The 57,671-nt window shown below is 42.2% G+C and carries 56 protein-coding genes, 3 tRNA genes, 3 rRNA genes, 1 other RNA gene and 1 pseudogene (1 of these 64 running past the window's edge); 59 read left to right on the top strand and 5 right to left on the bottom strand.

Annotated elements, in window-relative coordinates:
* The first annotated feature begins 10 nt into the window (after positions 1–10).
* From BQ2679_RS01045 to BQ2679_RS01140, 20 genes are all read left to right on the top strand, one after another.
* Positions 11–82, top strand: a tRNA-Glu gene (locus tag BQ2679_RS01045).
* A gap of 228 nt (positions 83–310) precedes the next feature.
* Positions 311–1,856: ribosomal RNA gene (locus tag BQ2679_RS01050) — 16S ribosomal RNA — on the top strand.
* 50 nt (positions 1,857–1,906) lie between these two features.
* A tRNA-Ala gene (locus BQ2679_RS01055) sits at positions 1,907–1,979 on the top strand.
* A gap of 126 nt (positions 1,980–2,105) precedes the next feature.
* Positions 2,106–5,005: ribosomal RNA gene (locus BQ2679_RS01060) — 23S ribosomal RNA — on the top strand.
* 80 nt (positions 5,006–5,085) lie between these two features.
* Positions 5,086–5,201, top strand: a 5S ribosomal RNA gene (gene rrf, locus BQ2679_RS01065).
* Together the 16S, 23S and 5S rRNA genes with 3 tRNA genes alongside form the textbook arrangement of a ribosomal RNA operon.
* A 5-nt stretch (positions 5,202–5,206) precedes the next feature.
* Positions 5,207–5,280 (top strand) — tRNA-Asn (locus BQ2679_RS01070).
* A gap of 159 nt (positions 5,281–5,439) precedes the next feature.
* On the top strand, positions 5,440–5,679 hold the full coding sequence (gene comW, locus BQ2679_RS11015; RefSeq protein WP_075565271.1) for a sigma(X)-activator ComW: 240 nt from the start codon (positions 5,440–5,442) through the stop codon (positions 5,677–5,679).
* A 228-nt stretch (positions 5,680–5,907) separates the two neighbouring features.
* Entirely contained in the window at positions 5,908–7,194 is a 1,287-nt protein-coding gene (locus BQ2679_RS01080; protein ID WP_075565273.1) for an adenylosuccinate synthase, read from the top strand.
* A 200-nt stretch (positions 7,195–7,394) separates the two neighbouring features.
* Positions 7,395–7,862, top strand: coding sequence for a tRNA adenosine(34) deaminase TadA (tadA, locus tag BQ2679_RS01085; RefSeq protein WP_075565274.1), 468 nt, complete (start codon positions 7,395–7,397; stop codon positions 7,860–7,862).
* A gap of 32 nt (positions 7,863–7,894) precedes the next feature.
* An RNA gene (gene ffs / locus BQ2679_RS01090) (signal recognition particle sRNA small type) lies at positions 7,895–7,994 on the top strand.
* A 52-nt stretch (positions 7,995–8,046) separates the two neighbouring features.
* Entirely contained in the window at positions 8,047–8,490 is a 444-nt protein-coding gene (locus BQ2679_RS01095) for a dUTP diphosphatase (protein ID WP_075565277.1), read from the top strand.
* On the top strand, positions 8,441–9,007 hold the full coding sequence (locus BQ2679_RS01100) for a histidine phosphatase family protein (RefSeq protein ID WP_075565280.1): 567 nt from the start codon (positions 8,441–8,443) through the stop codon (positions 9,005–9,007). Before BQ2679_RS01095 ends, BQ2679_RS01100 begins: the two co-directional genes overlap by 50 nt.
* A gap of 13 nt (positions 9,008–9,020) precedes the next feature.
* A complete protein-coding gene (radA, locus tag BQ2679_RS01105; RefSeq protein ID WP_075565283.1) occupies positions 9,021–10,382 on the top strand; it encodes a DNA repair protein RadA in 1,362 nt (453 codons plus the stop codon).
* A gap of 71 nt (positions 10,383–10,453) precedes the next feature.
* Entirely contained in the window at positions 10,454–11,152 is a 699-nt protein-coding gene (locus BQ2679_RS01110) for a TIGR00266 family protein (protein ID WP_075565286.1), read from the top strand.
* Positions 11,153–11,310: 158 nt separating this feature from the next.
* Positions 11,311–11,808, top strand: a complete 498-nt coding sequence (locus BQ2679_RS01115) for a beta-class carbonic anhydrase (protein WP_075565288.1) — start codon at positions 11,311–11,313, stop codon at positions 11,806–11,808.
* 24 nt (positions 11,809–11,832) lie between these two features.
* Positions 11,833–12,660, top strand: a complete 828-nt coding sequence (locus BQ2679_RS01120; protein WP_075565290.1) for a PrsW family intramembrane metalloprotease — start codon at positions 11,833–11,835, stop codon at positions 12,658–12,660.
* Between the two features lie 128 nt (positions 12,661–12,788).
* On the top strand, positions 12,789–13,757 hold the full coding sequence (locus BQ2679_RS01125; RefSeq protein WP_075565291.1) for a ribose-phosphate diphosphokinase: 969 nt from the start codon (positions 12,789–12,791) through the stop codon (positions 13,755–13,757).
* A 153-nt stretch (positions 13,758–13,910) separates the two neighbouring features.
* Positions 13,911–14,309 carry an LPKTxAVK-anchored surface protein gene (locus BQ2679_RS01130; RefSeq protein ID WP_075565293.1) on the top strand — a complete coding sequence of 133 codons (399 nt, stop codon included), beginning with the start codon at positions 13,911–13,913 and terminating at the stop codon, positions 14,307–14,309.
* 73 nt (positions 14,310–14,382) lie between these two features.
* Positions 14,383–15,237, top strand: a complete 855-nt coding sequence (gene srtB / locus BQ2679_RS01135; protein ID WP_075565294.1) for a class B sortase, LPKTxAVK-specific — start codon at positions 14,383–14,385, stop codon at positions 15,235–15,237.
* Between the two features lie 114 nt (positions 15,238–15,351).
* Positions 15,352–15,789, top strand: a complete 438-nt coding sequence (locus tag BQ2679_RS01140) for a CoA-binding protein (protein ID WP_075565296.1) — start codon at positions 15,352–15,354, stop codon at positions 15,787–15,789.
* A gap of 28 nt (positions 15,790–15,817) precedes the next feature.
* On the opposite strand, the gene BQ2679_RS01145 is transcribed toward BQ2679_RS01140, so the two are convergent.
* A complete protein-coding gene (locus BQ2679_RS01145) occupies positions 15,818–16,828 on the bottom strand; it encodes a YeiH family protein (protein ID WP_075565298.1) in 1,011 nt (336 codons plus the stop codon).
* A 154-nt stretch (positions 16,829–16,982) separates the two neighbouring features.
* On the opposite strand from BQ2679_RS01145, the gene BQ2679_RS01150 reads away from it, so the two are divergent.
* The 18 genes from BQ2679_RS01150 to purB all read left to right on the top strand — a co-directional run bounded on the left by BQ2679_RS01150 (position 16,983) and on the right by purB (position 36,536).
* Complete coding sequence (locus BQ2679_RS01150) at positions 16,983–18,152, top strand: pyridoxal phosphate-dependent aminotransferase (protein WP_075565300.1); 1,170 nt, start codon at positions 16,983–16,985, stop codon at positions 18,150–18,152.
* Entirely contained in the window at positions 18,149–18,919 is a 771-nt protein-coding gene (recO, locus tag BQ2679_RS01155) for a DNA repair protein RecO (protein ID WP_075565303.1), read from the top strand. The genes BQ2679_RS01150 and recO overlap by 4 nt, the downstream gene beginning before the upstream one ends.
* Positions 18,916–19,908 (top strand): phosphate acyltransferase PlsX, encoded by a 993-nt coding sequence (gene plsX / locus BQ2679_RS01160; RefSeq protein WP_075565306.1) that lies wholly within the window; start codon positions 18,916–18,918, stop codon positions 19,906–19,908. Before recO ends, plsX begins: the two co-directional genes overlap by 4 nt.
* Before the next feature lie 10 nt (positions 19,909–19,918).
* Positions 19,919–20,155 carry an acyl carrier protein gene (locus BQ2679_RS01165; RefSeq protein ID WP_075565308.1) on the top strand — a complete coding sequence of 79 codons (237 nt, stop codon included), beginning with the start codon at positions 19,919–19,921 and terminating at the stop codon, positions 20,153–20,155.
* Between the two features lie 195 nt (positions 20,156–20,350).
* A complete protein-coding gene (purC, locus tag BQ2679_RS01170; protein ID WP_075565310.1) occupies positions 20,351–21,058 on the top strand; it encodes a phosphoribosylaminoimidazolesuccinocarboxamide synthase in 708 nt (235 codons plus the stop codon).
* A 70-nt stretch (positions 21,059–21,128) separates the two neighbouring features.
* A complete protein-coding gene (locus tag BQ2679_RS01175) occupies positions 21,129–24,854 on the top strand; it encodes a phosphoribosylformylglycinamidine synthase (RefSeq protein WP_075565312.1) in 3,726 nt (1,241 codons plus the stop codon).
* 166 nt (positions 24,855–25,020) lie between these two features.
* Positions 25,021–26,463 (top strand): amidophosphoribosyltransferase, encoded by a 1,443-nt coding sequence (gene purF / locus BQ2679_RS01180; protein WP_075565314.1) that lies wholly within the window; start codon positions 25,021–25,023, stop codon positions 26,461–26,463.
* Positions 26,464–26,499: 36 nt separating this feature from the next.
* Positions 26,500–27,522, top strand: a complete 1,023-nt coding sequence (purM, locus tag BQ2679_RS01185) for a phosphoribosylformylglycinamidine cyclo-ligase (protein WP_075565317.1) — start codon at positions 26,500–26,502, stop codon at positions 27,520–27,522.
* The gene (gene purN, locus BQ2679_RS01190) at positions 27,522–28,076 is read left to right on the top strand and encodes a phosphoribosylglycinamide formyltransferase (RefSeq protein WP_075565319.1); all 555 of its coding nucleotides are present in this window, start codon (positions 27,522–27,524) and stop codon (positions 28,074–28,076) included. Before purM ends, purN begins: the two co-directional genes overlap by 1 nt.
* Before the next feature lie 3 nt (positions 28,077–28,079).
* Positions 28,080–29,054, top strand: coding sequence for a hypothetical protein (locus BQ2679_RS01195; protein ID WP_075565322.1), 975 nt, complete (start codon positions 28,080–28,082; stop codon positions 29,052–29,054).
* 25 nt (positions 29,055–29,079) lie between these two features.
* Positions 29,080–29,250, top strand: coding sequence for a hypothetical protein (locus BQ2679_RS10805; RefSeq protein WP_159427229.1), 171 nt, complete (start codon positions 29,080–29,082; stop codon positions 29,248–29,250).
* A 52-nt stretch (positions 29,251–29,302) separates the two neighbouring features.
* The gene (gene purH / locus BQ2679_RS01200) at positions 29,303–30,850 is read left to right on the top strand and encodes a bifunctional phosphoribosylaminoimidazolecarboxamide formyltransferase/IMP cyclohydrolase (RefSeq protein WP_075565324.1); all 1,548 of its coding nucleotides are present in this window, start codon (positions 29,303–29,305) and stop codon (positions 30,848–30,850) included.
* Between the two features lie 121 nt (positions 30,851–30,971).
* A complete protein-coding gene (purD, locus tag BQ2679_RS01205) occupies positions 30,972–32,234 on the top strand; it encodes a phosphoribosylamine--glycine ligase (RefSeq protein ID WP_075565326.1) in 1,263 nt (420 codons plus the stop codon).
* 189 nt (positions 32,235–32,423) lie between these two features.
* The gene (gene purE, locus BQ2679_RS01210) at positions 32,424–32,915 is read left to right on the top strand and encodes a 5-(carboxyamino)imidazole ribonucleotide mutase (protein WP_075565332.1); all 492 of its coding nucleotides are present in this window, start codon (positions 32,424–32,426) and stop codon (positions 32,913–32,915) included.
* Positions 32,902–33,996 (top strand): 5-(carboxyamino)imidazole ribonucleotide synthase, encoded by a 1,095-nt coding sequence (gene purK / locus BQ2679_RS01215; RefSeq protein WP_075565335.1) that lies wholly within the window; start codon positions 32,902–32,904, stop codon positions 33,994–33,996. The genes purE and purK overlap by 14 nt, the downstream gene beginning before the upstream one ends.
* Positions 33,997–34,947 (top strand): ketopantoate reductase family protein, encoded by a 951-nt coding sequence (locus BQ2679_RS01220; protein ID WP_075565337.1) that lies wholly within the window; start codon positions 33,997–33,999, stop codon positions 34,945–34,947. It begins immediately after the preceding gene.
* Positions 34,948–34,955: 8 nt separating this feature from the next.
* Positions 34,956–35,183: a phosphoribosylaminoimidazole carboxylase gene (locus BQ2679_RS01225; RefSeq protein ID WP_075565345.1), complete on the top strand. Its 228-nt coding sequence runs from the start codon at positions 34,956–34,958 to the stop codon at positions 35,181–35,183.
* A 54-nt stretch (positions 35,184–35,237) separates the two neighbouring features.
* On the top strand, positions 35,238–36,536 hold the full coding sequence (gene purB / locus BQ2679_RS01230; protein ID WP_075565348.1) for an adenylosuccinate lyase: 1,299 nt from the start codon (positions 35,238–35,240) through the stop codon (positions 36,534–36,536).
* 170 nt (positions 36,537–36,706) lie between these two features.
* Here purB and BQ2679_RS01235 read toward each other — a convergent pair.
* Positions 36,707–37,423 (bottom strand): annotated as a pseudogene (locus tag BQ2679_RS01235) (GntR family transcriptional regulator).
* A gap of 321 nt (positions 37,424–37,744) precedes the next feature.
* Between BQ2679_RS01235 and BQ2679_RS01240 the strand changes: the two are divergent.
* From BQ2679_RS01240 to BQ2679_RS01270, 7 genes are all read left to right on the top strand, one after another.
* A complete protein-coding gene (locus BQ2679_RS01240) occupies positions 37,745–39,532 on the top strand; it encodes a glycoside hydrolase family 35 protein (RefSeq protein ID WP_075565350.1) in 1,788 nt (595 codons plus the stop codon).
* Positions 39,529–40,005: a PTS sugar transporter subunit IIB gene (locus tag BQ2679_RS01245; protein ID WP_075565352.1), complete on the top strand. Its 477-nt coding sequence runs from the start codon at positions 39,529–39,531 to the stop codon at positions 40,003–40,005. The genes BQ2679_RS01240 and BQ2679_RS01245 overlap by 4 nt, the downstream gene beginning before the upstream one ends.
* 26 nt (positions 40,006–40,031) lie before the next feature.
* A complete protein-coding gene (locus BQ2679_RS01250) occupies positions 40,032–40,937 on the top strand; it encodes a PTS mannose/fructose/sorbose/N-acetylgalactosamine transporter subunit IIC (RefSeq protein ID WP_075565354.1) in 906 nt (301 codons plus the stop codon).
* A complete protein-coding gene (locus BQ2679_RS01255) occupies positions 40,924–41,739 on the top strand; it encodes a PTS system mannose/fructose/sorbose family transporter subunit IID (protein ID WP_075565360.1) in 816 nt (271 codons plus the stop codon). The genes BQ2679_RS01250 and BQ2679_RS01255 overlap by 14 nt, the downstream gene beginning before the upstream one ends.
* Positions 41,740–41,745: 6 nt before the next feature.
* A complete protein-coding gene (locus BQ2679_RS01260) occupies positions 41,746–42,150 on the top strand; it encodes a PTS sugar transporter subunit IIA (RefSeq protein WP_075566069.1) in 405 nt (134 codons plus the stop codon).
* Positions 42,151–42,257: 107 nt separating this feature from the next.
* Positions 42,258–43,421 carry an SIS domain-containing protein gene (locus tag BQ2679_RS01265; protein WP_075565362.1) on the top strand — a complete coding sequence of 388 codons (1,164 nt, stop codon included), beginning with the start codon at positions 42,258–42,260 and terminating at the stop codon, positions 43,419–43,421.
* Positions 43,422–43,434: 13 nt separating this feature from the next.
* A complete protein-coding gene (locus BQ2679_RS01270) occupies positions 43,435–44,472 on the top strand; it encodes an aldose epimerase family protein (protein WP_075565366.1) in 1,038 nt (345 codons plus the stop codon).
* Between the two features lie 41 nt (positions 44,473–44,513).
* Here the strand turns inward: BQ2679_RS01270 and rnjA are convergent, their stop codons facing one another.
* Entirely contained in the window at positions 44,514–46,196 is a 1,683-nt protein-coding gene (rnjA, locus tag BQ2679_RS01275; protein ID WP_075565368.1) for a ribonuclease J1, read from the bottom strand.
* A gap of 1 nt (position 46,197) precedes the next feature.
* Positions 46,198–46,431 carry a DNA-dependent RNA polymerase subunit epsilon gene (locus BQ2679_RS01280; RefSeq protein WP_075565370.1) on the bottom strand — a complete coding sequence of 78 codons (234 nt, stop codon included), beginning with the start codon at positions 46,429–46,431 and terminating at the stop codon, positions 46,198–46,200.
* Between the two features lie 269 nt (positions 46,432–46,700).
* On the opposite strand from BQ2679_RS01280, the gene BQ2679_RS01285 reads away from it, so the two are divergent.
* The 13 genes from BQ2679_RS01285 (at position 46,701) to BQ2679_RS01345 (ending at position 56,811) form a co-directional block, all read left to right on the top strand.
* A complete protein-coding gene (locus BQ2679_RS01285; RefSeq protein WP_075565373.1) occupies positions 46,701–46,907 on the top strand; it encodes a hypothetical protein in 207 nt (68 codons plus the stop codon).
* Positions 46,908–47,017: 110 nt separating this feature from the next.
* Positions 47,018–47,701 carry a tRNA (adenosine(37)-N6)-threonylcarbamoyltransferase complex dimerization subunit type 1 TsaB gene (gene tsaB, locus BQ2679_RS01290; RefSeq protein WP_075565376.1) on the top strand — a complete coding sequence of 228 codons (684 nt, stop codon included), beginning with the start codon at positions 47,018–47,020 and terminating at the stop codon, positions 47,699–47,701.
* Positions 47,698–48,135, top strand: a complete 438-nt coding sequence (gene rimI / locus BQ2679_RS01295) for a ribosomal protein S18-alanine N-acetyltransferase (protein ID WP_075565378.1) — start codon at positions 47,698–47,700, stop codon at positions 48,133–48,135. Before tsaB ends, rimI begins: the two co-directional genes overlap by 4 nt.
* Positions 48,125–49,135, top strand: coding sequence for a tRNA (adenosine(37)-N6)-threonylcarbamoyltransferase complex transferase subunit TsaD (gene tsaD, locus BQ2679_RS01300; protein WP_075565384.1), 1,011 nt, complete (start codon positions 48,125–48,127; stop codon positions 49,133–49,135). The genes rimI and tsaD overlap by 11 nt, the downstream gene beginning before the upstream one ends.
* 66 nt (positions 49,136–49,201) lie before the next feature.
* Entirely contained in the window at positions 49,202–49,825 is a 624-nt protein-coding gene (locus BQ2679_RS01305; RefSeq protein ID WP_075565386.1) for a hypothetical protein, read from the top strand.
* A 95-nt stretch (positions 49,826–49,920) separates the two neighbouring features.
* Positions 49,921–50,523, top strand: a complete 603-nt coding sequence (locus tag BQ2679_RS01310) for a hypothetical protein (RefSeq protein WP_075565390.1) — start codon at positions 49,921–49,923, stop codon at positions 50,521–50,523.
* Between the two features lie 67 nt (positions 50,524–50,590).
* Entirely contained in the window at positions 50,591–51,286 is a 696-nt protein-coding gene (locus tag BQ2679_RS01315; protein WP_142324035.1) for an AzlC family ABC transporter permease, read from the top strand.
* The gene (locus tag BQ2679_RS01320) at positions 51,276–51,599 is read left to right on the top strand and encodes an AzlD domain-containing protein (protein ID WP_075565392.1); all 324 of its coding nucleotides are present in this window, start codon (positions 51,276–51,278) and stop codon (positions 51,597–51,599) included. Before BQ2679_RS01315 ends, BQ2679_RS01320 begins: the two co-directional genes overlap by 11 nt.
* Positions 51,600–51,702: 103 nt before the next feature.
* On the top strand, positions 51,703–52,545 hold the full coding sequence (locus tag BQ2679_RS01325) for an amino acid ABC transporter substrate-binding protein (RefSeq protein WP_075565394.1): 843 nt from the start codon (positions 51,703–51,705) through the stop codon (positions 52,543–52,545).
* A 154-nt stretch (positions 52,546–52,699) separates the two neighbouring features.
* Positions 52,700–53,566, top strand: coding sequence for a MetQ/NlpA family ABC transporter substrate-binding protein (locus BQ2679_RS01330; protein WP_075565401.1), 867 nt, complete (start codon positions 52,700–52,702; stop codon positions 53,564–53,566).
* A gap of 123 nt (positions 53,567–53,689) precedes the next feature.
* Positions 53,690–55,063, top strand: coding sequence for a M20 family metallopeptidase (locus tag BQ2679_RS01335; protein WP_075565403.1), 1,374 nt, complete (start codon positions 53,690–53,692; stop codon positions 55,061–55,063).
* Complete coding sequence (locus BQ2679_RS01340; protein ID WP_075565407.1) at positions 55,056–56,117, top strand: methionine ABC transporter ATP-binding protein; 1,062 nt, start codon at positions 55,056–55,058, stop codon at positions 56,115–56,117. The genes BQ2679_RS01335 and BQ2679_RS01340 overlap by 8 nt, the downstream gene beginning before the upstream one ends.
* A gap of 1 nt (position 56,118) precedes the next feature.
* Positions 56,119–56,811, top strand: a complete 693-nt coding sequence (locus tag BQ2679_RS01345; RefSeq protein WP_075565409.1) for a methionine ABC transporter permease — start codon at positions 56,119–56,121, stop codon at positions 56,809–56,811.
* A 21-nt stretch (positions 56,812–56,832) separates the two neighbouring features.
* Here BQ2679_RS01345 and BQ2679_RS01350 read toward each other — a convergent pair whose 3' ends face one another.
* Positions 56,833–57,405, bottom strand: a complete 573-nt coding sequence (locus BQ2679_RS01350) for an MptD family putative ECF transporter S component (protein ID WP_075565412.1) — start codon at positions 57,403–57,405, stop codon at positions 56,833–56,835.
* Between the two features lie 195 nt (positions 57,406–57,600).
* On the opposite strand from BQ2679_RS01350, the gene hisS reads away from it, so the two are divergent.
* Positions 57,601–57,671: the beginning of a histidine--tRNA ligase gene (gene hisS / locus BQ2679_RS01355; protein WP_075565414.1), read on the top strand. 1,207 nt of this gene lie beyond the right edge of the window; only the first 71 of its 1,278 coding nucleotides appear in the window; the start codon lies at positions 57,601–57,603; the stop codon falls past the right edge of the window.

Genomic DNA, 57,671 nt, shown 5'->3' on the forward strand with positions numbered 1-57,671 from the left:
GAAAAGCTCAGGTCCGTTGGTCAAGGGGTTAAGACACCGCCTTTTCACGGCGGTAACACGGGTTCGAATCCCGTACGGACTATGAGTATGTTGCAGTAGAAGTTGAAAAAAGTTTGAAAAAGCTATTGACAAGGAAAAGAAGCTGTGATATACTAATATAGTTGTCGCTCACGACAGAAGTGAGAGGCAAAGACCTTTGAAAACTGAACAAGACGAACCAATGTGCAGGGCACTACAACTGATGTTGTAGTACTGAACAATGAAAAAACAATAAATCTGTCAGTGACAGAAATGAGTGAGAACTCAAACTTTTAATGAGAGTTTGATCCTGGCTCAGGACGAACGCTGGCGGCGTGCCTAATACATGCAAGTAGAACGCTGAAGGAGGAGCTTGCTTCTCTGGATGAGTTGCGAACGGGTGAGTAACGCGTAGGTAACCTGCCTGGTAGCGGGGGATAACTATTGGAAACGATAGCTAATACCGCATAATATTGATTATTGCATGATAGTCAATTAAAAGGTGCAATTGCACCACTACCAGATGGACCTGCGTTGTATTAGCTAGTTGGTGGGGTAACGGCTCACCAAGGCGACGATACATAGCCGACCTGAGAGGGTGATCGGCCACACTGGGACTGAGACACGGCCCAGACTCCTACGGGAGGCAGCAGTAGGGAATCTTCGGCAATGGACGGAAGTCTGACCGAGCAACGCCGCGTGAGTGAAGAAGGTTTTCGGATCGTAAAGCTCTGTTGTAAGAGAAGAACGAGTGTGAGAGTGGAAAGTTCACACTGTGACGGTATCTTACCAGAAAGGGACGGCTAACTACGTGCCAGCAGCCGCGGTAATACGTAGGTCCCGAGCGTTGTCCGGATTTATTGGGCGTAAAGCGAGCGCAGGCGGTTAGATAAGTCTGAAGTTAAAGGCTGTGGCTTAACCATAGTACGCTTTGGAAACTGTTTAACTTGAGTGCAAGAGGGGAGAGTGGAATTCCATGTGTAGCGGTGAAATGCGTAGATATATGGAGGAACACCGGTGGCGAAAGCGGCTCTCTGGCTTGTAACTGACGCTGAGGCTCGAAAGCGTGGGGAGCAAACAGGATTAGATACCCTGGTAGTCCACGCCGTAAACGATGAGTGCTAGGTGTTAGACCCTTTCCGGGGTTTAGTGCCGTAGCTAACGCATTAAGCACTCCGCCTGGGGAGTACGACCGCAAGGTTGAAACTCAAAGGAATTGACGGGGGCCCGCACAAGCGGTGGAGCATGTGGTTTAATTCGAAGCAACGCGAAGAACCTTACCAGGTCTTGACATCCCTCTGACCGCTCTAGAGATAGAGTTTTCCTTCGGGACAGAGGTGACAGGTGGTGCATGGTTGTCGTCAGCTCGTGTCGTGAGATGTTGGGTTAAGTCCCGCAACGAGCGCAACCCCTATTGTTAGTTGCCATCATTCAGTTGGGCACTCTAGCGAGACTGCCGGTAATAAACCGGAGGAAGGTGGGGATGACGTCAAATCATCATGCCCCTTATGACCTGGGCTACACACGTGCTACAATGGTTGGTACAACGAGTCGCAAGCCGGTGACGGCAAGCTAATCTCTTAAAGCCAATCTCAGTTCGGATTGTAGGCTGCAACTCGCCTACATGAAGTCGGAATCGCTAGTAATCGCGGATCAGCACGCCGCGGTGAATACGTTCCCGGGCCTTGTACACACCGCCCGTCACACCACGAGAGTTTGTAACACCCGAAGTCGGTGAGGTAACCATTTGGAGCCAGCCGCCTAAGGTGGGATAGATGATTGGGGTGAAGTCGTAACAAGGTAGCCGTATCGGAAGGTGCGGCTGGATCACCTCCTTTCTAAGGATAAGGAATGCACATTGGTCTTGTTTAGTCTTGAGAGGTCTTGTGGGGCCTTAGCTCAGCTGGGAGAGCGCCTGCTTTGCACGCAGGAGGTCAGCGGTTCGATCCCGCTAGGCTCCATTGGTGAGAGATCACCAAGTCATGCACATTGAAAATTGAATATCTATATCAAATAGTAACAAGAAAATAAACCGAAAACGCTGTAGTATTAATAAAGAGTTTATGACTGAAAGGTCAGAAAAATAAGGTTAAGTTAATAAGGGCGCACGGTGGATGCCTTGGCACTAGGAGCCGAAGAAGGACGTGACAAACGACGATATGCCTTGGGTAGCTGTAAGTAAGCGATGATCCAGGGATTTCCGAATGGGGGAACCCAACAGGTAATGCCTGTTACCCATATCTGTTAAGGATATGAGGAGGAAGACGCAGTGAACTGAAACATCTAAGTAGCTGCAGGAAGAGAAAGCAAAAGCGATTGCCTTAGTAGCGGCGAGCGAAACGGCAGGAGGGCAAACCGAAGAGTTTACTCTTCGGGGTTGTAGGACTGCGATGTGGACTCAAAGACTATAGAAGAATGATTTGGGAAGATCAGCCAAAGAGAGTGATAGCCTCGTATTTAAAATAGTCTTTGTACCTAGCAGTATCCTGAGTACGGCGAGACACGTGAAATCTCGTCGGAATCTGGGAGGACCATCTCCCAACCCTAAATACTCCCTAGTGACCGATAGTGAACCAGTACCGTGAGGGAAAGGTGAAAAGCACCCCGGGAGGGGAGTGAAATAGAACCTGAAACCGTGTGCCTACAACAAGTTCGAGCCCGTTAATGGGTGAGAGCGTGCCTTTTGTAGAATGAACCGGCGAGTTACGATATGATGCGAGGTTAAGTTGAAGAGACGGAGCCGTAGGGAAACCGAGTCTGAATAGGGCGCCTTAGTATTATGTCGTAGACCCGAAACCATGTGACCTACCCATGAGCAGGTTGAAGGTGCGGTAAGACGCACTGGAGGACCGAACCAGGGCACGTTGAAAAGTGCTTGGATGACTTGTGGGTAGCGGAGAAATTCCAAACGAACTTGGAGATAGCTGGTTCTCTCCGAAATAGCTTTAGGGCTAGCGTCGACATAGAGATTCTTGGAGGTAGAGCACTGTTTGGGTGAGGGGTCCATCCCGGATTACCAATCTCAGATAAACTCCGAATGCCAATGAATTATGGTCGGCAGTCAGACTGCGAGTGCTAAGATCCGTAGTCGAAAGGGAAACAGCCCAGACCACCAGCTAAGGTCCCAAAATAATTGTTAAGTGGAAAAGGATGTGGGGTTGCACAGACAACTAGGATGTTAGCTTAGAAGCAGCTATTCATTCAAAGAGTGCGTAATAGCTCACTAGTCGAGTGACCCTGCGCCGAAAATGTACCGGGGCTAAAACAATTTACCGAAGCTGTGGATACCTTTATAGGTATGGTAGGAGAGCGTTCTATGTGTGAAGAAGGTATACCGTGAGGAGTGCTGGAACGCATAGAAGTGAGAATGCCGGTATGAGTAGCGAAAGACAGGTGAGAATCCTGTCCACCGTAAGACTAAGGTTTCCAGGGGAAGGCTCGTCCGCCCTGGGTTAGTCGGGACCTAAGGAGAGACCGAAAGGTGTATCCGATGGACAACAGGTTGATATTCCTGTACTAGAGTATGTAGTGATGGAGGGACGCAGTAGGCTAACTAAAGCAGACGATTGGAAGAGTCTGTCTAAGCAGTGAGGTGTGAATTGAGTTAAATGCTTAGTTCTATAACATTGAGCTGTGATGGGGAGCGAAGTTTAGTAGCGAAGTTAGTGACGTCACACTGCCAAGAAAAGCTTCTAGCGTTTAACATACTCTACCCGTACCGCAAACCGACACAGGTAGTCGAGGCGAGTAGCCTCAGGTGAGCGAGAGAACTCTCGTTAAGGAACTCGGCAAAATGACCCCGTAACTTCGGGAGAAGGGGTGCTGACTTTACGTCAGCCGCAGTGAATAGGCCCAAGCAACTGTTTATCAAAAACACAGCTCTCTGCTAAATCGTAAGATGATGTATAGGGGGTGACGCCTGCCCGGTGCTGGAAGGTTAAGAGGAGTGCTTAGCGCAAGCGAAGGTATGAATTGAAGCCCCAGTAAACGGCGGCCGTAACTATAACGGTCCTAAGGTAGCGAAATTCCTTGTCGGGTAAGTTCCGACCCGCACGAAAGGCGTAATGATTTGGGCACTGTCTCAACGAGAGACTCGGTGAAATTTTAGTACCTGTGAAGATGCAGGTTACCCGCGACAGGACGGAAAGACCCCATGGAGCTTTACTGCAGTTTGATATTGAGTGTCTGTACCACATGTACAGGATAGGTAGGAGTCTATGAGATCGGGACGCCAGTTTCGAAGGAGACGATGTTGGGATACTACCCTTGTGTTATGGCCACTCTAACCCGGATAGGTGATCCCTATCGGAGACAGTGTCTGACGGGCAGTTTGACTGGGGCGGTCGCCTCCTAAAAGGTAACGGAGGCGCCCAAAGGTTCCCTCAGAATGGTTGGAAATCATTCGCAGAGTGTAAAGGTATAAGGGAGCTTGACTGCGAGAGCTACAACTCGAGCAGGGACGAAAGTCGGGCTTAGTGATCCGGTGGTTCCGTATGGAAGGGCCATCGCTCAACGGATAAAAGCTACCCTGGGGATAACAGGCTTATCTCCCCCAAGAGTTCACATCGACGGGGAGGTTTGGCACCTCGATGTCGGCTCGTCGCATCCTGGGGCTGTAGTCGGTCCCAAGGGTTGGGCTGTTCGCCCATTAAAGCGGCACGCGAGCTGGGTTCAGAACGTCGTGAGACAGTTCGGTCCCTATCCGTCGCGGGCGTAGGAAATTTGAGAGGATCTGCTCCTAGTACGAGAGGACCAGAGTGGACTTACCGCTGGTGTACCAGTTGTCTTGCCAAAGGCATCGCTGGGTAGCTATGTAGGGAAGGGATAAACGCTGAAAGCATCTAAGTGTGAAACCCACCTCAAGATGAGATTTCCCATGATTTTATATCAGTAAGAGCCCTGAGAGATGATCAGGTAGATAGGTTAGAAGTGGAAGTGTGGCGACACATGTAGCGGACTAATACTAATAGCTCGAGGACTTATCCAAAGTAACTGAGAATACGAAGCGTGATTAGATTTTAAGTGACATTTGAAAGATATTCAATTTTGAGTATGTATGACTCAAAGTTAAGTGACGATAGCCTAGGAGATACACCTGTTCCCATGCCGAACACAGCAGTTAAGCCCTAGAACGCCGGAAGTAGTTGGGGGTTGCCCCCTGTGAGATATGGAAGTCGCTTAGCTTTTATCCGCCATAGCTCAGTTGGTAGTAGCGCATGACTGTTAATCATGATGTCGTAGGTTCGAGTCCTACTGGCGGAGTATTTAAACGTTCCTAGGAACGTTTTTTTTATTGCTTATGATGTCCATAATTTACTATCTATAATCATATCAAATGTTTTTTCAGACACTTGAGATTTTTTTATTTGATTTATCTACAGTTTTGTTATACTTTTTTATAAAAATGAAATGGAGTATTAAATGATTCTTGATAAGCTTTATGTCGATTTTTTAGATGTTTATTGTAGTATTCAGGATGAATACCAACATTGTGGTATTTCTGAATCTGAATGGGAGTCTTTTCATCTTAAGTTTCTGCTCTATTATATTGTTCGTTATAAAATTTCTAATATGAGTGACTTTATCTCATATCATTATTTTACCTCTTATCGTTTGTATTTGATGCAATTTCTTCAGGTCCATGATCTTAGGTATTGTTAGTAATAATTTTTTAATTGCGAACATTTTAATTTATTTTAGGTATTTTTACATTTATTTCTTTTTTTATACTTTTATTTTTTAAAAATTGTATAGGTTTTCTTTATGTTTAAGGTTTTTGGTCTTGAAAAAAAGGGTAAACTTTATTATAATAAATTGTAAGGTATTATTGCAGGTGTGATTCCTGCCATGTATGTGAGAAAGGAAGAGCCATTTGGCTCATACAAGATTATGACTTCAGTTGTTGTAGTAGGTACCCAGTGGGGTGATGAAGGTAAAGGGAAGATTACAGACTTCCTTTCAGCTAATGCGGAAGTGATTGCTCGTTACCAAGGCGGAGATAATGCAGGTCACACAATTGTTATTGATGGAAAGAAATTTAAGTTGCATTTGATTCCTTCTGGAATTTTCTTCCCAGAAAAAATCTCTGTTATTGGTAATGGGATGGTTGTCAACCCTAAATCTCTTGTGAAAGAATTGTCTTATTTGCATGAAGAAGGTGTTACAACAGATAATCTTAGAATTTCTGATCGTGCCCATGTGATTTTACCATACCACATCGAGTTAGACCGACTTCAGGAAGAAGCTAAGGGTGCGAATAAGATTGGTACTACTATTAAGGGTATAGGTCCAGCTTATATGGACAAGGCAGCTCGTGTCGGCATCCGTATTGCAGACCTTTTAGATAAAGAAATTTTCCGTGAGCGTTTAGAACGTAATCTTGCTGAAAAGAATCGTCTTTTCGAAAAATTGTATGATAGCAAAGCTATGTCAGTTGATGATATCTTTGAAGAATACTATGAATATGGCCAACAAATCAAGCAATATGTGACTGATACTTCTGTTATCTTGAACGATGCGCTTGATAATGGTAAGCGTGTACTCTTTGAAGGTGCTCAAGGTGTTATGTTAGATATCGACCAAGGTACCTATCCATTTGTTACTTCATCAAACCCTGTGGCTGGTGGTGTGACAATTGGTTCTGGAGTAGGTCCAAGTAAGATTGACAAAGTTGTCGGTGTATGTAAGGCTTATACAAGTCGTGTAGGTGATGGTCCTTTCCCAACTGAGCTTTTTGATAAAGTTGGCGATCGTATCCGTGAAATTGGTCATGAATATGGAACAACTACAGGTCGCCCACGTCGTGTAGGTTGGTTCGACTCAGTTGTGATGCGTCACAGCCGTCGCGTTTCTGGTATCACTAACCTTTCACTGAACTCTATCGATGTTTTGAGTGGCTTGGATACAGTAAAAATCTGTGTGGCTTATGATCTTGATGGTCAACGTATTGATTACTACCCAGCTAGTCTCGAACAATTGAAACGTTGTAAACCAATCTACGAAGAATTGCCTGGTTGGTCTGAAGATATCACTGGAGTACGTAATTTGGAAGACCTTCCTGAAAATGCACGTAACTATGTTCGCCGTGTTAGCGAATTGGTGGGTGTTCGTATTTCAACATTCTCAGTAGGTCCTGGTCGTGAACAGACAAATATTTTAGAAAGTGTTTGGTCATAGGAGATTTTTTAAGATTTGTTTAAGACAGGTCGGATATACTAAAGACAGTTACAAGAAGACCTCCTAACTTGTTGTAACAAATTTCCTAAACTTTTCTTTTTCATAATAATCTCCCTATAAAGTCACCGCATTCGGTGGCTTTTTTTGTCCTAAGAAACATGGTATAATTGTAGAGTTGATAGCTAGGAAAGAGAGAAGAAATGGATTACACGCTTGAAGAAAAAGAAGTTTTTATGAGAGAGGCCTTAAAGGAAGCGGAGATTGCTTTAGAGCATGATGAAATCCCCATTGGTTGTGTCATTGTTAAGGACGGACAAATTATTGGTCGTGGGCATAATGCTCGTGAGGAGTTGCAACGGGCAGTCATGCATGCGGAAATTATGGCCATAGAGAATGCTAATTTGAGCGAAGAGAGTTGGCGTTTGCTCGATTGTACCCTTTTTGTGACCATTGAGCCTTGTGTCATGTGTAGTGGGGCAATTGGTCTAGCTCGTATTCCAAAGGTTATTTACGGGGCTAAGAACCAAAAATTTGGTGCTGCTGGGAGCTTGTACGATATCTTGACGGATGAACGTCTCAATCACCGTGTAGAGGTTGAAATGGGGATTTTAGAGAATGAGTGCGCAGGGATTATGCAGGATTTTTTCCGTAATAGACGTAAAAAATAATTTCTCTTTAAAAATAGAGGAGAATGTGGTATAATAAACAGTGGAGCAACAGTTCTGCGTGAAGCGGGTCAGGGGAGGAATCCAGCAGCCCTAAGCGAGTGTGAATTGTGTGCTCTTTTTTCGTGCTTTTTTCGAATAAATAAGATAAAATAGCCTATAATAAAAGATTAAAAAGAGGAATAATATGAAAATTCGTGGTTTTGAATTAGTTTCTAGTTTTACAGATGAAAATTTGCTACCAAAGCGTGAGACAGCGCATGCAGCTGGGTACGACTTAAAGGTTGCGGAGCGTACAGTGATTGCACCAGGAGAAATCGTCCTCGTTCCAACTGGGGTCAAGGCTTATATGAAAGCAACAGAAGTACTCTATCTTTATGATCGTTCTTCAAACCCTCGTAAGAAGGGGTTAGTCTTAATTAACTCGGTTGGTGTCATTGATGGGGACTACTATGGTAATCCTGGGAATGAAGGACATATCTTTGCACAGATGAAAAATATTACGGACCAAGAAGTTGTTCTTGAAGTTGGGGAACGTGTAGTTCAGGCTGTTTTTGCACCATTTTTAATCGCAGATGGAGATGAGGCAGAGGGAGTACGTACTGGTGGATTTGGATCAACTGGGCACTAAGATGAAGATTATCTTTGTACGTCACGGGGAGCCAAATTACCGTGAGTTAGAGGAGCGTTCCTATACTGGATTCGGGATAGACTTGGCCCCTTTATCGGTGAAAGGAAGACAACAAGCTCAGGAACTTTGCAAAAATCCTTTGTTTGGCTCAGCTGACATCCTGGTGTCTTCTGCAGTGACGCGAGCATTAGAAACGGCTTCTTATGTATCTTGTGCTACTGGGCTTCCTTTGAGAGTGGAGCCATTATTGCATGAATGGCAGGTCTATGAAAGTGGCATAGATAGATTTGAAGAAGCTAGAAGACTATTTTTAGAAAATAATGGGGAGTTGCTCCCAAATTCTCCTGTTCAATATGAGACAGCTGTAGAGATGAAGACTCGTTTTCTAGAATGCATGGCTAAGTATAGGGAACATCAAACTGTGGTAGTTGTAGCCCATCGAATGCTGATGCGCCAGTTTGTACCAAATGAGAAGATTAATTTTTGCCAAGTGATTGAATGTGAGATAGAGATATAGAAAGAGGTTTATTATCGCAAAGAAAAAGGCGACATTTGTGTGTCAAAATTGTGAATATAATTCCCCCAAGTATTTAGGGCGCTGTCCAAACTGTGGAGCTTGGTCTTCTTTTGTTGAGGAGGTTGAGGTTGTCGAGGTTAAGAATGCGCGTGTGTCCTTGACAGGTGAGAAAACCAAGCCTATGAAATTGGCTGAAGTAACATCTATTAATGTCAATCGAACCAAGACTGAGATGGAGGAATTCAACCGTGTACTCGGTGGGGGTGTGGTACCAGGGAGTCTCGTCCTAATTGGTGGAGATCCAGGTATTGGAAAATCAACCCTTCTCTTACAAGTATCAACCCAGTTGTCTCAAGTAGGAACGGTACTCTATGTCAGTGGGGAGGAGTCTGCCCAGCAGATTAAACTCCGTGCAGAGCGCTTGGGAGATATCGACAGTGAGTTTTATCTCTATGCTGAAACCAATATGCAGAGCGTGAGAGCTGAGGTAGAGAGAATCCAGCCTGATTTTCTCATCATCGACTCTATACAGACGATTATGTCTCCTGAGATTTCTGGAGTTCAAGGATCAGTTTCTCAAGTGCGGGAAGTAACTGCAGAGCTCATGCAGCTAGCCAAGACAAATAACATTGCTATTTTTATCGTGGGACATGTGACCAAGGAAGGAACCTTGGCTGGTCCGCGTATGTTGGAGCATATGGTGGACACGGTTCTTTACTTTGAAGGGGAGCGCCACCATACCTTCCGTATCTTGAGAGCAGTTAAAAATCGTTTTGGCTCAACCAATGAGATTGGAATCTTTGAGATGCAGTCAGGTGGCTTGGTTGAGGTTCTCAATCCTAGTGAGGTATTTCTGGAAGAACGTTTGGATGGAGCAACGGGTTCGTCAATCGTTGTGACTATGGAAGGGACACGTCCAATTCTTGCTGAAGTGCAGGCCTTGGTGACGCCGACCATGTTTGGAAATGCCAAGCGTACGACGACAGGGCTTGATTTCAATCGCGCTAGCTTGATTATGGCTGTTTTGGAGAAACGAGCAGGTCTCTTGCTTCAAAATCAGGATGCCTATCTCAAATCAGCTGGTGGTGTCAAATTGGATGAGCCTGCGATAGACTTAGCTGTTGCAGTTGCTATTGCTTCTAGCTACAAGGACAAACCAACCAATCCTCAGGAATGTTTTGTAGGAGAGTTGGGCTTGACGGGAGAGATTCGGCGCGTAAATCGTATCGAGCAACGCATCAATGAAGCCGCTAAGCTTGGATTTACAAAAATCTATGTACCAAAAAATTCCCTAACAGGTATAAAGCCACCTAAGGAAATTCAGGTGATTGGGGTGACGACTATTCAGGAAGTCTTGAAAAAAGTATTCTCCTAATCGTTTTACTCAGGTTTAGATTACTAATTATTTTATTGCTAACATTTATTAAAAGTAAGGAGGAATTTCTGATGAAATTTTCTATGGATAGCCAAATGCAATTTCCTTTGGTAGAGTTGTCACTCAATCAAGGAGAAACCGTCTATATCCAGCGGGGTAGCATGGTCTACCACACACCCAATGTAAGTCTCAATACTAAACTTAATGCTAGCGGTTCTGGTTTGGGACGTTTTGTCAAAGCTGTAGGGCGTTCCATGGTTTCTGGCGAAAGTACCTTCATTACTCAAGCTGTCGCTGAGTCTGACAACGGTAACCTTGCTCTAGCACCAGATACTCCTGGTCAAGTGATTGCTCTTGAACTAGGCGAAAAGCAGTACCGCTTGAATGATGGGGCCTTTCTAGCTCTTGATGGTACGGCCTTCTATACAATGGAACGTCAATCTATTGGGAAAGCCCTGTTCGGAGGGCAAGGTGGTCTCTTTGTGATGACAACTAAAGGTCAGGGGACTCTTTTGGCCAATGCTTTTGGATCTATTAAGAAAATTGAGCTACAAAACCAAGAAATAACCATCGACAATGCCCATGTGGTGGCTTGGAGTAAATCTCTAGACTATGATATCCACTTAGAAAATGGCTTCTGGCAGTCTATCGGTACGGGTGAAGGAGTGGTGAATACCTTCCGAGGTACTGGTGAAGTCTATGTACAAAGTCTTAATCTTCAGAGTTTTGCAGGGGCGCTCAACAAGTATATTCCAAAAAGTAGTTCATAAAAATAAAACTAGGACAGAAGTCCAAGCTAGAAGCTGGATGTCTCTGTCCTAGTTTTCTATATAAATACTGAAAGCTGACAAACGAGGTAAAAGATGATAAGATAGGAGATAAATAATTTGGTGTTCAAATTATCTTGCAGACTAGAAAGTGAGTTGTCATGTCCTATTTTGAAAATTTTTTAAAAGCTAATCAGGCCTATGTGGAATTACATGGAGAACTCCATTTACCAATTAAACCAAAGACAAAGGTTGCAATCGTAACTTGTATGGATTCGCGTTTACACGTAGCACCAGCCCTTGGTTTAGCCTTAGGAGATGCTCATATCTTAAGGAATGCAGGTGGTCGAGTCACTGAAGATATGCTACGTTCCTTAGTCATCTCTCAGCAACAATTAGGAACACGAGAGATTGTAGTTTTACATCATACAGACTGCGGTGCTCAAACATTTCAAAATAAAGATTTTCAAGAACATTTAAAAAGAGAGTTGGGAGTAGATGTATCTAACCAAGACTTTTTACCGTTTCAAGATATTGATGAAAGTGTTCGTGAAGATATGAGATTGCTTAAAGATTCTCCCCTGATCCCTGATGATGTGGTCATTTCAGGTGCAGTCTATGATGTAGATACAGGGAGAATGATAGTAGTAGAATTGTAAGGATAGGTTTTAGAAAGATAGTGTATGAAGAAAAATATTATTGTATTTGTTTTTATTTTATTAATGTGTATTGGTTTACAGTATGAGACCTTGTACTATATAGATGGTTCGATGTCTGGAACAGAGTATGGAGTGATGGGACTTTCTATCCTCGTTGCACTTTTTTATATGGTGCCAGCTATTTATTGTCTATATCGTATTGGGAAAAGATGGGAAACATCAAAGAAGGCATTAACCCTGTCCTTGCTAGGTGGTTTGTTTATTTCAGGTTGGCTATCTAGTTTTGCAAATACCTATATACATAATTTACTAACCGATCTTTTCCCAGACAGTTCTTTTTTGAACGCCTTGGAAAATGCGATTGTCGCTCCTCTTGTAGAGGAACCTTTGAAATTATTGCCACTTGCCTTTGTTTTGTATTTGATTCCTGTGAAGAAATTAAAATCAGTATTCTTAATGGGGATAGCTTCAGGTTTAGGATTTCAAATAATTGAGGATATCAGTTATATTCGTACGGACTTATCAGAAGGTTTGGCATATACATTGTCTAGAATTTTAGAGCGTGTAACCTCAGCGATTGCCTCACATTGGACGTTCTCAGGTCTTGCTATATTAGGTATTTATTTACTATACAGAGCTTATAGAGGTCAGAAGGCAATGATAAAACCTGGTTTTAGTTACTTGGGCTTGGCTTTTGGGACACACTTTTTATTTAATTCTCCAATTGTCGAGTTGGAAACAGAGGTACCACTTGCTTTTCCTCTTGTAGCTGCAATTACACTCTATAGTTTTTATAAGGCTGTTCATTTTGTTGACAAGCACAATGATATGCTGACTAAAGAGATTTCTTAATAAAATAGAGACAAGGATAGAATGTTTATCCTTGTTTTATTTTTGTTGAAAAATAGAGAAAAAAGCGCTACAATGGTAGGTGGAAAATGTCGCAAAAAACACAAGTGATACAAAAAGTGGAGGGAATCATGTCTTTTTCTGATTTAAAGCTCTTTGCCCTTTCTTCAAATAGAGAATTAGCAGAGCGTGTGGCGCAAGAGATTGGAATGGAATTGGGGAAATCAAGTGTTCGCCAATTTTCAGACGGGGAAATTCAGGTCAATATAGCAGAGTCTATTCGTGGTAAGCATGTTTATATTTTACAGTCAACAAGCTCACCTGTTAATGACAACTTGCTTGAGATTTTGATTATGGTAGATGCCTTAAAACGTGCGAGTGCAGAATCAGTTAACGTTGTAATGCCATACTATGGTTATGCACGTCAGGATAGAAAGGCAAGAGCTCGTGAGCCAATCACAGCAAAACTCGTTGCAAATATGCTTGAAGTTGCTGGTGTAGATCGTTTGTTGACGATTGACTTGCACGCGGCACAGATTCAAGGATTCTTTGATATTCCTGTAGATCATTTGATGGGGGCTCCTCTGATTGCAGATTACTTTGAGCGTCGTGGCATGGTTGGCTCAGACTACGTGGTTGTTAGTCCAGACCACGGTGGTGTAACACGTGCCCGTAAGTTGGCGGAATTTTTGAAAACACCAATTGCCATTATTGATAAACGTCGAAGTGTAGACAAGATGAATACTAGTGAAGTGATGAATATCATTGGTAAGGTAGAAGGCAAAACTTGTATCTTGATTGATGATATGATTGACACAGCTGGTACAATCTGCCACGCTGCTGATGCTTTGGCTGAAGCTGGAGCTGTGGAAGTATATGCTAGCTGTACTCACCCAGTATTATCAGGACCAGCTTTAGAGAACATCCAAAATTCTGCTATCAAAAAGTTGGTGGTTTTAGATACGATCTACCTTCCTGAAGAACGTTTGATTGATAAGATTGAGCAAATTTCAATCGCCCATCTTCTTGGAGATGCGATTATTCGTATCCATGAAAAACGTCCACTATCACCATTATTTAGCATTGAACGAACAATTTGATTTAATATTTTACTATTTCTTTACTAATTTTTTTAAAAAAACTTAAAAATTATTTTAAAAATGCTTGACAGTATACTTTTATGTGATATACTATAGGTAGTAAGGTAAATCCTTATGAAAATATAATTTTAAAAACAAAAAGGAGATAAAACAATGAAAAAAGTTTTATTATCATCAGTAGCTGCTCTTGCAGTTTTTGCGGCTTCACCAGTTTTTGCCAATAACACTGGTCAACACTACTCAGCAGACGACAATGCTACATCACTTACAGGTGCAGACATGTTCACAAACGATAAAGATGGTCTTACTCAATACAATAAAGACGGTCTTAACAATGTTGATGCTGAATCAACTAAAGACAAATTTAAAGCAGCTGGTGAAGAATTGAAACCTGTACCAGGTAAACCAGGTGAATTTGTAGTTACTGGTAAAGCTAAAGATGCAGCTAAACCTGCTGGTAAAGATGCAGCTAAACCTGCTGGTAAAGATGCAGCTAAACCAGGTGCAGCAGCTGGACAAAAAGCTCTTCCAAAAACAAGCGCAGTTAAATAATTTATTTGCTGAGTTAACTAATCACTGAAACTTCGTTTCAGTGATTTTTTGATAAATAGATAAGGTATAAAATATGAATAGAAGATCTACAACAAAGAAATCACCTATTGGAAAAATTATTGGCTTCCTTATTGTAGTTGCTGTTGTTATTAGTGGCTTTTTCGTATACAATAATTTTCTAGCTCCATTAGATAAAACTAGCTCTACAACTAGTACGACAGTTGTCCAAGGGACTACAACTGTAGAGGCGCCTAAACCAACTTATACAGTTAGTGCAGAAGAAAAAGAATATCTTGCTAACAGGTTTAAACCTTTAACTGAAACAAATTCTGAAACTGTAGCTTATGTTTATGCTCCTGGGACGCAGTTAGACGAACCAGTTGTTCAAACAACAGACAATGCAACTTATTTAGATAAAACATTTGATGGCGGGCACCAACCATATTTGGGAACTGTTTTCATGGATGCAGACAATAAGAAGGACTTTAGTGATCGTTTGACTTGGTTGTTTGGTCATGCTCGTGGAAGCAAAGTAGCAGATCATCGCATGTTTAATGATGTGAACTTCTACGATACGCAAAAATATTTTGATGAGCATCCTTATGTAGTAATTGAAACTCCTGAAAGAAAGTACTATTATGAAGCAGTTGCTATGGTAATTGTTCCAGAAGATACTGCTTTCTACCGTACAAGTTTTGATGATGATCAAGACTTTGAAAAACAGTTAACCGCGATTTATAATGAAGCTAATGTTAAGAAGCCAAATATGAAAGTGTCAGCAAAAGATAAATATCTTGTACTTTCTACTTGTCGTGAAGAGGATGAAACTATCCGTGCCAACCTGTACCTTCGTCAAATTCCTGATTCAGAAATGGAAGAGTTTGTGAAGCAACATGGAGAGCAACTTGCTTATAAAGCAACAAGATAAAATTTAAAAATGAATCTTCTTAAATCTGTTTATAGGGTTTAAGAAGATTTTTTATATCAAAAATTAGCTAGTATTAGTAAAATATGCTATACTGGTTGAAAAAGGAGGTTTTGCATGAGCGAACTATTCAAAAACCCTAGTGATGGCGTAGTACGTCAGTATTTAACAACTAGCAAAACGGTAGCTGTAGTAGGTTTGTCGGATCGCGAGGAAACAACTAGTAATCGTGTATCCAAGGAGATGCAGTCTCGAGGATATAGAATCATTCCAGTCAATCCGAAATTAGCAGGCCAGGAAATTCTTGGAGAAAAGGCATATGCAAGTCTTGCTGAGATTCCTTTTCATGTAGATATTGTGGATGTTTTTCGTCGTAGCGAGTTTTTGCCAGATGTTGCCCGTGACTTTCTACAAGCAGATGCACAGATTTTCTGGGCCCAACTTGGTCTTGAAAATCAAGAGGCAGAAGAAATTCTCCGAGCTGGCGGATGTGAAGATATTGTTATGAATCGTTGTATTAAGAAAGAACATACACGATTGATTCTAGAACAATAAAAAAGTAGCTGAAAAGCTACTTTTTTTATTAAAAGATACCGATGAGTGATTGCATGGCAAGACTAGTCAGGATGATAGCAATCCAGCAAAGGGCTCCAAGAAGAATGGATTTTCCACTGGATTTGATCATAGCAACGAGGTTAGTTTTGAGACCAATAGCACTCATAGCCATGATGATGAGGAATTTGGAGAGCTGTTTGAGAGGTGAAAAGAAGCTATTGCTAACACCAAAAGAAGTAAGGACGGTGGTTAGCAGAGAAGCTAGGATGAAGTAGAGAATGAAAACGGGGAAGATTTTTTTAAGCTTTACTCCTTGGTTGTTGTCTTGTTGACGGCTTTGCCAATAGGAGAGGAAGAGAGTAATAGGGATAATAGCTAAGGTACGAGTCAGTTTGACAATGGTTGCAGATTCTAGAGTATTGGTATGATACAGACTATCCCAGGCGCTAGCTGTGGCTGTTACAGAGGAAGTATCGTTGACCGCAGTACCCGCAAAGAGAGCAAAACCTTCGTTGGAGAGATGGAGCCAAGAACCTAGAGTTGGAAAGATAAGAGCTGCCAAGACATTGAAGAAAAAGATAACAGAAATGGCTTGGGCTACTTCTTTTTCCTTGGCGTGAATAACAGGAGCAGTCGCTGCAATGGCAGAACCGCCACAGATAGAAGAGCCTACCCCAATCAAGGTAGCTAGCTTTGTATCCATGTTAAAAAATCGTTGGAAAAAGAAAGCTACAATTAAGGCGATAGAAATGGTTGAAAGGATAACAGGGAGGGAAGATTTTCCAACTGCGAAAACTTGAGATATATTGAGGCCAAAGCCCAGTAAGATAACAGCATACTGGAGCAGTTTTTTGGAGCTATAAGTCAAGCCTGCATCCAGTTGTTTGTAGTTAGAGAGAAAGGGATGGAGCAACATACCGATAAAAATGGCAAAAACTGGTGCTCCCACAACAGGCAGAAAGCCTCCTAAAACCCAAGAGATGATTGAGATGATCAGACAGGCTAACAGTCCTGCCCAATTTTTTGATAGAAATGACATAAAAACCTCCGAAAATAAGCACTTCTTATTATAATCTTGTCTGTCAGAAAAGTAAAATAGAAAGTAGGAATAAGGTTGTAAATTAACGGAATTTTGCGGTCAGAGAGCTTTTGTAGTATAATAGATATATGTTCTTTGATCAAGGAGGATATATATGGACTTAACCAAAAGATTTAATAAACAATTAGATAAGATACAAGTTTCCTTGATTCGTCAATTTGACCAGGCTATTTCAGAGATCCCTGGAGTCCTGCGATTGACCTTGGGAGAACCAGATTTTACAACACCAGATCATGTCAAGGAAGCTGCAAAGCGAGCCATCGACCAAGATCAATCCTACTATACAGGGATGAGCGGTTTGTTGACCTTGCGTCAGGCGGCGAGTGATTTTGTAAAAGAGAAATATCAGCTAGACTACAATCCAGAGAATGAAATCTTGGTCACAATTGGTGCGACAGAGGCTCTATCAGCTACTCTGACAGCTATTTTGGAGGAAGGAGACAAGGTGCTCTTGCCAGCTCCTGCCTATCCTGGCTATGAGCCAATAGTTAATCTAGTTGGTGCAGAGATTGTTGAGATTGATACGACTGAGAATGGTTTTGTCTTAACACCAGAAATGTTAGAGAAAGCCATTCTAGAACAGGGTGACAAGCTCAAGGCAGTTATTCTCAACTATCCAGCCAACCCTACAGGAATTACTTATAGTCGCGAGCAATTAGAAGCCTTGGCAGCTGTTTTACGCAAGTATGAGATTTTCGTAGTCTGTGATGAAGTCTACTCAGAATTGACCTATACAGGGGAAAATCATGTATCTTTGGGAACTATATTGAGAGATCAGGCAATTATCATTAACGGTCTTTCTAAATCCCATGCCATGACAGGTTGGCGTTTAGGCTTTATCTTTGCACCAGCAAACTTTATAGCCCAGTTGATTAAGAGTCACCAGTATTTGGTAACCGCTGCAAACACCATGGCGCAACATGCTGCAGTAGAAGCCTTAACAGCTGGTAAAGATGATGCAGAACCGATGAAGAAGGAATATATCCAACGGCGGGACTACATTATTGAGAAGATGACTGACCTTGACTTTGAGATTATCAAACCAGATGGGGCTTTTTATATCTTTGCTAAGATTCCGGCAGGCTATAATCAAGATTCCTTTGCTTTTCTGAAGGATTTTGCCCAGAAGAAGGCTGTTGCTTTTATCCCTGGGGCTGCCTTTGGGCAGTATGGAGAAGGCTATGTTCGCCTATCTTATGCAGCTAGCATGGGAACCATTAGAGAAGCTATGAAACGACTTGAGGAGTACATGAGAGAAGCATGATTCAATCGATTACGAGTCAGGGTTTAGTACTTTACAATCGAAATTTTCGAGAGGATGATAAGCTTGTTAAAATCTTTACAGAACAGGCAGGGAAGCGCATGTTTTTTGTCAAACACGCCGGTCAATCCAAACTAGCTCCTGTCATTCAACCTTTAGTCTTAGCCCATTTTCTCTTAAAAGTCAATGACGATGGACTTAGTTATATAGAAGATTATCATGAGGTGAAGACTTTTCCGAAAATCAATAGTGACCTCTTTGTTATGGCTTATGCGACTTACGTTGCAGCCTTGGCAGATGCGAGTTTGCAGGATAATCAAGAAGATGCTCCCTTATTTGCTTTTTTGCAAAAGACTTTAGAGCTGATGGAAGAGGGTCTGGATTATCAAGTTTTGACCAATATTTTTGAAATTCAAATATTGACACGTTTTGGAATCAGTCTCAACTTTAATGAATGTACCTTTTGTCATCGTGTGGGGCAAGCCTTTGACTTCTCCTTCAAATACGGGGGTTGCCTTTGTCCCGATCATTACCATGAAGATGAGAAACGATGTCATTTAAATCCCAATATTCCTTATCTGCTCAATCAATTTCAGTCTATTGATTTTGGTACTCTGGAGACTATTTCTCTTAAGTCAGAAATCAAGCAAGAATTGCGTAAGTTTATGGACCAGATTTACGAAGAGTATGTTGGAATTCACCTAAAATCAAAGAAGTTTATTGATTCCCTAGCAGATTGGGGACAACTACTGAAAGAGGAAAACAAATGAAAAAAATCGCAGTAGATGCAATGGGTGGTGATTACGCACCAAAAGCTATTGTAGAGGGAGTTAATCAAGCCCTTGCTGACTTTTCAGATATTGAGATTCAACTTTACGGAGACGAAAGTAAAATCAAACAATATCTAACAGCCGCAGAGCGTGTCAGCATTATCCATACAGATGAAAAAATAAATTCTGATGATGAACCTACAAAAGCTATCCGTAAGAAGAAAAATGCCAGCATGATATTGGCGGCCAAGGCTGTCAAAGATGGAGAGGCAGATGCTGTTCTTTCTGCAGGAAATACAGGTGCCTTGTTGGCAGCGGGATTCTTCATCGTTGGTCGTATCAAAAATATCGATCGACCTGGATTGATGTCAACATTGCCAACTATTGATGGAAAAGGCTTTGATATGCTTGACCTTGGTGCCAATGCAGAAAATACAGCCCATCACCTTCATCAATATGCCATCCTAGGCTCCTTCTATGCTAAAAATGTTCGTGGAATTGACAAACCTCGTGTAGGTTTACTTAATAATGGGACAGAGAGCAGTAAGGGAGACCCACTTCGTAAGGAAACTTATGAACTATTGTTGGCTGATGAAAGCTTAAACTTTATTGGGAACGTGGAAGCGCGTGATTTGATGGATGGAGTCGCTGATGTAGTCGTCACAGATGGTTTCACGGGAAATGCTGTGCTCAAGGCTATTGAAGGGACTGCTATGGGTATCATGGGCTTGCTTAAAAATGCTATTGCAGGTGGGGGGCTTAGAGCTAAGCTAGGCGCTCTCCTTCTTAAGGATAATCTCAGAGGTTTGAAAAAACAGTTGAACTATTCAGATGTTGGGGGTGCGGTTCTGTTTGGTGTAAAAGCACCGGTGGTTAAGACTCATGGATCAAGTGATGCCAAAGCTGTCTATAGTACAATACGCCAGATTCGTACCATGCTTGAGACAGATGTAGTTACCCAAACTGCGCGTGAATTTTCAGAGGAATAAGGAGAATAATATGACAGAACAAGCAATTTTTGACCGTATCGTGAGCATCATCCAAGAACGTCAAGGAGAGGACTTTGTAGTTACTGAAAACTTGAGTTTGAAGGATGATTTAGATGCTGATTCAGTAGATTTAATGGAATTTGTCCTAACAATTGAGGATGAATTTGGAATTGAAATCAGTGATGAAGAAATTGACCAGCTTCAAAGCATAGCTGATGTATTAAAAGCAATTAAAGAGAAAATCTAGAAGAAAGCAACATGCTAGTCGTGTTGCTTTTTATTTTGTACCTAAAATCGTTTACTCTATTGTAGAGATAAGAAAAGAGTTTGCCAGTTTCTTTACATTTTTAAATTGACATTCAATATACGTTCGTGAAATATTTGATTTTTGAAACCCGTTGTGTTAAAATGGTGTAAAACAATATGGAAGGCGAACTTTGAAATGTCCAAACAATTAATATATTCGGGAAAAGCAAAAGACATCTATACTACAGAGGATGAAAATCTTATTATCTCAAGCTATAAAGACCAGGCGACGGCCTTCAATGGAGTGAAGAAGGAGCAGATTGCAGGTAAAGGAGTTTTGAATAATAAGATTTCGTCTTTTATTTTCAAGAAGCTAAATGATGCTGGAGTGGAAACCCACTTTATTGAAAAGCTTTCAGATACTGAGCAACTTAATAAAAAGGTTGAGATTATTCCGCTGGAAGTGGTACTCCGAAACTATACGGCTGGCTCATTTTCAAAACGTTTTGGTGTAGATGAGGGTATTGCCTTGGAGACACCAATTGTTGAATTCTACTATAAAAACGATGATTTGGATGATCCATTTATCAATGACGAACATGTAAAATTCCTGCAAATTGCGGATGACCAGCAGATTGCATATTTAAAGGAAGAAACGCGTCGTATCAATGAACTCTTGAAAAACTGGTTTGCTGAAATTGGTCTTAAGCTTATCGATTTTAAGCTAGAGTTTGGTTTTGACAAGGATGGCAAGATTATCTTAGCGGACGAATTTTCACCAGATAACTGCCGTCTCTGGGATGCGGATGGCAACCATATGGACAAGGATGTTTTCCGTAGAGGTCTAGGTGAATTAACCGATGTCTACGAGATTGTTTGGGAAAAACTGCAGGCTTTGAAATAAGCTGATTGCTTTAGCCATACAAGGAATTGCAGAGAAGATTGCAAGAGCTGAAATAAAGGAATAAAAATTGATGAATAAACGTATTTTTGTTGAAAAGAAGGCTGATTTTCAGGTTAAGTCAGAGAGTTTGGTAAGAGAACTCCAGCACAACTTGGGACTGTCAACTTTGAAAAGTATCCGCATCGTGCAGGTTTATGATGTCTTTGATTTGGCAGAGGACTTGTTTGCACGTGCAGAAAAACATATTTTTTCTGAGCAGGTGACCGATACTGTTTTGGATGAAGCTGAGGTTAAGGCTGATCTTGAGAAGTATGCTTTCTTTGCTGTCGAAAGTTTGCCTGGTCAATTTGACCAACGTGCAGCATCTTCGCAAGAAGCTTTGCTTTTGCTAGGAAGTTCTAGTGAAGTGACAGTCAATACTGCCCAACTTTACTTAGTGAATAAAGATATCGATGCGACTGAACTAGAAGCTGTCAAGAACTACCTTCTCAATCCAGTTGATTCTCGTTTCAAAGATATCACTGTTGGTATTGCGAAACAGGATTTCTCTGAGTCTGACAAGACCATTCCAAATTTGGATTTCTTTGAAACTTATACGGCAGAAGATTTTGCCAAGTATAAGGCAGAGCAAGGATTGGCAATGGAAGTGGATGACCTTCTCTTCATTCAAGATTACTTCAAGTCTATTGGACGTGTGCCAACTGAGACGGAGCTTAAGGTTTTGGATACTTATTGGTCTGACCACTGCCGTCACACAACTTTCGAGACTGAGTTGAAAAACATCGACTTCTCAGCATCTAAATTTGAAAAACAATTGCAAGCGACTTATGACAAGTATATCGCTATGCGTGATGAATTGGGACGTACGGATAAACCTCAGACTTTGATGGATATGGCGACTATTTTTGGTCGTTATGAGCGTGCTAACGGTCGTTTGGATGACATGGAAGTGTCTGATGAAATCAATGCCTGCTCTGTTGAAATTGAAGTAGATGTCAATGGTGTCAAAGAACCATGGCTTCTCATGTTCAAGAACGAAACCCACAACCACCCAACGGAAATCGAGCCATTTGGTGGAGCGGCTACTTGTATCGGTGGTGCCATTCGTGATCCATTGTCAGGTCGTTCATACGTTTACCAAGCTATGCGTATCTCAGGTGCTGGTGATATTACAGCTCCGATTGCTGAAACTCGGGCTGGTAAATTGCCACAACAAGTCATTTCTAAAACAGCAGCTCACGGTTATTCTTCATACGGTAACCAAATTGGTCTAGCAACAACTTATGTTCGCGAATACTTCCACCCAGGCTTCGTCGCCAAGCGCATGGAGCTAGGTGCAGTAGTCGGTGCAGCTCCCAAGGGAAATGTGGTTCGTGAAAAACCTGAAGCTGGCGACGTTATTATCCTCCTCGGAGGGAAAACTGGACGTGACGGTGTCGGTGGTGCGACAGGTTCTTCTAAAGTTCAAACGGTTGAATCGGTTGAAACAGCTGGTGCTGAGGTTCAAAAAGGGAATGCCATCGAAGAACGTAAGATTCAACGACTTTTCCGTAATGGCCAAGTAACACGTCTAATCAAGAAATCAAATGACTTTGGTGCTGGTGGTGTATGTGTGGCTATCGGTGAATTAGCAGATGGTCTTGAAATCGACCTCAACAAGGTGCCTCTTAAATATCAAGGCTTGAATGGGACAGAAATTGCTATCTCTGAATCTCAAGAACGGATGGCAGTGGTAGTTCGTCCAAAAGATGTAGATGCCTTCATAGCAGCATGTAACAAAGAAAATATTGATGCTGTTGTGGTTGCAACTGTCACTGAAAAACCGAATCTCGTCATTCATTGGAACGGTGAGACTATTGTTGACTTAGAGCGTAGCTTCCTCGATACAAACGGTGTGCGTGTGGTTGTAGATGCTAAGGTGGTTGACAAGGATGTCAAGCTTCCAGAAGAACGTCAAACGTCTGCTGAAACCCTTGAAGCTGATACTCTTGAAGTCTTGGCTGACCTCAATCATGCTAGTCAAAAAGGCTTACAAACCATCTTTGATAGCTCAGTTGGTCGTTCAACTGTTAATCACCCACTTGGTGGTCGCTACCAAATCACACCAACGGAGGCTTCCGTACAAAAATTGCCAGTCCAACATGGTGTGACTCATACGGCATCAGTCATGGCGCAGGGCTTCAACCCATACATTGCAGAATGGTCTCCATATCATGGCGCTGCTTATGCGGTCATCGAAGCAACCGCTCGTTTGGTTGCTGCTGGTGCAAATTGGTCTAAGGCTCGTTTCTCTTACCAAGAGTACTTCGAGCGTATGGATAAACAAGCAGAGCGTTTTGGTCAACCAGTAGCAGCTCTTCTTGGATCCATTGAAGCTCAGGTTCAACTTGGGTTGCCATCTATCGGTGGTAAAGACTCTATGTCTGGTACCTTTGAAGAATTGACAGTACCGCCAACCTTGGTGGCCTTTGGGGTGACAACTGCAGATAGCCGTCAAGTTCTCTCTCCAGAATTTAAAACTGCGGGTGAAAATATTTACTATATTCCAGGTCAAGCTTTGGCACAAGAAATTGACTTTGAACTTATCAAGTCTAACTTTGCCAAGTTTGAAGTTATTCAAGCAACCCACAAAGTTACAGCTGCATCAGCTGTCAAATATGGTGGTGTCCTTGAAGCTCTTGCACTTGCAACGTTTGGGAACCATATCGGAGCTAATGTAACCCTTGAAAATCTTGAGACTGCCTTGACAGCTCAACTGGGTGGATTCGTCTTCACATCTCCGGAAGAAATTGCCGGTGTTGCCAAGATTGGACAAACAGCATCTGACTTTACACTTACTGTCAATGGTGTAACGCTTGATGGACACAAACTTGACAGTGCCTTCCAAGGTAAATTGGAAGAGGTGTACCCAACTGAATTTGTGCAAGCTACTGAACTTGAAGAAGTGCCTGCTGTGGCATCAGATGCTGTGATCAAAGCCAAAGAAACCGTTGAGACACCAGTGGTTTACATCCCAGTATTCCCAGGAACCAACTCGGAGTACGACTCGGCTAAGGCCTTTGAAAAAGAAGGTGCAAAAGTCAACTTGGTACCATTTGTTACACTGAATGAAGAGGCGATTGTCAAGTCTGTTGACACCATGGTTGACAATATTGAGAAAGCCAATATTCTCTTCTTTGCCGGTGGCTTCTCGGCTGCGGATGAACCAGATGGATCAGCTAAATTTATCGTTAATATCTTGCTTAACGAAAAAGTGCGTGCAGCTATCGATAGCTTCATCGAAGGTGGTGGGTTGATCATTGGTATCTGTAACGGATTCCAAGCTCTTGTCAAATCAGGTCTTCTTCCATATGGTAACTTTGAAGATGCAAGTAGCACCAGTCCAACCCTCTTTTACAATGATGCCAACCAACACGTGGCTAAGATGGTTGAAACACGTATTGCCAATACCAACTCACCATGGTTTGCCGGAGTAGAAGTTGGTGACATCCATGCCATCCCAGTATCACACGGTGAAGGTAAATTTGTCGTGACACCTGAGGAATTTGCAGAGCTTCGTGATAATGGTCAAATCTTTAGCCAATATGTTGACTTCGAAGGCAAACCGAGCATGGATTCTAAATACAATCCAAACGGATCTGTGAATGCTATCGAAGGTATCACAAGTAAGAATGGTCAAATTATTGGTAAGATGGGTCACTCAGAACGTTTCGAAGACGGTCTCTTCCAAAATATTCCAGGAAATAAAGACCAACACCTCTTTGCGTCAGCGGTTAAATACTTTACTGGGAAATAAGATTTGCAGATTTTCTAATAGATAGTATCAGTAAGGTAAAAGTTATGTAGTTCTAGTTCGTGATGATTGGAAAGGATTTATTTTGCGAGTGAAACGAGCTTCTACCGTATCATTCCGCTCTAGTATCGTTAAGGAATGATACACAAATAAAAATTAGGTATAAAAAATGACATACGAAGTAAAATCTCTTAATGAAGAATGTGGTGTTTTTGGTATTTGGGGTCACCCCGAAGCTGCTAAATTAACTTATTTTGGACTCCATAGTCTTCAGCACCGTGGTCAGGAGGGGGCAGGTATTCTCTCTAATGATCAAGGAAAACTGAAACGACATCGTGATATGGGGCTTCTATCAGAAGTTTTTAGAAATCCAGCGAAATTGGATAAACTGACAGGAGCAGGAGCTATTGGACATGTGCGCTATGCGACTGCTGGGGAAGCGTCTGTTGACAATATTCAGCCCTTCTTCTTTCGCTTTCATGATATGCAGTTTGGTCTTGCCCACAATGGGAATTTGACCAATGCTGCATCTCTTAAGACAGAACTAGAACAAAGAGGAGCAATTTTTAGCTCGACCTCTGATTCAGAGATTCTGGCTCATTTGATTCGCCGAAGTCACAATCCTAGCCTGCTGGGTAAAATCAAGGAAGCACTCAGTCTTGTTAAAGGTGGTTTTGCTTATCTCTTGATGTTTGAAGATAAGTTAATTGCAGCGCTTGATCCAAATGGCTTCCGACCTCTGTCAATCGGGAAAATGGCTAATGGAGCTGTAGTGGTTTCATCTGAAACCTGTGCCTTTGAAGTAATCGGTGCTGAGTGGATTCGCGACGTAAAACCAGGCGAGATTGTCATTATTGATGATAATGGCATCCAGTATGACAGCTATACAAACGATACTCAGTTGGCTATCTGTTCCATGGAGTATATCTACTTCGCACGTCCTGACTCCAATATCCATGGTGTCAATGTTCATACGGCTCGTAAGAGAATGGGAGTTCAACTGGCACGTGAATTCAAGTATGAAGCTGATATCGTAGTCGGGGTGCCAAACTCCTCTCTTAGCGCAGCTATGGGATTTGCGGAAGAATCAGGTCTACCAAATGAAATGGGGCTCATCAAGAACCAATATACCCAACGGACCTTTATCCAGCCGACTCAAGAATTACGCGAGCAAGGGGTCCGTATGAAACTGTCTGCCGTTTCTGGTGTGGTTAAAGGAAAACGTGTGGTCATGATTGATGACTCGATTGTACGAGGAACAACATCTCGTCGCATTGTCCAACTTTTGAAAGAAGCGGGGGCATCAGAAGTGCATGTCGCCATTGGTAGTCCTGCTCTTGCCTATCCATGTTTTTACGGGATTGATATCCAGACACGTCAGGAGCTGATTGCGGCCAATCATACGGTCGAAGAGACTCGCCAAATCATTGGTGCGGATAGCCTGACCTATCTTTCGATTGATGGCTTGATTGATTCTATCGGCATCGAAACAGATGCGCCAAATGGCGGTCTCTGTGTGGCTTACTTTGATGGGAAATATCCAACTCCTCTCTATGACTATGAAGAAGACTATCGTAGAAGTTTAGAAGAAAAAACGAGTTTTTACAAATAAAATTCCCCATTGAAGGAAAGGAAAAGGAATAAACAAATGACAAATAAAAATGCTTATGCGCAGTCTGGTGTGGATGTTGAAGCGGGTTATGAAGTTGTTGAACGTATCAAAAAACACGTTGCTCGTACGGAGCGTGCGGGTGTTATGGGAGCTCTTGGTGGTTTTGGTGGCATGTTCGACCTTTCAAAAACAGGTGTCAAAGAGCCAGTTTTGATTTCGGGAACTGACGGTGTTGGAACCAAGCTCATGCTTGCTATCAAGTACGGCAAACACGATACTATCGGACAAGACTGTGTGGCTATGTGTGTCAACGATATCATCGCTGCAGGTGCTGAGCCCCTTTACTTCCTTGACTACGTTGCAACTGGGAAAAATGAACCAGCTAAGCTAGAACAAGTGGTTGCTGGTGTGGCTGAAGGTTGTGTACAAGCAGGTGCAGCCCTCATCGGTGGGGAAACTGCTGAAATGCCTGGTATGTATGGCGAAGACGACTATGACTTGGCTGGCTTTGCTGTTGGTGTTGCAGAAAAATCTCAAATCATCGACGGTTCAAAAGTAGTAGAGGGAGACGTCCTTCTCGGACTTGCTTCAAGCGGGATCCACTCAAATGGTTACTCGCTCGTCCGTCGGGTCTTTGCGGACTATACAGGTGAAGAAGTATTGCCTGAGTTAGAAGGCAAGAAACTCAAGGAGGTTCTTCTTGAGCCAACTCGCATCTATGTTAAGGCTGTCTTGCCACTCATTAAAGAGGAATTGGTGAATGGGATTGCCCACATCACAGGCGGTGGCTTCATCGAAAATGTCCCACGGATGTTCTCAGATGATTTGGCTGCTGAAATTGACGAAAGCAAAGTACCAGTCCTTCCAATTTTCAAAGCCCTTGAAAAATATGGCCAAATCAAACACGAAGAAATGTTTGAAATCTTCAATATGGGTGTGGGGCTTATGCTCGCAGTTAGCCCTCAAAATGTAGAGCGTGTCAAAGAACTTCTTGACGAACCTGTTTATGAAATCGGTCGTATTGTGAAGAAAGATGGCGCAAGTGTGGTGATAAAATAATGGCTAAAAAGATTGCTGTTTTTGCTTCTGGAAATGGTTCAAACTTTCAGGTCATTGCAGAGCAATTTCCAGTAGAATTTGTCTTTTCAGATCACCGGGATGCCTACGTTTTAGAACGTGCCGAAAAGCTAGGGGTTTTATCTTATGCCTTTGAACTTAAAGAGTTTGAGAATAAGGCAGACTATGAAGGAGCCATCGTCGAACTCTTAGATGAGCACCAGATTGACTTGGTTTGTCTCGCAGGCTATATGAAAATCGTTGGCCCAACTTTACTAGCAGCTTATGAGGGTCGTATCATCAATATTCACCCAGCTTTTCTCCCTGAATTTCCAGGCGCTCATGGTATTGAGGATGCTTGGAATGCAGGTGTGGACCAGTCTGGCGTGACTATTCACTGGGTGGACTCAGGTGTTGATACAGGCCAAGTCATTAAACAGGTTCGTGTGCCAAGATTGGCTGATGACACTCTTGAGAGTTTTGAATTCCGCATCCATGAAACAGAATACCAGCTTTATCCAGAAGTTTTGGATAGTTTGGGAGTGGAGAGGAAGTAGAAAATGAAAGTAAGATATTTGGGTAAAAACGGGAAGGCAGCCCTTCTCTTGTCTGCATTTATCGCTTTTTTATCTGTTGTTTTTACTTGGGGTCTATTCAAAGATTCCATCAAAACGCATGATAGCGGTTGGATGTCAGTAAGTGGAAATAGCTATATCAGTATTAGTTATATTGATCCCAATCCAATCAAGACAGATATCGATGGCACCAATCTCTATATAGCAGGTTATAGCCTATCAGAGCAACTGACTAATTATTTTGTCCTTCAGGCAGATCCAAATAAAGACGAGACTAAGACTCTCTTGGCCAATGCGGATCAGTTACAACAAAATCCTCAGAGGGTTTTGGGGAGCAGAAATGGATCCAAGCCCAATCCAACAATCCAAGCGGTTGTCAAGGAAGTGAGTGAGTCTCCTGATGTCGATAAGGAAATTCGTTTGTACTTTGAAGATGATTATTTTTCAATCACAGACCTTGAGGATCAATTCCAAAGTTCTTTAATCGCTTTTGGGGTTGGAACTCTGATTTATCTAGTCTTTGCAACGGCTCCAAATATCTATATTTTCATTCAATGTCGACGTGCCAAACATCAAGCTAAAGAATTTTTTGCCCTCTATCCTGAATTGATGGATCAACTCCAAAGCATGGAGTCTGGGGCTTCTTATCTAGATCGAAAAGTTGGCCTAGCTATTTATAAAGATCATTTAGTATCATTTGGCCAAAGCTTCGGTATAATCGATTTGCGAAAGGCTAAGAAAATCGTCATTGCCAACTCAAGTAGATACTATTCTATCAATCCCCTCTTCCTCTTACTTGCCTTTTTGTCTCGTTCATCAAGTTTAGTAGCCTTGGGGGCAAAAGGTAAGAGTAAACAAACTGTCGAAGTCGCTCATCGAATCAACAAACAGGATGCAAGTTATGACTTTGTCCAAGGGATTCAGGCATACTCTGACGATATAGATATTAGTTTTCAATAATGAATAAAAAGAAAAAGAGAAATTTATGACTAAATGGAAAGAATGGCTATTGCTCATCTTACTTGCAATCTGCCTGCGCTTGGCTGTTAATCTTGTCTTACCGGATCTTCCTAATGAAGGTAAGTTTATAATAACAGTACTGGTTGGGATTGGGGTCATCCTAATGGTCGCCATACTTGGCAAAAAGAAACAGTAGGCTTTTTGACCTTAGTTGTCAAGCCACTTAAAAAATGAAAAGAGAAATGAACATGACTAAACACGCACTAATTAGCGTCTCAGATAAAGCGGGCATTGTTGAATTTGCCCAAGAACTCAAGAAACTCGGTTGGGACATCATCTCGACAGGTGGTACCAAAGTGGCCCTTGACAATGCTGGGGTGGAGACTATTGCGATCGATGATGTGACTGGTTTCCCAGAAATGATGGATGGTCGTGTGAAGACCCTCCATCCAAATATCCACGGTGGCCTTCTTGCTCGTCGCGACCTCGATAGTCACCTAGAGGCTGCTAAGGACAATAAGATCGAATTGATCGACCTTGTGGTGGTTAACCTTTACCCATTCAAGGAAACCATCCTCAAACAAGATGTGACCTATGCGGATGCCGTTGAAAACATTGATATCGGTGGTCCATCTATGCTTCGTTCAGCAGCGAAGAACCACGCTAGCGTGACCGTTGTTGTAGACCCTGCTGACTATGCTGTTGTGCTTGACGAATTGTCAGCAAACGGCGAAACCTCTTACGAAACTCGCCAACGGTTAGCAGCAAAAGTTTTCCGTCACACAGCGGCTTATGACGCCTTGATTGCAGAATACTTCACAGCTCAAGTGGGTGAAAGCAAACCTGAAAAACTCACTCTGACTTATGACCTTAAACAACCAATGCGTTACGGTGAAAATCCTCAACAAGATGCCGATTTCTATCAAAAAGCCTTGCCAACGGATTACTCCATTGCATCAGCGAAACAGCTCAACGGTAAGGAATTGTCCTTCAACAATATTCGCGATGCAGACGCTGCTATCCGTATTATTCGCGATTTCAAAGAACGTCCAACGGTTGTAGCTCTCAAACACATGAATCCATGTGGAATCGGTCAAGCTGATGACATCGAGACTGCTTGGGACTACGCTTATGAGTCTGACCCAGTTTCTATCTTTGGTGGAATCGTCGTTCTTAACCGTGAGGTAGATGCTGCGACAGCTGAGAAGATGCACGGCGTTTTCCTTGAAATCATCATCGCACCAAGCTATACGGATGAAGCACTAGCTATTTTGACCAACAAAAAGAAAAACTTGCGCATTCTTGCCTTGCCGTTTGACGCACAAGATGCTAGTGAAGTGGAAGCAGAATACACAGGTGTTGTCGGTGGGCTCCTCGTTCAAAACCAGGACGTGATCAAAGAAAGCCCAGCTGACTGGCAGGTGGTAACCAAACGCCAACCAACCGAGATAGAAGCAACCGCCCTTGAGTTCGCTTGGAAAGCTATCAAGTATGTCAAATCAAACGGTATCATCGTAACTAACGACCACATGACATTGGGTGTTGGGCCAGGTCAAACTAACCGTGTGGCCTCTGTTCGTATTGCCATCGACCAAGCCAAAGACCGCCTTGACGGCGCTGTTCTTGCTTCAGATGCCTTCTTCCCATTTGCGGATAACGTGGAAGAAATCGCTAAGGCAGGGATCAAGGCCATCATCCAGCCAGGTGGATCAGTACGAGACCAAGAGTCTATCGAAGCTGCTGATAAATACGGCTTGACTATGGTCTTCACAGGCGTGAGACATTTTAGACATTAAGAAAATAAAAGGGAAGAAAACAGTTTCTTTCCTTTTTTTGCTTTAAAAGCGAAACGAAACAAGATTAAAACGAACGTTTATGGTATAATATTAGTAAATAATTCGCAAAAGAGGTTGAAAGATGAAGCTGTTAGTTGTCGGCTCGGGTGGCCGTGAACATGCCATTGCTAAGAAGTTGCTTGAGTCAAAAGACGTTGAAAAAGTCTTTGTAGCTCCTGGGAATGACGGGATGACTCTGGATGGTCTGGAATTGGTAAATATCTCTATTTCCGAACATTCTAAATTGATTGAGTTTGCAAAAGCCAACGATATTGCTTGGTCCTTTATTGGTCCAGATGACGCCCTTGCGGCTGGGATTGTGGATGAGTTCAATGCAGCTGGTCTCAAGGCTTTTGGTCCGACTAAAGCTGCGGCTGAGCTGGAGTGGTCCAAGGATTTTGCTAAGGAAATCATGGTCAAATACGACGTTCCGACAGCAGCCTATGGGACCTTCTCAGATTTCGAGGAAGCCAAGGCCTATATCGAAGAAAAAGGCGCTCCAATCGTAGTCAAGGCAGACGGTTTGGCCCTTGGGAAAGGTGTCGTCGTTGCGGAGACAGTCGAGCAAGCAGTAGAAGCCGCTCACGAGATGCTTTTGGACAATAAATTCGGAGACTCAGGTGCGCGTGTGGTTATCGAGGAATTCCTTGACGGGGAGGAGTTCTCACTCTTTGCCTTTGTCAATGGTGACAAGTTCTATATCATGCCAACGGCTCAGGATCACAAACGTGCTTATGATGGCGACAAGGGGCCCAACACTGGTGGGATGGGTGCCTATGCGCCAGTTCTTCACTTGTCACAGAGCGTGGTTGACACAGCGGTTGACACCATTGTCAAGCCAGTCCTCGAAGGCATGATTAAAGAAGGTCGTCCTTATCTTGGTGTACTTTATGCCGGTCTTATCTTGACAGCTGATGGGTCCAAAGTCATCGAGTTCAACGCTCGTTTTGGAGATCCTGAAACGCAAATCATCTTGCCTCGTTTGACATCTGACTTTGCACAAAATATTACTGATATCCTCGATGGCAAGGAGCCAGCTATTACTTGGACGGATAAGGGTGTGACACTAGGTGTGGTTGTAGCATCAAACGGCTACCCACTCGCTTATGAGAAAGGTGTCAAGCTTCCTACCAAGACAGAAGGCGACATCATCACTTACTATGCCGGAGCTAAATTTGCTGAAAATGGGCAAGACCTTCTTTCAAACGGAGGCCGTGTTTACATGCTGGTTACCACAGCTGATACCGTCAAAGACGGCCAAAACACCATCTACAGCCAACTCGACAAACAAAACACAGAAGGCCTCTTTTATCGTACGGATATCGGAAGCAAGGCAATTAGATAAAGATATAAGAAAAGGCGACGCAGTCGCCAAACACGACAATGGTCGCCGTGGTGAAAAGACCAGAACAGTATCTGTTCTGGTCTAGGGAAAATTTGAGACCTTAGGCTCAAATTTTAGGAATGAAACCGAAGGTTTGCTTCCGTCCCCACACCTAAGACCATTATCAAAAAAGAAGAAAAAGGAAAAATTATGACTAAACCAATTATTTCCATCATCATGGGCTCAAAATCCGACTGGGCAACCATGCAAAAAACAGCAGAAGTCCTAGACCGCTTCGGTGTAGTCTACGAAAAGAAAGTTGTCTCTGCCCACCGCACACCTGACCTCATGTTCAAACATGCTGAAGAAGCACGGAGTCGTGGTATCAAGGTCATTATTGCAGGTGCGGGTGGCGCTGCTCACTTGCCAGGTATGGTAGCTGCCAAAACAACCCTTCCTGTCATTGGTGTACCAGTCAAATCACGTGCTCTTAGTGGTGTGGACTCGCTCTACTCTATCGTTCAGATGCCGGGCGGAGTGCCTGTTGCGACCATGGCTATTGGTGAAGCAGGTGCGACAAATGCGGCTCTATTTGCCCTCCGTCTCTTGTCAGTAGAGGATCAGGCTATCGAGACAGCTTTGGCAGATTTCGCAGAAGAACAAGGAAAAATTGCAGAGGAGTCTACAAATGAGCTCATCTAAAACAATCGGAATTATCGGTGGCGGTCAGCTGGGTCAGATGATGGCCATTTCTGCTATCTACATGGGGCACAAGGTTATCGCTCTAGATCCAGCAGCGGATTGCCCGGCCTCCCGTGTGGCGGAAATCATCGTGGCGCCTTATAATGATGTGGACGCCCTCCGTCAGTTGGCAGAGCGTTGCGATGTCCTGACCTATGAGTTTGAGAATGTCGATGCTGACGGTTTGGATGCCGTTATCAAAGACGGTCAGCTCCCACAAGGAACAGACCTACTTCGCATTTCCCAAAACCGGATTTTTGAGAAGGACTTTCTTTCCAACAAGGCTCAAGTCACTGTGGCCCCATACAAGGTCGTGACTTCAAGCCAAGACTTGGCAGATATTGACCTATCGAAAAACTATGTTCTCAAGACTGCGACTGGTGGCTATGATGGGCATGGACAAAAGGTCATTCGCTCAGAAGCAGATTTAGAAGAAGCCTATGCACTAGCGGATTCAGCAGATTGCGTTTTAGAAGAATTCGTCAATTTCGACCTTGAAATTTCTGTCATTGTATCAGGAAATGGCAAGGACGTGACAGTTTTCCCGGTTCAGGAAAATATCCACCGCAACAATATCCTGTCTAAGACCATCGTGCCAGCTCGCATTTCAGAAAATCTAGCTGAAAAAGCCAAAGCTATGGCTGTGCGAATCGCAGAACAACTCAACTTGTCTGGAACCCTTTGCGTGGAAATGTTTGCAACAGCTGATGACATCATCGTCAATGAAATTGCCCCGCGTCCACATAACTCAGGGCACTACTCTATTGAAGCCTGCGACTTCTCGCAGTTTGATACCCATATTTTAGGTGTTCTGGGAGCACCATTGCCAGCTATCCAACTACATGCCCCAGCAGCTGTCATGCTTAATGTTCTCGGCCAGCATGTCGAGGCTGCTGAAACATATGTGACAGAAAATCCAAGCGCCCACCTTCACATGTATGGTAAAATAGAAGCGAAGCACAACCGCAAGATGGGACATGTGACTTTGTTTAGTGATGTACCAGATGAGGTTGAGGAATTTGGGAAAGGGATTGATTTTTAAGTGAAAATAGCGATTCTAGGACTTGGAGTGATCGGGACTACTTATGCCTATGCTTTTCAAAAAGCAGGTCATCAAGTGGAACACGTACTGAGAGATAGTAAGAAAAACAATGCTCCCAAGGAGTTGTTGGTTGATCTGCTAGATGGCCGTTATCATTCCAAAGGTGAGAACAAACACGACACCTATGAGGTTCATGTGGCGGAAACTGATTCGGAATATGATTTTATTTTTCTGAGTGTGCGTCATGGGTTTGTCAAAGAAGCTGTGGAAACCTTGCGAAAAAATAATATCAAAGGCACACTTGTTTTCTTCTGTAATTTCTGGGATACTCGAAAAGAGGTACAGGAGTGGGCAGGAGATTACGACTATATTCTGTCTTTTCCGACAGCGGGTGGTCATATGCAGGAGGACCATTTAGATGGCGTCTTGTTTGACCATTTAATGCTAGAAGGTGAGCAAAGAGCACAGATCTCTAACTATGCTGATTTGACGGCTTTACTGACTTCTGCAGATTTGAAGTGGGAAGTTCCTCATGATATGGTCGAGTGGATTTGGATTCACATGGCGATTAATGCAGGTGTCACTTCGACAGCTGCACGTTCAGGGAATCTGGAAAACCCAGAAGAATTGGCTTTGAACTTGATGAATAGTTCTTCGGAATTATCATTGGCCATCAAGGCCATTCGAGAGGCTTTGAAAGTCGTAGAAGCACGTGGTGTAAATTTGAAGCTTTATAAAGCTGAACTCTTACCTTACAAAATTCCCTCATGGATTGCAGGAAAAGCCATGAAAATCATGTTTGCGAAAAATGAGTTGACACGAAAAATTATGACCTTGCACAATGATAAACAGGACATCTTCTACTGTTGTCAAAGTGTTTATCAGACCGGTCAGGAGTTAGGTGTGAAGATGCCTATTCTGGAAGCAAATATGAAGGGCATTTCGGTTTAGGAGGTTTTATGCTTCAACTCATCGTCAACGCATTTGTCGAAAAAGAGAAGACTGGAGCAGTCGTCGAAGTCTTGTATGCTAGTAGCGATCACGAAAAAGTGAAAGCTAAGTATGAAGAGCTAGTTGAAAAACACCCTGAAAACTATTTAGCCATCTACGATTTACCGCTGGATACGGATTTTAATACACCGAATCATTATCCATCTGTATGGATTGGGAAAGAAGAATTTGAATAAAGTGATGACCACTTGCTAACTGATGTGAAACATCAACAGAAAGGAAAAGAAAACATGATTGATAGATATAGCCGCCCAGAAATGGCGAACATTTGGAGTGAAGAAAATAAATACCGTGCTTGGCTTGAGGTGGAAATCTTGGCTGACGAGGCATGGGCTGAGTTGGGGGAAATCCCTAAGGAAGATGTGGCTTTGATTCGCGAGAAAGCGGACTTTGACATCGACCGTATTTTGGAAATCGAGCAGGAGACGCGCCACGACGTAGTGGCTTTCACACGTGCGGTTTCTGAGACGCTTGGTGAAGAGCGTAAGTGGGTTCACTATGGTTTGACTTCTACTGATGTGGTGGATACGGCCTACGGTTACCTTTACAAGCAGGCCAACGACATCATTCGTCGTGACCTTGAAAACTTCACTAACATCATCGCTGAAAAGGCAAAAGAACACAAGTTCACTATCATGATGGGTCGTACTCACGGGGTGCACGCTGAGCCGACGACTTTTGGTCTCAAGCTTGCGACTTGGTACAGCGAAATGAAGCGTAACATCGAGCGTTTCGAGCATGCGGCTGCAGGTGTGGAGGCTGGTAAAATTTCTGGTGCGGTTGGGAACTTTGCTAATATCCCACCATTCGTTGAAAAATACGTCTGCGACAAATTGGGTATCCGTGCTCAAGAAATCTCTACACAGGTCCTTCCTCGTGACCTTCACGCTGAGTACTTTGCAGTTCTTGCTAGCATCGCAACTTCTATCGAGCGTATGGCAACGGAAATCCGTGGTCTTCAAAAATCTGAGCAACGCGAAGTAGAAGAGTTCTTTGCTAAAGGGCAAAAAGGGTCTTCAGCAATGCCCCACAAACGCAATCCAATCGGTTCTGAAAACATGACAGGTTTGGCGCGTGTTATCCGCGGTCACATGGTAACAGCTTATGAAAACGTAGCCCTTTGGCACGAACGTGATATCTCTCACTCATCAGCAGAGCGCATCATCACACCAGATACAACCATTTTGATTGACTACATGCTCAACCGTTTTGGCAATATCGTCAAGAACTTGACCGTCTTCCCAGAAAATATGATCCGCAACATGAACTCAACCTTCGGTCTTATCTTTAGCCAACGTGCTATGTTGACCTTGATTGAGAAAGGTATGACCCGTGAGCAAGCTTATGACTTGGTGCAACCGAAAACAGCCTACTCTTGGGACAACCAAGTAGACTTTAAACCACTTTTGGAAGCCGATCCAGAAGTAACATCACGTCTGACTCAAGAAGAAATCGACGAAATCTTCAACCCAACTTACTACACCAAACGAGTGGATGAAATCTTCGAACGCATCGGTTTGGGTGACTAATCATAAATCAAAAAAGCGAGAGTGTATCTCGCTTTTAAAGTGCTCACTTATTTAGTGAATATTTACTAAAAATTTAGTAGTTCTTCGAGTAAGGTTGCTAATAATTTTACATTTTTATTGAATATGTACATAAAAAAACCTAGAACACAGTTCTAGGTTTTTTAAATTGATTAATGATCACGATTACATGATAGGAATTTGATTTTGTAGAAATCAGAACGTTTATAAGTTTCGATGTATTCGAGTACCTGACCTGTTGATTCAAGTTGAGTGGTCTTGGTTTGATACACAGTTGGGAACTGAGGATCAATTCCTAATTTAGAAGCAACATTTTCAGGAGTAGGGAACACAATCTCGTTAATCTCTTCAAAATGCTCATCGTTCATGTGGATATGGTAGTCCAGCTTGAAACGTTTATAGATAGAGTTATAGTAGTCAAGGTTTGGATAGTTAGCATTGATATACTGTTCAGGGATGTACGAGTTGTGGTAGATGTAGATGATACCATTTGATTCACGGATACGTTCAATCTTGTAGTAGAACTGATCTCCACGTAAGCCCAATTTTGAAAGTTACTTCAATTTATTGCCACGTTCGATAGAAAGAACAGTTACCTTATCATCTTTTGTTTCAAAGATTTCGACATCAGAAAACTCAACCAGCTTATGTTTACGTGCACGAGCTACGAAAGTCCCTTTACCTTGTTGGCGGACGATGTAGCCATCCTTAGCCAAATCATTCAAGGCGCGTACGACTGTAATCGAGCTAACATCATACATAGCAATCAATTCAGCCTCAGTATAAAACTTATCACCACTAGCGAATTGGCCTGAAATGATTTTATTTTTTAATTCGTCTTTAATATATTGATACTTTGGAATTGCCATAATTTTACCTCGTTATTTCCTTCTCCTATTTTGATTTTTACATAAAAGTTTTGAAAATAATAGGAAATACTCTTAAAAAAATCAAAAAAACAGACCAAGAAGTCAAAATAGATATAAATAAATCACGAATACAAATATATATAGGTTACTATTTAAAAATAGTTTTTTAAATTTTTATGGGATTATTATCAGAAAAATACAGTAAAAAAAAGAAAAAATTTTAAATAAACTTTCAAAAAGTATTGACAATACCTCTTTATTGTTATATAGTTGATATAACAATAAGTGAAAGCGCAAACTTTATAAAAATAGGGAGGTAGAATGACTAGATTTGAAATTGAAGATCATTTCTATCTAAATGGGGAACCATTTAAGATTTTGTCTGGTGCAATTCATTATTTTAGAGTCCCTAAAGAAGATTGGTATCATTCGCTTTATAATCTCAAAGCTTTAGGTTTTAATACCGTTGAAACATACGTTCCATGGAATATGCATGAACCAACCGAAGGAACATTCGATTTTGAAGGGAATCTTGATATAGGAAGATTTCTTCAAATTGCACAGGACATAGGCTTATATGCTATTGTCCGCCCTTCTCCATTTATCTGCTCCGAATGGGAATTTGGTGGTTTGCCAGCATGGCTCCTGAATAAGGATATGCGTATTCGTTCATCTTGTCCAGCTTATATCGAGATGGTGGGTCGTTACTATGATCACCTGCTTCCGCACTTGGTTTCGAGACAACTCGAAAATGGCGGGAATGTTCTCATGATGCAGGTTGAAAATGAATATGGTTCATATGGCGAGGATAAAACCTATTTAAGAGAAGTCCGACGCTTGATGGAAGAACGAGGAGTTTCCTGTCCGCTCTTTACATCGGATGGTCCATGGAGAGCTACTTTAAAGGCTGGGACCCTAATTGAAGATGATCTTTTAGTGACTGGGAACTTTGGTTCTAAGGCTGACTTCAACTTCTCACAGATGCAAGAGTTCTTTGATGAGTATGGGAAAAAATGGCCACTCATGTGTATGGAATTCTGGGACGGATGGTTTAATCGATGGAAAGAACCAGTCATCAAACGAGATCCCGAGGAATTGGCTGAAGCAGTCCACGAGGTATTAAAGCACGGTTCGATTAATCTTTACATGTTCCATGGTGGGACAAACTTTGGCTTTATGAATGGTTGTTCTGCTAGAGGAACCATTGACTTGCCACAGGTGACATCTTATGATTATGACGCTCTGTTAGATGAGGCAGGGAATCCAACAGCCAAGTACTTTGCAGTCAAGAAAATGATGGCTACATATTATCCTGAGTATCCTCAGTTAGAACCGCTCTATAAAGATAGTCTGGAAAAGGGGCCTATTCCCTTATCTGAAAAAGTTTCTTTGTTTGAAACATTAGATAGTCTATCAAGCCCTACTGAAAGTCTCTATCCTCAAAAAATGGAGGAGTTGGGACAAAGTTATGGCTATTTACTCTATCGTACAGAAGCCAGTTGGGATGCAGATGAAGAACGTCTTCGCATTATCGATGGTCGTGATAGAGCACAGTTATTTATTGATGACAAATGGGTTACAACCCAATACCAGACAGAGATTGGTGAAGATATCTTTGTTCAAGGTAAAAAGAAAACGCTATCTCGTATTGATATACTGATTGAAAATATGGGGCGTGTCAATTATGGACATAAATTCTTAGCCGATACTCAACGCAAAGGAATTCGTACAGGTGTCTGCAAGGATTTACACTTCATGTTGGATTGGAAACAATATCCACTTCCACTTGATAATCCTGAGAAGATTAATTTTACTAAAGGATGGACGGAAGGACAGCCTGCCTTTTACGCCTACGACTTTGAAGTCGAGGTGCCGAAGGATACCTACTTAGACTTATCTGAGTTTGGTAAAGGGATTGCCTATGTCAACGGCCACCATCTAGGACGTTTCTGGAATGTCGGCCCAACCTTATCTCTTTATATTCCACACAGCTATCTCAAGGAGGGTGCTAACCGCATCATTATCTTTGAAACAGAAGGGGAACATAAGGAACACATACAATTAACATGTAAACCAAAATTCAAACAAATAAAGGGGGAAAATTTATGACAATTGTAGGATGCCGTATCGATGGACGTTTGATCCACGGGCAAGTAGCCAATCTATGGTCTGCAAAACTGAATGTTTCACGTATCATGGTTGTAGACAACGATGTTGTGAATAACGATGTTGAAAAGAGTGGATTGAAACTTGCGACACCGCCAGGTGTAAAACTTAGTATCTTGCCGATTGATAAAGCTGCAGCAAACATTCTTGCTGGCAAATACGATAGCCAACGTGTTTTAATCGTTGCTAGAAAACCAGACCGTTTCCTCGGTTTGGTAGAAGCGGGTGTGCCGCTTGAAACAGTCAATGTCGGTAATATGTCTCAAACACCAGAAACACGTCCTATCACACGTTCTATCAACGTAGTAGATAAAGATGTAGAAGATTTCCGTAAATTAGCGGAAAAAGGTGTAAAACTTACTGCTCAAATGGTTCCAAATGATCCAGTTTCAGACTTTTTGAGCTTATTAAAATAGGAAAAAATTTTTAGGAGGTCATTGTTATGATACAATGGTGGCAAATTTTACTTCTCACTCTGTACTCAGCCTATCAAATCTGTGATGAGTTGACGATCGTTTCTTCTGCAGGTTCCCCTGTATTCGCTGGTTTCATTACTGGTTTAGTCATGGGAAATTTGGCAACTGGTTTGCTTATCGGTGGTAGCTTGCAGTTATTCGTACTTGGGGTAGGTACCTTCGGTGGTGCTTCTCGTATCGACGCAACTTCTGGTGCGGTTCTTGCTACAGCTTTCTCAGTTTCACAAGGTATCGAAACAGATCTTGCGATCACTACAATCGCTGTACCAGTAGCGGCACTTTTGACTTATTTCGACGTACTTGGTCGTATGACTACTACATTCTTCGCACACCGTATTGATGCTGCGATCGAACGCTTTGACTATGCAGCAATCGAACGCAACTACCTTCTTGGTGCAGTTCCTTGGGCTCTTTCTCGTGCCCTTCCAGTATTCTTCGCCCTTGCTTTCGGTGGAGAATTCGTACAAGGTGTTGTAAACTTTGTTAAAGAATACCAATGGATTGCTGACGGTTTGACTCTTGCAGGTCGTATGCTTCCAGGTCTTGGATTCGCTATCTTGCTTCGTTACCTTCCAGTTAAACGTAACCTTCACTACCTTGCTATGGGATTCGGTTTGACAGCTATGTTGACTGTACTTTACTCATACGTAACAGGTCTTGGTGGAGCAGTTGCTGGTATCATTGGCACTCTTCCTGCTGAAGTTGCAGAAACTATCGGTTTTGCTAACAACTTCAAAGGATTGTCTATGATCGGTATCTCTATCGTAGGTATCTTCCTTGCGGTTGTTCACTTCAAGAACAGCCAGAAAGTTGCTGTAGCAGCACCTTCTACACCATCAGAAAGTGGGGAAATTGAAGATGACGAATTCTAATTACAAATTAACAAAAGAAGATTTTAATCAAATTAACAAACGTAGCTTGTTCACTTTCCAATTGGGATGGAACTACGAACGTATGCAAGCATCAGGTTACCTTTACATGATCTTGCCACAATTGCGTAAAATGTATGGAGATGGAACTCCTGAGTTGAAAGAAATGATGAAAGTTCATACCCAATTCTTCAACACTTCACCATTCTTCCACACAATCATCGCTGGTTTTGACCTTGCCATGGAAGAAAAAGATGGCGTTGCCTCAAAAGATGCGGTTAATGGTATCAAGACAGGTTTGATGGGACCATTCGCTCCTCTTGGAGATACAATCTTTGGTTCACTTGTACCTGCTATCATGGGATCTATCGCTGCAACAATGGCTATCGCTGGTCAACCTTGGGGTATCTTCCTTTGGATCGCAGTTGCAGTAGCGTATGACATCTTCCGTTGGAAACAGTTGGAATTTGCATACAAAGAAGGGGTTAACCTTATCAACAACATGCAAAGTACTTTAACAGCTTTGATTGAAGCAGCATCTGTACTTGGTGTGTTCATGATGGGTGCTCTTGTAGCAACAATGATCAACTTTGAAATTTCTTACAAATTGCCAATCGGTGAGAAAATGATTGACTTCCAAGACATCTTGAACTCAATCTTCCCACGCTTGCTTCCAGCAATCTTCACAGCATTCATCTTCTGGTTGCTTGGTAAGAAAGGTATGAACTCAACTAAAGCAATCGGTATCATCATTGCTCTTGCTGTTGGACTTTCATTCATCGGTAAATTTGCACTTGGAATGTAATTGATTATGACTAAATCATTAATTTTAGTGAGTCACGGTCGTTTCTGTGAAGAACTTAAAGGTAGCACAGAGATGATCATGGGTCCACAGGACAACATTCATACAGTGGCTCTTCTTCCAGAAGATGGGCCAGAAGAATTTACTGCAAAATTTGAAGCTGCTGTTGAAGGATTGGATGATTTCCTAGTCTTTGCAGATCTTCTTGGTGGAACACCATGTAACGTGGTGAGCCGTCTGATTATGGAAGGTCGTGACATTGAACTGTATGCAGGGATGAATCTTCCGATGGTCATTGAATTTATCAATGCAAGCCTAACAGGCATCGATGCTGATTACAAAAATCGTGCATCAGAAAGCATTGTGAAAGTAAATGACTTATTAGCAAGCTTCGATGATGATGAAGACGAATAAGATATAACACCTTAAAAATGCTAAAACAGCTTTCATAGCATATAAATGGGAATGGGATCTACTCCCATTCCCATATTTTATAAAAAAGAACAGATTAGAGGTTTTCTATGCTAGATTATACAAAAGAAGAATTGCTTGAGTTGGGAGCAGAGATCACCACACGCGAGATTTACCAACAACCAGATGTTTGGAAAGAAGCATTTGAAGCTTACCAAGAAAAACGTGAAGAAATTGCTGCATTCTTGCAAGATATTGCAGCTAAACATGACTATATCAAGGTTATTCTGACTGGTGCAGGGACTTCTGCCTATGTCGGAGACACACTTGTTCCCTATTTCAAAGAAGTTTATGACGAGCGCAAGTGGAACTTCAATGCTATTGCGACGACTGATATCGTGGCCAATCCACAGACTTATTTGAAAAAGGAAGTACCTACGGTTTTAGTGTCCTTTGCTCGTAGTGGAAACTCACCGGAAAGTGTAGCAACAGTTGACTTGGCCAAGGCCTTAGTTGATGAGCTTTATCAAGTGACCATTACTTGTGCCGCGGAAGGGGAATTGGCTCTTCAAGCACATGGAGATGATCGTAATCTATTGCTCTTGCAACCTGCAGCTTCAAATGACGCTGGATTTGCAATGACATCAAGCTTTACTTCTATGATGTTGACAGCACTTTTAGTGTTTGATCCAACTGAATTTGCTGTTAAAGCTGAACGTTTTGAAGTGCTTTCTAGTCTTGCTCGTAAAGTTCTTGACAATGTGGCAGATGTGAAAGAGTTGGTTGACCTAGACTTTAACCGAGTGATTTACTTAGGTGCAGGTCCATTCTTCGGTCTTGCTCATGAAGCACAACTGAAAATTTTGGAATTGACTGCTGGTCAAGTTGTGACTATGTATGAAAGCCCAGTTGGCTTCCGTCACGGTCCAAAATCTCTTATCAATGAAGATACTGTAGTTTTAGTCTTTGGTACTACAACAGACTATACTCGTAAGTACGACTTAGACTTGATTCGTGAAGTTGCAGGGGACCAAATCGCTCGTCGCGTTGTTCTCTTGAGTGATCAAGCCTTTGGTCTTGAAAACGTTAAGGAAGTAGCACTTGGCTGTGGCGGTGTCTTGAATGACGTTTACCGTGTATTCCCTTATATTGTTTATGGTCAACTATTTGCTCTCTTGACTTCGCTTAAGGTTGGCAACAGACCTGATACACCATCACCTACAGGTACAGTAAACCGCGTCGTTCAAGGTGTTATTATTCACGAATTCAAATAATAAGGAGAAAAGGATGAAAGCATACACAGAACGTGTATTTGGGAAAGTTGATGGCAAGGATGTTGTCGCTTATCGCTTTGAAACAGAAGCAGGCTACCAACTAGAAATTATGACCTATGGAGCGACTATTTTACGCTATGTAACTCCTGATAAGGCTGGTAATTTTGCCAATGTTATCCTAGGCTTTGATGATTTTGACAGCTATGTAGGTAACAGTCCAAAACATGGAGCGAGTGTAGGTCCAGTTGCAGGTCGTATCGCAGGTGCGACATTCGAATTGAATGGGAAAACCTATGAACTCGAAGTCAATAACGCAAGCAACTGTAACCACAGCGGTTCAACAGGTTGGGATTCTAGTTTGTTTGAGCTAGTCGAGGTGAGCGACCATGGTTTGACACTTTATACAGAAAGAACAGACGGTACAGGAGGCTTCCCAGGTAATCTTAAGATTTGGATTAGCTACAAATTAGAAGAAAATGGGGCCTACGAAGTCAGCTATAAGGTGACGACAGACCAGGATACGCTTGTTAATCCAACCAACCATAGCTACTTTAACTTGTCTGGCGATTTCACTCAGACGGTTGACCGCCATGTCTTCCAATTGAACACTGAGGGTATCTATCCAATCGCTCCTGATGGAGTACCAACTGAAACTCCAGATGCTAATCGTGATGTGGTCAAACATATCTACAATGGTGCCTTGTTGAAAGATATCTTTGCAGAAGAAGATGAGCAAATCCAAATCGTATCTGGCTTGGATCACCCATTTGCTCTTCCTAAAGGACATGATAATGCTGGTTTCCTTTATGACCAAAACTCAGGACGTTTCATGCTCTTTAAGACTGAAGCTCCATGCATTGTGGTTTATACAGCAAATTTTGTGGATGAGAGTGTCATCATCGCTGGTCAACCAATGATTCAGCACAATGGGATTGCTCTTGAAGCACAGGCTCTACCAGATGCCATTCACAGCGACCTTAAAGATCAAGTGATTCTCAAAGCAGGTCAAACTTTTACTAGCAAAACTCGTTACGAGATTATTGTTAAATAAGAAAAACTCTCTGAAGCCTTTAAGCTTCAGAGAGTTTTATTTTATTCTTCTTCATCTGGTGTGAGAATCATCGGAATGATAATCGGTTCACGTTCAGTATTTTCATAAAGGAATGGGCGAATAGCGTTAACGATAGCACCGTTGACAGATTGGATGCTGGCATCCTTGTTTTTCAAAGCGATACGAATAGCGTTAAAAAGAATGCGTTGGCTTTGACGAATAAGGTCACCCGATTCACGCATGTAGACGAATCCACGACTAAGGATATCTGGGCCAGAAATAATCATCTGTGTCTTGAAGTCTACTGTTGCGACAGCAAGCACGACACCATCTTCGGATAGGTCACGACGGTCTTTTAGGACTGCGGCACCAATTTCACCGATACGATTTCCATCGACATAGATATCTTGGGCATTGAAATGACCTGCGATGCGAGCAGAGTCTGCAGTAAGGGCAAGAACGTCTCCGTTGCTCATGATAAAGATATTGTCTTTTTCAACTCCAGTATCAACAGCCAAACCAGCATGGATTTTTTGCATACGATACTCACCGTGAACTGGCATGAAGTACTTAGGTTGAATCAGGCGAAGCATGAGTTTTTGTTCTTGCTGACCACCGTGTCCAGAGGTATGGATATTGTTGATTTTACCGTGGATAACTTCAACACCAGCTTCTGAGATAGTGTTAATCAGTTTGTTTACGCTAGTGGTGTTTCCAGGAATTGGGCTAGAAGAGAAGATAACCGTATCGCCAGGTTGTAACTGCACTTGACGGTGAGTTCCGTTAGCGATACGAGAGAGAGCTGCCATAGGCTCCCCTTGGCTACCTGTACATAGAATCAATACTTCTCCAGCTGGGTAATCCTTAACCTGATTAGGTTCGATAAAGGTTCCCTTTGGTGCCTTGATATAGCCAAGTTCAATCCCGTTGACAATAGCTTTTTCCATTGAACGTCCAAAGACAGCAATCTTACGGCCAGTCTTGACAGCAGCATCAGTAGCCTGTTGGAGACGGAAGATATTTGAGGCAAAGGATGCAAAAATAATGCGTCCTTCGATATCTTGAATAATCTTCATGATGGATTGACCAACAACTTTTTCTGAGTTTGTAAAGGTTGGTACTTCAGCATTAGTTGAGTCAGACAAGAGACAAAGAACACCCTCTTCACCTAGAGCTGCCATGCGGTGCAAGTCTGCAGGTTCACCAACTGGTGTGAAGTCAAACTTGAAGTCACCTGTACAGACAATTTTACCCTGAGGTGTGTGGATAACAATTCCCAAAGGTTCGGGGATAGAGTGGGTTGTTCTAAAGAAGGTTGCTTTAAGATTTTTAAATGTCAACTCTGTGTTGCGGTTGATTTCGTGAAGTGTAGCATTGCGTAGAAGACCATGCTCTTCAAGTTTTCCGCGGATTAAAGCGAGTGCAAGAGGCCCTGCATAGATTGGGATGTTAGCTTGCTTGAGCAAGAAAGGAATCCCTCCGATATGGTCTTCGTGTCCGTGGGTAATTAAGAGAGCTTTGACGCGGTCAATATTTTCAACAATATAAGAGTAGTCAGGGATAACATAGTCGATACCAAGTAGATCGTCCTCTGGGAATTTAATCCCAGCATCGACAATAATAATCTCATCTTGGTACTCAATACCGTAGGTATTTTTCCCGATTTCTCCTAGACCACCGATAGCAAAAACGCCGACTTCTTCTGGTTTAAGAGTGTAGGCCATATTAGAACTCCGTAATTTCGAATGCGCCAGTTTCTTTTTCGTAGTCAAGTAGTTTATCAGACAAGAGTTCGATATATTCTACGTTGTATTCTGGACGGTTTTTTTCAACAAGTTGGCGAGCAATGATACGTCCCTCAAGTTCTGAGCTAGCATCGATGTCTAAGTATAGTGATCGTGTTGTTTCACGACGTGGGCTACGTTCTTTTGTTTCTTGATAAAAAACTTTGTATATCATGTATTTCCTTTCTTTTTTCAGGTCACTTTATTCAAAATTCTTAGCTTGAAGCTGTTTCATTTCAGTTCATTTTGTGTCTAGATTGACCTTGATTCGTTACAATTATTTCAATTATAACATAAAAAGGGGAATTAGTAAAAGAGGGGAAATCTGAAAGTAAGGAGCATGAAATACGTTTCATTTTGCCTTGTATAAGTATTTGAAGACCTCAGATTCAAATGCTATAATAAAGTTAGAAAAGAGGTTTTTCCTTTTAAGGAGGGTAGGATATGTTTCAACTAGCTATTGTAATTCGTATCTTGGCATTCGCTATTTTTGTTGCTTGTGTTTACGGTGGCAATGTTTTGTATACTCTGCTAGAGCATCGGAAGGCCAAATTCCTATGGAAGATTGGCTTCGTGACTCTGTATTCACTTTTCCTTCTTCTTGTGACCTATGTGGTCTGGTTTGTATTTTACTTTGGCTTAAATACTTAAGTGCTTGTCCTGTCTATTTGGCAGGACATTTTTGTTTGGAAACAAAGAAAATTCCCATGTGTCGGCTTTTGTAGTATAATAGTAAACAGACAAAAAGATAGGAATGTGTTATGAAAGTATTAGCTTTTGATACGTCCAGCAAGGCTCTGTCTTTAGCCATTTTAGAGGACAAGCAACTTCTTGCCGAGACGACTATTAATATCAAGAAAAATCACAGTATCACTCTGATGCCCGCTATCGATTTTTTGATGGACAGTCTAGATTGGACACCTAAGGATTTGGATCGAATCGTGGTGGCAGAGGGGCCGGGTAGCTATACAGGTTTGCGAATTGCAGTAGCAACTGCTAAGACTTTGGCTCATACCCTAAACATTGAGTTGGTGGGTATGTCGAGCCTTTTAGCTCTAGTACCGAATCAACAGGAAGGTTTGGTTGTTCCCTTGATGGATGCACGCCGTAACAATGTTTATGCAGGGTTTTATGAACATGCCCAACCTGTCTTTCCAGAAGCGCATCTGTCCTTTGCGGAAGTACTTGAGCAAGTCAAGGATGCTGACCAGGTAACCTTTGTCGGTGAAGTAGGAGCCTTTGTCGAGCAGATTCAAGAACAATCGCCACAGGCTAACTATCTAGAAACCTTACCAAATGCAGCGAATCTAGCTCTTTGGGCCTGGGACAAGGAAGCAGACTCTTTACATGACTTTGTACCAAACTACCTCAAACGTGTCGAAGCTGAGGAAAATTGGCTCAAGAACCATACGGAGTCTGGTGAGTCTTACATTAAACGCCTATGATAGAAATCAAACGAATCCAACAGCAACCTGACTTGGCTCATGCTATCTACGCTGTTATGGTAGATGTTTATCCAGTCAGTCCTTGGACATTGGAACAAATCCAAGCAGACCTGTCCCAAGACCAGACTTGGTATGCTCTAGCTTATGATGGGGAAGAAGTGATAGGATTTCTAGCAATTCAGGAGAATCTTTTTGAAGTAGAAGTCTTGCAAATCGCTGTCAAAAAAGCCTATCAAGGTCAGGGGATAGCCTCAGCCTTGTTTGCTCAATTGCCTGCAGATAAGGAAATTTTCCTCGAAGTTAGAAAGTCCAACCACCGAGCGCAAGCATTTTACAAGAAAGAAAAAATGGCGGTCATCGCTGAGAGAAAGTCCTACTACCATGATCCAGTTGAGGATGCCATTATCATGAAGAGAGAAATAGATGAAGGATAGATATATTTTAGCATTTGAGACATCCTGTGATGAGACCAGTGTCGCCGTCTTAAAAAACGATGACGAGCTCTTGTCCAATGTCATTGCTAGTCAAATTGAGAGCCATAAACGTTTTGGTGGCGTAGTGCCAGAAGTGGCCAGTCGTCACCATGTTGAGGTCATTACAGCCTGTATCGAGGAGGCACTGGCAGAAGCAGGGATTACAGAAGAAGATGTAACAGCTGTTGCGGTTACTTATGGACCAGGCTTGGTCGGAGCCTTGCTTGTTGGTTTATCAGCTGCCAAGACCTTTGCTTGGGCACATGGCCTTCCCCTGATTCCTGTGAATCATATGGCTGGTCATCTCATGGCGGCTCAAAGTGTGGAGCCTTTAGAATTCCCCTTGTTAGCCCTTTTAGTCAGTGGTGGACACACAGAGTTGGTCTATGTGTCTGAGGCTGGTGATTATAAGATTGTTGGGGAAACACGTGATGATGCGGTTGGTGAGGCCTATGATAAGGTCGGCCGTGTCATGGGCTTGACCTATCCAGCCGGTCGGGAGATTGACGAGTTGGCTCATCAAGGTCAAGATATATATGACTTCCCTCGTGCCATGATCAAGGAGGACAATCTGGAGTTTTCATTCTCTGGATTGAAGTCTGCCTTTATCAATCTTCATCATAATGCTGAGCAAAAGGGAGAAAACTTGTCCACAGAGGATTTGTGCGCTTCCTTCCAAGCAGCAGTTATGGATATTCTCATGGCAAAAACCAAGAAGGCTTTGGGAAAATACCCTGTTAAAACTCTAGTTGTGGCTGGTGGTGTAGCAGCTAATAAAGGTCTCAGAGAACGCCTAGCAGCTGAAATCACCGACGTCAAGGTTATCATTCCACCCCTGCGACTTTGCGGAGACAATGCAGGAATGATTGCCTATGCTAGCGTCAGCGAGTGGAACAAAGAAAACTTTGCAGGCTTGGAGCTAAATGCCAAACCCAGCCTCGCTTTTGATACCATAGAGTAAAGAGTTAGCTCAGTGTTAACTCTTTTATCTTGGACAAATGCCGGAACTTTTTAGTATAGTAGAAATATGAGATTTAAAAAAACAATCAGTATGGCGCTTGCCATAGGGGTATTGTTGCTGTCTTTAACAGCATGCCTAAATGCTCCGGAGAGACAAATACAAAGAACTCAACTAGTCATGTTTAAATCCCTTTCATTTTATATGTCTGAGAAGTCTTTTGAAGAAGTATTTGGAAAGGCTGATGAAGTGGTAGAAGAAGAGGAAATGGCCTATCGTGATACTTGGCGTGCAGAAGACCCTTATTTTTATAAAACGGGACGGCATTTCTATTACTACGAAAATATTAGCTGGAACGATTATACCGTTCGAGCGAACTTTACCTTTTCACAAATTCATATTTTGGAAGAGGCGAAGGTTTATTTTTCTGTGAGTTCCAAAGCTCAACAGAAAGAACTGGTCGACAATTTATCCCAAATTGTGAAAACAGAACTTGAAGCTCTTGCAGATTACAAATCATTGACGGTTGAAATGGTAGGAATCGATCATGATACCTATCAATATAAAGTTAAGTTGCAAGGGAAAACGGGGGAACTTAGGGTTGAAGTCTCTCCGACAGAACTTGGATATCATGAAAAACCTGAAGATAAGAAATATGGCGTGAGTATAAGTCAATCTCGCAGTTATTCATAATAAGCCTTGCTTTTGATACTATGGAATAAAGAGTTAGCTCAGCGTTAACTTTTTTATCTTGGACAAATGCGCGAGTTTTTTAGTATAGTAGACATATGAGATTTAAAAAAATAATTAGTGTAGCACTTGCCCTAGGGGCATTGTTGCTGTCTCTGCTGGTTTTTCAGATGTTTAAAAAGACGCAATTGGTCATGTTTGACTATATTTCATTTAATATGCCCCTCGAATCTGTTGAAAAAGTGTTTGGAAAACCTAATGAAATAGTAGAAGAAACAGAAATAGGCTATCACAATCCTTGGCGTGCAAAAGATCCCTATCTCTATAAAACTGGGCGTCTTTTCTACGACTATGAAAATTTTAAATGGAAAGGTTATAGTGGTCGCGTGACCTTTACTTTTTCAAAATCACATCGTTTACAAGGGGCGTCGGTTTATTTCCCTGTAGCTTCTAAAGCTCAACAGAAAGAAATCTTTTATCAGATGACCCAAGACATGAAAGCAGAAATCGAAGCTTTGCCTAACTTTCAGTCTTTGGAAGTTGATGCCTTGGTCGGGGATGATGGCGGTTATCGGTTTAAGATCAAACTGAAAGGGCAACTGAGAGAACCCTGGATCGATGTTTATCCTACAAAATATGAGGATGATGACAATCCTGAGATTAACCAATATAAAATTCGCATCGATCAATCTCAGTGGTAGTCGCCCTAGGATTCTTGTTTTGAACGCTTGGCAGTCGAATGATATATTTGTAATAATGAGGAAGTTTATGAAAGAAAAAGGATTTTGGGAGGGAGTACAGGCAGCCATGCCAACGGCTCTGGGCTATGTTAGTATCGGTCTTGCTTGTGGGATTATTGGTTCACCTTATGTGACTCCTGTTGAGATGGGGTTGATGAGTCTCTTTGTCTATGCCGGGAGCGCCCAGTTTGCCATGATAGCCTTGGTAGCAGTTCAAGCCCCTGTGGCAGCCATTGCCATGACGGTCTTTTTGATTAATCTGCGTCTCTTTTTATTGAGTTTGCATGCGTCGACCTATTTTCGTCATACTAGCCTAGGTCACAATATCGGTATGTCTAGTATCTTGACCGATGAGACCTATGGTGTTTTGATGGGCGAACTGGTCCATACGGATAAGGTTAATCCTATGTGGATGCATGGTAATAATCTAAATAGCTATGTGGCTTGGTTTGTGGGGACGGTTGTCGGTACTGCCTTAGGTGGGCTTTTGCCAAATCCAGAGATTTTCGGTCTTGACTTTGCCTTGGTCGGAATGTTTATTGGAATTTTTGCATCTCAGTTTCAGATTATGCAAAGAAGAATTCCCTTGCGCAACCTCTTCATCATTTTAGGAGTAGTTGCCCTTTCCTTCTTTATACTCTTGACAGTGGTATCTCAATCGCTAGCGGTCCTATTCGCGACATTGCTTGGATGTACAATGGGGGTAATCTTAGATGGTCAGTAAGTATCTTTTGTTAGCCGTTATTTTTTCTGGACTAGTTACTTGGATTCCACGTGTGATTCCCTTTATCTTGGTCAAGTATAAGGGTTTGCCTGCTATTGTCGAGCGTTTTTTGAAGTTCCTACCTGTATCTATTATCTTTGCCTTGATTCTATCAAGTGTGGCAACAGGTAAGGTGGGAGATTTCCCTCAAATCAAATGGTTAGACTTGATTGCAGTATTTCCAACGGCCTTTGTCGCCTTTCGTTACCGCAATTTGGTGGGGACGGTTCTTTTTGGGGTTGTCTTAATAGCTATCTTGCGTCTTGTCTTTTAAATCAGCCATAAAGAAAACCTATGGCAAAGATAGAAATCATATAATGGCGTAATTGCTTTTTTTCTGTTAAGATAAGACTATATTCTATTTTGGAGGAAATATCATGAAGAAAATCATCAAATATTCATCACTTGCTGCCCTGGGGCTTGTTGCCGCAGGTGTACTGGCAGCTTGTTCAGGTGGTGAGAAGAAAGATGCGGCATCAGGTGATGCAACAACTACTAAGAAAGAAATCGTCGTAGCAACTAACGGCTCACCAAAACCATTTATCTATGAAGAAAATGGTGAATTGACAGGTTACGAGATTGAGCTTATTCGTGCTATCTTTAAAGACTCAGACAAGTATACTGTCAAGTTTGAAAAGACAGAGTGGTCAGGGATCTTCCCAGGACTTGATAGCGATCGTTACCAAATGGCCGTTAACAACCTCAGTTATACCAAAGAACGTGCAGAGAAATACCTCTACGCAGCGCCAACTGCTAAAAACCCTAACGTTCTTGTTGTGAAGAAGGACGACACTAGCATCAAGTCTCTTGATGATATCGGTGGAAAATCTACTGAAGTCGTTCAAGGAACAACCTCAGCTAAACAATTGGAAGCATACAACACAGAACATGCGGACAATCCAACTATCCTTAATTATACTAAGGCAGATTTCCAACAAATCATGTCTCGTTTGAGCGATGGACAATTTGACTATAAGATTTTTGACAAAATCGGTGTAGAGACAGTTATCAAAAACCAAGGTTTGGATAATTTGAAAGTCATCGAACTCCCAAGTGACCAACAACCTTATGTTTACCCGCTCCTTGCCAAAGGTCAAGATGAGTTGAAGGCATTTGTGGACAAACGCATCCAAGAACTATATAAAGATGGAACTCTTGAAAAACTATCTCAACAGTTCTTCGGCGGATCATATCTTCCAGCAGAAGCGGATATTAAATAGTGTTTAGCAATCATCCATTCTTTAGCAAATGGATGATTTTGCACTCTTTCGGCATATAGTTTCAAGCTATATGTCTGCCTATCTTATAACAATTTGCTTATTCAAATAAAGTATGAGATACTATTACAGAATTATTTATAAGGAGAAAAAAATAATGAACATTAAAAAATGGTTAGGCGTAGCAACTGTCGCTACAGTAGCAGGTCTTACACTTGCAGCTTGTGCATCTTCAGGTCAAAAAGCAGCTGATAAAGCAGCTGAGGGAACAACAATTAAAATCGCAACTGTAAACCGTAGCGGTTCAGAAGAAGCGCGTTGGGATAAAATCCAAGAATTGGTTGAAAAAGACGGAATTAAATTGGAATTCACAGAGTTTACAGACTACTCACAACCAAATAAAGCAACTGCTGATGGGGAAGTTGACTTGAACGCTTTCCAACACTACAACTTCTTGAATAACTGGAACAAAGAAAACGGTAAAGACCTTGTTGCGATTGCAGATACTTACATCTCACCAATCCGTCTTTACTCAGGTTTAAACGGAAGTGAAAATAAGTACACTAAAGTCGAAGACATCCCAGCAAACGGTGAAATCGCAGTACCTAACGATGCTACAAACGAAAGCCGTGCTCTTTACTTGCTTCAATCAGCTGGTTTGATCAAGTTGGATGTTTCAGGAACTGCACTTGCGACAATCGCAAACATCACAGAAAATCCAAAGAACTTGAAAATCACTGAATTGGACGCTAGCCAAACAGCTCGTTCATTGTCATCAGTTGATGCAGCTGTTGTAAACAACACATTCGTTACAGAAGCAAAATTGGACTACAAGAAAGCACTCTTTAAAGAGCAAGCTGACGAAAACTCAAAACAATGGTATAACATCATCGTTGCGAAAAAAGATTGGGAAACATCACCTAAAGCTGATGCAATCAAGAAAGTTATCGCAGCTTACCATACAGATGAAGTGAAAAAAGTCATCGAAGAAACTTCAGATGGCTTGGATCAACCAGTTTGGTAATAAAACATAAAGAGGTGGGAGAGAGATTTTCCACCTCTTGCTTTTATATTGAGATTTAAGCAAAATGAACATTCACTTGTACTTACTCAAAGGTACAAGCCCTAGTAGAAAGGTAGATAGAAAATGGTTTTTTCTAGCCCACAAGAACAAATTGATAAATTTGAAAAGGATCATGTAGCGCAACATTATTTTGAAGTTTTGCGTACTTTGATTTCTAAAAAATCAGTTTTTGCTCAGCAAGTTGGTCTTAAAGAAGTTGCCCGTTATCTAGGTGAGATTTTTAAGCGTGTAGGTGCAGAGGTTGAGATTGATGAAAGCTATACAGCGCCTTTTGTCATGGCACATTTCAAAAGTTCACGACCAAGTGCCAAGACTATCATTTTCTACAACCACTATGACACAGTACCAGCAGATGGTGATCAAGTTTGGACCGAGGATCCTTTTACGCTCTCTGTCCGTGATGGGATTATGTATGGGCGCGGAGTTGATGATGACAAGGGGCATATCACTGCTCGCTTGAGCGCTCTGAGAAAATACATGCAACATCACGATGATCTTCCAGTCAATATCAGCTTCATCATGGAAGGGGCAGAGGAATCGGCCTCTATGGATTTGGACAAATATCTAGAAAAGCATGCTGACAAACTTCGTGGTGCAGATTTATTGGTCTGGGAACAAGGGACAAAAAATGCCTTAGAGCAGCTAGAAATCTCAGGCGGAAATAAGGGGATTGTGACCTTTGATGCCAAGGTTAAGAGTGCAGACGTGGATATCCACTCCAGCTATGGTGGTATTGTGGAGTCTGCTCCATGGTATCTCATTCAAGCCCTGACCAGTTTGCGAGCTGCAGATGGGCGTATTTTAGTTGAGGGCTTGTACGATGATGTGCAGGAGCCGAACGAACGTGAGTTAGCCTTGGTTGAAACCTATGCCCAGCGCAATCCAGAGGAAATCAGCCAGATTTATGGCTTGGAATTACCACTGTTACAAGAGGAACGCACAGCCTTTCTAAAACGTTTCTTCTTTGAACCAGCTCTCAATATCGAAGGGATCCAGTCAGGATATCAAGGACAAGGAGTCAAAACAATCTTGCCAGCAGAAGCTAGTGCCAAGTTAGAAGTTCGTTTGGTTCCAGGGCTAGAACCTCATGATGTTTTGGATAAAATCCGAAAACAACTAGACAAAAACGGTTTTGATAAGGTAGAATTGTACTATACCTTGGGTGAGATGAGTTATCGAAGCGATATGAGTGCGTCGGCCATTCTCAATGTGATTGAGTTGGCCAAGAAATTCTATCCACAGGGAGTTTCTGTCTTGCCGACAACGGCTGGAACAGGTCCCATGCATACAGTCTTTGATGCCTTAGAAGTCCCCATGGTCGCTTTCGGTTTGGGAAATGCCAATAGCCGAGACCATGGTGGAGATGAAAATGTGCGAATCTCAGATTATTATACCCATATTGAATTAGTAGAGGAGCTGATTAGGAGCTATGAGTAGAGATATTATCAAGTTAGATCAAATCGATGTGACTTTTCATCAAAAGAAAAGAACGGTCACAGCGGTTAAGGATGTGACCATTCACATCCAAGAAGGAGATATCTACGGAATCGTTGGATATTCTGGAGCAGGAAAGTCAACCCTGGTTCGTGTTATTAACCTATTACAAAAACCATCTGCAGGTAGAATTACCATTGATGATGATGTTATTTTTGATGACAAGGTGTCTTTGACTGCTGGGGAGTTACGTCGCAAACGTCAAGATATTGGGATGATTTTCCAACACTTTAATCTCATGAGTCAAAAAACAGCTGAGGAAAACGTGGCTTTTGCCCTTAAACACTCAGGACTCAGTAAGGATGAAAAGAAAGCCAAAGTTGCTGAATTATTGGAATTAGTTGGCCTAGCAGACCGTGCTGAAAACTATCCGTCTCAACTATCTGGGGGACAAAAACAACGTGTGGCTATTGCGCGTGCTTTGGCCAATGATCCAAAAATCTTGATTTCAGACGAGTCAACTTCTGCCCTAGACCCTAAGACAACCAAGCAAATTTTAGCTTTGCTTAAAGATTTAAACCAAAAATTAGGCTTGACCATTGTCTTAATCACGCATGAAATGCAGATTGTCAAAGATATTGCTAACCGCGTAGCAGTGATGCAGGATGGACGTTTGATTGAAGAGGGTAGTGTTCTTGAGATCTTCTCAGATCCTAAACAACCATTGACCCAGGACTTCATTTCAACAGCTACTGGAATTGATGAAGCCATGGACAAAATCGAGCAGCAGGAAATTGTGGAACACCTATCTGAGAATAGCCTCTTGGTGCAACTCAAGTATGCAGGAGCTTCAACAGATGAGCCGCTTTTGAATGAATTATACAAACACTATCAAGTCACAGCCAATATCCTTTACGGGAATATTGAGATTCTTGACGGCACCCCTGTTGGTGAATTAGTAGTTGTCCTATCAGGAGAAAAAGAAGCTCTTGCGGGGGCACAAGAAGCTATTCGTCAAGCAGGTGTGCAACTAAAAGTATTGAAGGGAGGACAGTAAGATGTCAGAGTTGATTCAAACATACTTACCAAATGTCTATAAGATGGGCTGGTCAGGTCAGGCAGGCTGGGGGACAGCAATCTACTTGACACTTTATATGACGGCTCTTTCCTTTATCATCGGTGGATTTTTAGGATTAGTTGCAGGACTTTTCCTTGTCTTGACGGCTCCGGGTGGTGTCTTGGAAAATAAAGTTGTTTTCTGGATTTTGGATAAGATTACTTCTATTTTCCGTGCAGTTCCATTTATCATCCTTTTGGCTATCTTGTCACCCCTTTCTCACTTGATTGTGAAGACAAGTATTGGGCCAAATGCAGCGCTTGTACCTCTTTCTTTTGCAGTCTTTGCCTTCTTTGCCCGTCAGGTGCAGGTCGTTCTGGCAGAGCTGGATAGCGGAGTCATAGAGGCCGCACAAGCCAGCGGAGCTACTTTCTGGGACATCGTGGGTGTTTATCTATCAGAAGGACTTCCAGACTTGATTCGTGTGACAACTGTAACCCTGATTTCCCTTATCGGTGAAACAGCCATGGCGGGAGCAGTAGGAGCAGGTGGTATCGGTAACGTAGCGATTGCTTATGGATTTAACCGCTACAATCACGATGTGACCATTCTTGCGACAATCATCATTATTTTGATTATCTTTACGATTCAATTCTTGGGAGATTTCTTGACAAAGAAATTAAGTCATAAATAAAAGAGCCTTATGGCTCTTTTTTTATGATGTTTTATGTGCTAATTTTTTGCTCAATGCTTGTCCAATCAGGGCACCAAGTAAAGCGCCGATGAGAATACTTGTGATAAAGAGGAGGATATTAGCAAGATTCGGTGCAACCATAATGCGATCAATATAGTCCTGAGATTTTCCACGAGCGACTAGAGTTGCGATATAGGCTTGAGGGGTCAACCACATGAGTAGGATGGGACCAGTAGTACCAAAGGCAAAAACTAGGAAGGAAAGAAGGTTTTTAACCTTATCCTTGTAATGTCCTAGGTGAGCGATGCCATCTGCCATAAGTCCGCAGATAATTCCTGGCAGAAAGGCTCCAGCTCCATGCTTGCTCCCGAGGAAAAATAGAGAAATTACAAGTCCAATCGTAGTAATCGCTCCAAAACGAGGCACCTTTGCTAAAAGGATCATATAGACGCTACCACCCACAAGAGCAGAAAAGGCAGGGGCGTAAAACATATTTCCAGTGTGGTCGACAAGGTTCCCTAGTAGAACACCCACTCCGATACAGATAAAGTAGACAAGGGCAGCAACAAGGATTGTCAAGATATTCTTTTTCATAAGTTCTCCTTCGTATATCTGATGGTTTTCATTGTATCATGCTTGTGGCAGATTGTAAATGTTAGTTGAAATAAGGAATTTGGGTGAAAACGACGAAAACCGTGTATGATCAAAGTTATTTCTTTGCTCCTCCGACTGTCCCAATCCTTTCATTTATGGTAAAATAGGACTATTAAGTTATAAAGAGGATTCCCTATGAAATTACAAAAACCAAAAGGAACGCAGGATATTTTACCTGCTGAGTCAGCCAAGTGGCAGTACGTTGA

This window comes from Streptococcus timonensis, from assembly GCF_900095845.1.
Classification (GTDB): Bacteria; Bacillota; Bacilli; order Lactobacillales; family Streptococcaceae; genus Streptococcus; species Streptococcus timonensis.

Coding starts and splice junctions, on each gene's coding strand:
- comW (WP_075565271.1), top strand. CDS start 5,440: ATGATTCTTGATAAGCTTTATGTCGATTTTTTAGATGTTTATTGTAGT.
- BQ2679_RS01080 (WP_075565273.1), top strand. CDS start 5,908: ATGACTTCAGTTGTTGTAGTAGGTACCCAGTGGGGTGATGAAGGTAAA.
- tadA (WP_075565274.1), top strand. CDS start 7,395: ATGGATTACACGCTTGAAGAAAAAGAAGTTTTTATGAGAGAGGCCTTA.
- BQ2679_RS01095 (WP_075565277.1), top strand. CDS start 8,047: ATGAAAATTCGTGGTTTTGAATTAGTTTCTAGTTTTACAGATGAAAAT.
- BQ2679_RS01100 (WP_075565280.1), top strand. CDS start 8,441: ATGAGGCAGAGGGAGTACGTACTGGTGGATTTGGATCAACTGGGCACT.
- BQ2679_RS01110 (WP_075565286.1), top strand. CDS start 10,454: ATGAAATTTTCTATGGATAGCCAAATGCAATTTCCTTTGGTAGAGTTG.
- BQ2679_RS01115 (WP_075565288.1), top strand. CDS start 11,311: ATGTCCTATTTTGAAAATTTTTTAAAAGCTAATCAGGCCTATGTGGAA.
- BQ2679_RS01120 (WP_075565290.1), top strand. CDS start 11,833: ATGAAGAAAAATATTATTGTATTTGTTTTTATTTTATTAATGTGTATT.
- BQ2679_RS01125 (WP_075565291.1), top strand. CDS start 12,789: ATGTCTTTTTCTGATTTAAAGCTCTTTGCCCTTTCTTCAAATAGAGAA.
- BQ2679_RS01130 (WP_075565293.1), top strand. CDS start 13,911: ATGAAAAAAGTTTTATTATCATCAGTAGCTGCTCTTGCAGTTTTTGCG.
- srtB (WP_075565294.1), top strand. CDS start 14,383: ATGAATAGAAGATCTACAACAAAGAAATCACCTATTGGAAAAATTATT.
- BQ2679_RS01140 (WP_075565296.1), top strand. CDS start 15,352: ATGAGCGAACTATTCAAAAACCCTAGTGATGGCGTAGTACGTCAGTAT.
- BQ2679_RS01145 (WP_075565298.1), bottom strand. CDS start 16,828: ATGTCATTTCTATCAAAAAATTGGGCAGGACTGTTAGCCTGTCTGATC.
- BQ2679_RS01150 (WP_075565300.1), top strand. CDS start 16,983: ATGGACTTAACCAAAAGATTTAATAAACAATTAGATAAGATACAAGTT.
- recO (WP_075565303.1), top strand. CDS start 18,149: ATGATTCAATCGATTACGAGTCAGGGTTTAGTACTTTACAATCGAAAT.
- plsX (WP_075565306.1), top strand. CDS start 18,916: ATGAAAAAAATCGCAGTAGATGCAATGGGTGGTGATTACGCACCAAAA.
- BQ2679_RS01165 (WP_075565308.1), top strand. CDS start 19,919: ATGACAGAACAAGCAATTTTTGACCGTATCGTGAGCATCATCCAAGAA.
- purC (WP_075565310.1), top strand. CDS start 20,351: ATGTCCAAACAATTAATATATTCGGGAAAAGCAAAAGACATCTATACT.
- BQ2679_RS01175 (WP_075565312.1), top strand. CDS start 21,129: ATGAATAAACGTATTTTTGTTGAAAAGAAGGCTGATTTTCAGGTTAAG.
- purF (WP_075565314.1), top strand. CDS start 25,021: ATGACATACGAAGTAAAATCTCTTAATGAAGAATGTGGTGTTTTTGGT.
- purM (WP_075565317.1), top strand. CDS start 26,500: ATGACAAATAAAAATGCTTATGCGCAGTCTGGTGTGGATGTTGAAGCG.
- purN (WP_075565319.1), top strand. CDS start 27,522: ATGGCTAAAAAGATTGCTGTTTTTGCTTCTGGAAATGGTTCAAACTTT.
- BQ2679_RS01195 (WP_075565322.1), top strand. CDS start 28,080: ATGAAAGTAAGATATTTGGGTAAAAACGGGAAGGCAGCCCTTCTCTTG.
- BQ2679_RS10805 (WP_159427229.1), top strand. CDS start 29,080: ATGACTAAATGGAAAGAATGGCTATTGCTCATCTTACTTGCAATCTGC.
- purH (WP_075565324.1), top strand. CDS start 29,303: ATGACTAAACACGCACTAATTAGCGTCTCAGATAAAGCGGGCATTGTT.
- purD (WP_075565326.1), top strand. CDS start 30,972: ATGAAGCTGTTAGTTGTCGGCTCGGGTGGCCGTGAACATGCCATTGCT.
- purE (WP_075565332.1), top strand. CDS start 32,424: ATGACTAAACCAATTATTTCCATCATCATGGGCTCAAAATCCGACTGG.
- purK (WP_075565335.1), top strand. CDS start 32,902: ATGAGCTCATCTAAAACAATCGGAATTATCGGTGGCGGTCAGCTGGGT.
- BQ2679_RS01225 (WP_075565345.1), top strand. CDS start 34,956: ATGCTTCAACTCATCGTCAACGCATTTGTCGAAAAAGAGAAGACTGGA.
- purB (WP_075565348.1), top strand. CDS start 35,238: ATGATTGATAGATATAGCCGCCCAGAAATGGCGAACATTTGGAGTGAA.
- BQ2679_RS01240 (WP_075565350.1), top strand. CDS start 37,745: ATGACTAGATTTGAAATTGAAGATCATTTCTATCTAAATGGGGAACCA.
- BQ2679_RS01245 (WP_075565352.1), top strand. CDS start 39,529: ATGACAATTGTAGGATGCCGTATCGATGGACGTTTGATCCACGGGCAA.
- BQ2679_RS01250 (WP_075565354.1), top strand. CDS start 40,032: ATGATACAATGGTGGCAAATTTTACTTCTCACTCTGTACTCAGCCTAT.
- BQ2679_RS01255 (WP_075565360.1), top strand. CDS start 40,924: ATGACGAATTCTAATTACAAATTAACAAAAGAAGATTTTAATCAAATT.
- BQ2679_RS01260 (WP_075566069.1), top strand. CDS start 41,746: ATGACTAAATCATTAATTTTAGTGAGTCACGGTCGTTTCTGTGAAGAA.
- BQ2679_RS01265 (WP_075565362.1), top strand. CDS start 42,258: ATGCTAGATTATACAAAAGAAGAATTGCTTGAGTTGGGAGCAGAGATC.
- BQ2679_RS01270 (WP_075565366.1), top strand. CDS start 43,435: ATGAAAGCATACACAGAACGTGTATTTGGGAAAGTTGATGGCAAGGAT.
- rnjA (WP_075565368.1), bottom strand. CDS start 46,196: ATGGCCTACACTCTTAAACCAGAAGAAGTCGGCGTTTTTGCTATCGGT.
- BQ2679_RS01280 (WP_075565370.1), bottom strand. CDS start 46,431: ATGATATACAAAGTTTTTTATCAAGAAACAAAAGAACGTAGCCCACGT.
- BQ2679_RS01285 (WP_075565373.1), top strand. CDS start 46,701: ATGTTTCAACTAGCTATTGTAATTCGTATCTTGGCATTCGCTATTTTT.
- tsaB (WP_075565376.1), top strand. CDS start 47,018: ATGAAAGTATTAGCTTTTGATACGTCCAGCAAGGCTCTGTCTTTAGCC.
- rimI (WP_075565378.1), top strand. CDS start 47,698: ATGATAGAAATCAAACGAATCCAACAGCAACCTGACTTGGCTCATGCT.
- tsaD (WP_075565384.1), top strand. CDS start 48,125: ATGAAGGATAGATATATTTTAGCATTTGAGACATCCTGTGATGAGACC.
- BQ2679_RS01305 (WP_075565386.1), top strand. CDS start 49,202: ATGAGATTTAAAAAAACAATCAGTATGGCGCTTGCCATAGGGGTATTG.
- BQ2679_RS01310 (WP_075565390.1), top strand. CDS start 49,921: ATGAGATTTAAAAAAATAATTAGTGTAGCACTTGCCCTAGGGGCATTG.
- BQ2679_RS01315 (WP_142324035.1), top strand. CDS start 50,591: ATGAAAGAAAAAGGATTTTGGGAGGGAGTACAGGCAGCCATGCCAACG.
- BQ2679_RS01320 (WP_075565392.1), top strand. CDS start 51,276: ATGGTCAGTAAGTATCTTTTGTTAGCCGTTATTTTTTCTGGACTAGTT.
- BQ2679_RS01325 (WP_075565394.1), top strand. CDS start 51,703: ATGAAGAAAATCATCAAATATTCATCACTTGCTGCCCTGGGGCTTGTT.
- BQ2679_RS01330 (WP_075565401.1), top strand. CDS start 52,700: ATGAACATTAAAAAATGGTTAGGCGTAGCAACTGTCGCTACAGTAGCA.
- BQ2679_RS01335 (WP_075565403.1), top strand. CDS start 53,690: ATGGTTTTTTCTAGCCCACAAGAACAAATTGATAAATTTGAAAAGGAT.
- BQ2679_RS01340 (WP_075565407.1), top strand. CDS start 55,056: ATGAGTAGAGATATTATCAAGTTAGATCAAATCGATGTGACTTTTCAT.
- BQ2679_RS01345 (WP_075565409.1), top strand. CDS start 56,119: ATGTCAGAGTTGATTCAAACATACTTACCAAATGTCTATAAGATGGGC.
- BQ2679_RS01350 (WP_075565412.1), bottom strand. CDS start 57,405: ATGAAAAAGAATATCTTGACAATCCTTGTTGCTGCCCTTGTCTACTTT.